This is a genomic window from Stackebrandtia soli (assembly GCF_965137155.1).
GTDB lineage: Bacteria > Actinomycetota > Actinomycetes > Mycobacteriales > Micromonosporaceae > Stackebrandtia > Stackebrandtia soli.
Genome location: NZ_CBCRZX010000029.1, coordinates 1 through 57,671, shown reverse-complemented (window position 1 = coordinate 57,671; position 57,671 = coordinate 1). Strand labels below are relative to the sequence as shown.

The window sequence follows — 57,671 nt, the reverse complement described above, 5'->3', positions numbered from 1 at the left end:
CATCCCCGCGCGTGCGGGGAGCACGGAAAATACTCCGCGACAGGCACTTTCACCTCGGGACCATCCCCGCGTGCGCGGGGAGCAGGCACGGCAATGGCTACGCGCACTTACGTGGCGGGACCATCCCCGCGTGCGCGGGGAGCAGCGTCGCGCCCGGTCCTGGAACCATCCATCGAGAGGACCATCCCCGCGTGCGCGGGGAGCAGACGAGTTGACCTGGGGGTCTACCCGCGGGTAACTGCGTTTTTGACCAAGATCATTTTTGTGGGGCCTTTCGAGCGCGATTTGCTTGGTCGAGTTTGGCGACTGTGAGCCCGTCCTGTGGAGAGTACGTGACGCGATGGCCCGCGAGGGTGATGGCCATGTCGTCGGCCTCCAGTGGCATCACCAGTTCGCCCGCCAGCCAATGGTTCTCTTGCCACGCCACAGGAAAGTACCGCTGGTCGAGCTCTTCGACGACCTGTTCGGCGTTGAGCCAGAACGGAAGCACGATGGTGCACTGCGACACGACTCGACCGAGCTCGTGACCGGGGTCGGCCTCGCGAGGAATCTCGGCTCCGGCAAGACCGTCTTCGATCCAATCCGGAACGAACCATGATTCGTCCCGTTCGACCACCACGATGACCTCAACGGAGTCGCCTCCATCCCGAACCTGGGCGTATCCACTGGGCCTCTCGTCAGCGTCCCCGACACCCGAGGACAGGAAGCCGATCAACGTACGTCCTACGGGACCGTCGATTCGGAACTCCCTGGCGTCCTGTGCTTTCCGTTCCTGGATCGCCTGGAATCTGGTCTTCGTCCGGGCCAGGTGAGGCTGCCAGTCGGCGGGACCGACGTCGGCGTCCCCATAGGTGCGTTGCACGAGCGGTGAGATGTCCGCTGGGAGTCGTACGATGTTGCCCCTTTCGCGACAGTGATCAAACAGGACGGCCGCCGAACGCAACAGCAGGTACTCGTCATAGACACGTGTCGAACCCCGATTCGGAGCGATCGGGGACTGGTCCCACATCGCTCCCGTGACAAGGCAACGCGGTCGACGGAGTGCCATCGGGCGGTCACCTGTCGCGCGACGGTCGTGGCGATGTGTCCGCCCGAGCCGTTGCAACATCAGGTCGGTCGGCGCCAAGTCGGTCACCAGCAAGTCGAAGTCGATGTCGAGGCTTTGCTCCGCGACTTGGGTGGCGACCACGATCGTCGGCGGCGTAACAATCGCCCGAGTCCGTCCAAAAGTGTCACGCAACCAGGTGTCGTTCGAGCTGCGATCGAAGGTGAGGAATCGTGAGTGCGCCAGTCTCACGTCGACCCGATCACCGATCTTCTCGCGAAGCATGCGGGCGGTGGCCTGCGCCCGGGCGACCGTGTTCCTAATGACGAGCACGCATCCGCCGTCACGAAGCGCAACGTTCAGTTTGTCCGCGAGAACCTGATCATCGTCCGCCAGGAATTCGATGTCGACGTCCACGGAGCGGTCAGACGCGGGATCGGCGTCGCGAACAACGATCTCGCCGTTCCGGGAAGCGGTGACGATCGTTGGATAGCCGACGTCGGCGAGCGCGCCCTCGTCCTGTGCGGACAGCTTATCGCGATAAGCCCGGACGAGACGATCCCGAGTGTCGGACGGCAAGGTCGCCGACAGGACGACCACTGTGCATCCATAGTGGGCGATCCATTCGATGGCCATCTCGAGATATTGGGACATGTAGACGTCGTATGCGTGAGCCTCGTCGATGACGACGACCTTCCCTGCGAGACCGAGATGTCGAAGCGCCACGTGCTTCATCTTCAACGCCGCGAATAGGAGTTGGTCGATCGTGACGACGGCGAACTGGGACAGCAGGGTCTTCTTCCGACCTGCCATCCAGCGGTGCGCGGCGACTCGTGGAGTTGTCCGATGCGCTCCCGGCTTCTCGACACCCCAGTCGGTGTCGATACAGGAGTATCCCGCGCCCAGCAAGCGGCGGAAGTCCTTGTTGTGCCGGTTCTTCGCGTGACCAAGCATGAGGTCCAACGGCGTGTCCGCTTGCTCCGCGAGCTTGGCGACCCACTCCTCGGCCCTGGTCAGTACCGCGTCGCTGGTGGCGCGGGTCGGCAGTGCCAGGAGGACTCCGCCGTCCCCGCCGCGCTCGGCGACGATCTCGGCGATGGCGAGCGCCGCTTCCGTCTTCCCCTCACCCATCGGAGCTTCGACGATGATCAACGCGGGTTCCGTGAGGGAGACGGCGATCGAGACGGCTGCGACCTGGACCGGATGAGGGCGGTGTTCGGGGTTGAACCGCGCTCGGAACAGTTCGGACGGATCCTTGGGGACGGCGGCCGCCCGCCATCGTGGAGGGAGCGCGGCCTTCCGCCACCCGACGGCGATTCGATCCTCATTGCTCGGATCGTGTTCGATTGACAGGTAAGGGAAGTAGTCCTCGTTGCTGGCGATCCAGTCCGCGATGATCACGATCGCCGTCAGCAAGACCTGCGTCGCCTTCGGCACTGTGGTTGTCGCCCACCGCCGCAGGTCATCGGCGATTCCCGACGATTCCGCCGCCCAATCCAGGAGTTCCCATTGTGTTCGCCGCCAAGGAGTCTCGTCGCCGTCATAGGACCAGCCCATCGGGTGGCTGACCGACCAGTTCTCGACCTCTTGAATCATCGCTGAATCGGGCGGCGCCCCATGATGTCCGCCGACGACGCAGGAAAACTGTTGGTACTGCCGCTTCCGCCAAGCGTGGCGGTCCGCGAGCCAAGCGTTCAGGATCAACTGGCCGGTAGTCGCGTGTTTGGCAGCTCGGGGATACAGCTCGCGATTGGACGTCCAGACCAGACCGTGGATGTCACCGCGTTCCGCCAGTTGCGGAGCCTGGTTCGTAAAGGACGGTGTCGCTTTGCCAATGTCGTGCACACCGGCCAGCCATGAGACAAGGCGACGACCGGAATCCATGTCTCCCGCGACATCGGCGATCAAGGTCCGGACGCGATCCGGCACCCATCGGTCCCACAACAGTTCGGCTACCTGCGCGGAATCAGCCAGATGTCTCCACAATGGCAGCCAATCATCGCTGTCCCTTTTCGATTTCCCCCAGACGACCCCGGAGCGTCGGCTCAGAGCGGCTCCCGACCATCGATGTTGACTATGAGTCATACTCACAGTCAATCCGACGCGCACAAACCAACGGAGAACGGCCACCACCACACGAAGTCCACCTAAATGATCTTGGTCAAAAACTCAGTTACCCGCCGGTAGACCCGCAGGTCAACTCGGCTGCTCCCCGCGCACGCGGGGATGGCCCCTCGACCCGGCGGCCGCGCGCGTCGTCAATCTCCTGCTCCCCGCGCACGGGTGGGAGGCGGTCATGTCGTGGGGGTCGACGCGACTGGTTGCGGGGGCAGGGTTCGCAGGGGTGACTTCATTTGTCGGCGGCGCGTTGTGAGGTGTGGTCGTGATTGGACACGAGATAATCGGAGAGCTCACCTATGGAGGTTCAATGAAGAGTGTCTTCCGGTTCCTCGCCTTCGTCGTCGCCGCCTACTTCATAGTTCGCGCGGTGGTGGAGCCGTTCGTCGTGGACTTCTCGGACCCTTCCTCCTACGAGAACGACTGGGGAGGTCCGAGCCTCATAGGCGTGCTCGCGGTCCACATGGTCCCTGGAATCATCGCGGCGGCGCTCCTGACCTTCTGGCTGGTCAAGACCAAACGCACGAAACAGGCTGACGACTGACGGGGTGCTCCAGCGAGAGCATCACCGAGAGCCCCTGTGCCGCCATCGTCGACGCCCGGGCTTTTCGCGACGGCCCGGCGGACCACCGTGGACCGGTGCCGATGTCGCCGGTTGGTGGCGGCGCCGTCCGACGGCTCACGTGAACGGCGCCAAGTCGCTGCCGCCCGGACTCTCCACAGGAGACGGCGCGGTCGGCTGGCGGCAGTCGCGCGGTGGGGTCTGATCCGGCCCAATTCCGCCAAATGCGTCGACATCGTGGATCATGGACAGTCGCCATCCCATGCGGCGCACGGGAACCCACGCCGCGCATGTTCCAGGGACGGCGTGCGGCTATTCCGGGGAGCGTTCGCCTGTGTGGACGGGGATGGGGAGACGGTTGTTCGGGGGCGGGAGGGGGCAGGTCGAGTAGTCGTTGAAGGCGCACGGCAGGCAGGACGCCCGGTTGAAGTCGAGGACGACGGTTCCATCCTCCGCCGGGCGGTCGACCCGCAGCGAGCGAGCCGCGCCGGGAGTCGTGACGCCACTGGTCGCGTCACGGAACAGGATCCACAGGTGGTCGACATCGCCGAATGCCGTCAGCCGATGCTCGGATCCGTCGACGGTGAAGGCGATCTCGCCGCCGACGGTGCTCTGATGGGTGATTCCATCCACAACGGACCCGACGGTGATCTCGCGGGGTTCGACGAGCGCGTCGAAGCGAGCGGTCAGCCGCCACGCGGGGTCGAAGTCGTAGCGCGGGAGCGTCGTGAACGCGAGCCGGGCGGGCGCCTTCGGGTCGCGGACGCGGATCGCGTGCGATCCATCACGTTCGATGATCTCGACGATGACGTCGCCGACGCGCGCCTGGATGTCGGACTCCGTCGACACGCGAACGGAACCAGACACGACGCGGCCGTCGATCTCGATGCCCTCTGAGGAATCGGCCGTCACGGTGACGGTGCCGAAGGCGGCGGCGATGGCCGCGGAATCGCCCTGAGAAGACTCGCCGTCGGCGACGGCCGGTTCGGCGCGCCAACTCCCCGGCACACCGGGGAAGTTCTGGTCCTCATCGGACAGCCAGTGCAGCGCGGTCAAGCTCAACGGGCCGTACTCCGCGCCGATCTGCTCGTCGCGTGCCTTCGCCCAGCGCTGCCACTCGATCACGTCGCTCATGACGTCCTCCTCGGTGTCTCGCGCGAAAGCGTACGCGGACACCCACGCGATCGGCAGCATGTTTCGGGTCACGTTGGTGACTACGGTGGGCGCGTCGAGCTTCGAAGAACCGCAGCACCGGTCGTCACGGTCGCGAAGTGCTAGACCTGGAAATCCGGAGTGAACCGTGTGTTGGTTGTGGCGCAAAACATCCACGCATCGATTATGTTGCATACGTAGGTTGCTAGGCGGCGCGAACGACGACAACGGATCGCGAGGGCGAGATGGGAGCCACGAACGGGAACAGCGTCATCCTCGACCGGTCGCTGCCGTTCGAAGATCGGGCGAGGCGCGTCCTCGACCACTGGGCTGGGGGCAGCGAACGCTGGCTCGTCGACGACCTGGCCTTCTTCCTCTTGTACTGCTGGTTTCTCAAGCACGAGAACGCTCTGAGGTTCGAGCCTTACCAGCGACGTGGCGAGCAGCGATCCGCGCTCGCCGATACTCCGCTGGTGCGCGACTATGTCGCCGCCTCGCTGGCCGCCGTCGGTGGCGAGACCGGCTGGAACGCGATCCTGAGGCAACGGGGCCTGTGTTCGTGCGGCCAGACGAACCGACTCGAGAACATGGGCATCTGCGTCGAATGCGCGACTTTCGAGTGCTGGGAGTGTCAGGGAGATCATCGGGCCGTCACGAGCCATGACGTCGTCGGCTGACACCTGTGCCTAGTGCGCCCCAGACCGCTGGCGCGCCGAGATTCTCAACCGTCCGGCTAATTCCTGCACTCGGGGGCTCCGGAGGCGTCCCACCAAACGATCCACTGGCGACGATGGAGGACCGGTCCTCGACGAGGATGAGTTTCCCGGCGGTGGTACGGACGCGCCGCCCGGGGCCGCGGTCATCCGCATGACCAGTAGCTTCACATTGGACTAGAGGACCTGCTTTGGCCTCGGCATCTCGGAAAACACGTCGTTCAAGGTAAGGCGATTCAGAACCGAGGCTGGTGATCGAGGCACGGTCAGACTGTGGTGGGCCGCGATGCGGCCGATCAGCGGGAATCCCCGTGACCGGCCACGTTCAGCGATTGCACTCAACCGTTCAGTCCGAAATAGACGGCGTCGTGGTAAGTGGAGCAGATCGTGTCGAGGAAGTACGCCCCGGCGGTGCCGCACTGGTCGGGACCAGTGCCGGGATCGACGGGGGTGCCGTGCCCCATGCCCGCGACGGTGTAGACGCGGACGTCGTCGGTGCCGTACTTGTCGAGCGTCGTGTTCGCGGGCAGGGCGACGGTCTCCGTCGGGGTCGCGGCCACGCCGTGGACGTTCGTCCACTGATCACGGGACTCGGCGCCGTTGCGCGTCGCGACGACGTAGTCGGCGCCGCCGTGCCAGATCGCGACCTTCGCGCGCGGCCCGTCGTACCCGGTGTTCGCCGCGCGCACCAGGTCGCCCCAGGCTGCGGGCGTCCTGTCGGTGCCGGGGTTCATGCAGCTGAACGCGCTGATGCTGCTGGTCGCGCAGCGGTACGGGATCCCGCCGATGATCGAGCCGCCCGCGAAGAGTTCCGGGTAGGCGGCGAGCATGATCGCGCTCATCGCACCGCCCGCGGACAATCCGGTCACGTATACGCGCGACGGGTCGGCGCCCCAGGTGGTGACGGCGTGACCGACCATCGAGGCGATGGACGCCGCCTCACCGGATCGGCCCTGGTCTGCGGGTTCGAACCAGTTGAAGCACTTGTTGAAGTTGTTCGACATGGGCTGTTGCGGGTAGACGACGATGAAACCCCACTCGTCGGCATAGCGCTGCCAGCCGGAATGGCCGTGGTAGGCGGCGGCGTCTTGGGCGCAGCCGTGGGCCGCGACGACGACCGCGGGAGTCGCGGCCACGGTGTCGGGAATGTACGCGTACATCGCGAGCGCGCCGGGGTTGCTTCCGAAGGAGGCGACGGGTTGCAGACTCGCGGTGGGGCGGGGTTCCGGGGTGCTGTTCGCGTGTGCCGGGGTCGACGCGAATGCGGTCAGCGCGATGGCGCTCGCGCACAGGACGGTTGTAACTCTATTCAGGATTGTCCGCATCGGACTTCACCTCGTTCATGAGTAGTGACTCAGTTGTCATGAACGGGACGTTACGGATGTCACAGGCATGTAACCATGTCGATGGCCCACACAGTTGGGACGCGGCTCGTGGCGACGTCACGGGGAGCCGAGACCGCGCCGAATGAACGCGTACATCTCCTCGAAGACGTGCTCGGGAACCTCCCCGGGGCCGCCCTGCCACAGCACCCAGCGCATGCCGATCAGCTCGCCGATTCCCATGAGCGCGAATGCGAGCACCTCCGGATCGGCCTCGGCGATCTCGCCGTCGGCCATCGCCTGCCGAAGTCCTCCGATGTAGCCGTCGGCGATGGTCTGGTAGTGCCGTTGCAGCGCGCCGGGCGACGCGAACTCGGCCTGCCGGATGATCCGGTAGAGCCCGGGATGCTCTGCGGTGAAACGAAAGAACGCGGCGAAGCCGAGCCTCTCGGCCTCGGCGCGGTCGGTTCCTCGTTGCGAGCCTTCGGACATGGCGAAACGGACGCGCCGGTTCAGGTCGTCTACGAGTTCGTCGAAGACCTGCTGCTTGCTCTCGAAGTAGATGTAGAAGGTGCCCTGGGCGACCTGCGCGGACTCGGTGATCTTCACGATCGAGGCATCGTGATATCCGAGTTCGGCGAAGATCTCCTCGGCGGCGTCGAGCAGACGCCGACGCGTCCGTTCACCCTTTTTGGACAGCGGCTTGCCGCTGACGGCGGTCGGCGGCGGTGCGTCGTCCACGTGCCACGTTGACATGTCTCCCCCTCTGCTCACCGGTGGTCCGCGTAGAAGCGCGCGACGTGTTCGGACACCAGCGACGCGAACTCGGTGGGCCGCTGCGCGTACGGAAAGTGTCCGGTGCCGGACATGACGACTTCGCGGTAGTCGCCATGGGCGTCGAGGACGCGCCGGGTCTGCGCGATCATCGGTTGCGCGTCGAACACATCGGACCCCGGCCAGCCGGGCACGGCGCCCACCCTACCAAGTTGCCCCACATCGGACATCGACGTATCGGAGACGATGACATCGAGATCGCCGCGCACCCAGAGCACCGGCACGTGCGACGCCGTCTCGGCGAGCCGTGCCCACGAGAAGTACTTGGCGGACATCGAGTTCAGGACTCCCCTAGTGCCCGGGGCGAAGCCCGGCCAATGCGGGGACGGCACGCTGTCGCCCGGGTAGTGATCGTCGCCGATCCGGGTGCGCAGCATCGCCGCGACGTGGACGTCCTCGTCGACGGTCTGACCGGGGAAGTACAGCGCGCGCACCACGTTGCGGGGCGCGGCGGGGTCCTCGTCACCTTCGTCGCCGAGCAGGATCCGTTCGACGAAACGCGGATTCACCGCCCCGCCACCGGTTCCGGCGAGGTCTGGCGCGTACGGTCGACCGTCCAGGTCCGTCCCGCCGAAACCGTGGGGCGCCAACGGCGTGACGAGGGTCAGGGTCGCCACGCGCTCGGGGTGGTGGGTGGCGAGGTCGGCGACGACGCCGCCGCCCATCGAGTGGCCGACGAGATGGACCCGGTCGAGACCGAGCGCGTCGAGCAGGGCGACGAGGTCGTCCCGATGGTCGCCGAGGCCGCGTGTGGCGTCGATCGGTGGCGCGTCTCCGTCACCGAATCCGCGCAGGTCGGCGGCGACGCCGCCGAGGTGAGGCGGGAGGAGTCGCAGCTGCTCGCACCACACCGTCGACTCGGAGAGGTTGCCGTGGACGAACACGACGGTCTCGCCGGACGGTTCGCCGACGGCCCGAACGTGCGTTCGGCGTCGACGGGTGTCGACATACCTCGATTCGATTCCCCGTGTCATGACTATCCCTTTCGTCCCGTTGGTCGCCAGGTCAGAGTGGACGCCGCCCACGTGTAGCCCGTGCCCGCGGCGAGCAGCAGCACCGTGTCGCCGGCACTTAGCGCGTCCCGGCGGCGATCGAGCGCGAGCAACGGGTCGACACCGCTCATATGGCCGGTGTCGTCCAGGTAGACGGAGCGTTCGGCCGGGACTCCGAGGACGTCGAGGATCTCGTCGTGCATGGACCGTTTCATGTGGATGAGGCACAGAAGGTCGACGTCGGCAGGTTCACGTCCCGATCCGGCGAGCGCGCGCGAGGCGACGGCTCGGAAGTTCGGCAATGAGACCGCGTCCAGTCCGTCCTTCATGGAGATCGGGTCGGCGACGTCGAGGAGGTGCCGCCCGTCCGCGATGGTGGCGGCGGACGTCGGCTCGACGCTTCCCCCTGCGGGAACCCGTACCTGGTGGGAGAACGATCCGTCGGTGATCATCGCCGTCGCGCCGATCTCGGCCCCGTCGTCGACGGTGGACAGCACGGCGGCGACGGCGCCGTCTCCGAAGTTGAACGCGAAACGCGATCGCCGGTTGCCGTAGTCGAGGAGGTGCGATTCGCGGCTGGCGGCGACGGCGAGGACGCGGCGGATCGCGGGCTCGGCGACCAGCATGTCCCGGCATATGCGGAGCGCCACCGGGGTCCCGCAGGACACGTAGTCCAGTTCGAGGGCGAAGGCGTTGACGCAGCCCAGTTGGCGCGCGATGTGCGGTGAGGCGTGCCAGACCGGGTGGTCCTTCCACGTCGAACCGAAGTAGACGACGGCGTCGATGTCGGCGGGGGTGAGCCCGGCGTCGTCGAGTGCTCGGCGTCCCGCGATGACGGCCATGTCGCTGACGTGTTCGTCGGCGGCGGCGATGTGCTTGCCGCGAAGCCCGAACTTGTCGACGACGACCGGCTCGGGAATGCCACTGGCCGTGGCGATCTCGGCGGCGGTCATCCAGCGTTCCGGGAGGTAGGACGCGAGTCCGGCGATGCGGGCGGTCATGCGGAGCCCTTCGTCGTGTCGGCGGTGCCTCGGCCGGTGAGGGCGGCGGTGAGGTGGCGCAGGCTGGTCGCGCCGGCGACGGAGGTGACTCCCTTGGGGAGGGCGAGGACGATGACGACGAAGAGCGCGCCGAGCACGAACATCGGTTCCCGCAGCGGCGCCGGCAGTCCGGGGTGGGCGGTGCCGAGTTCGCCGAGGCGGTGACCGAGATACGTGTACAGCAGTCCCCCGACGAGGGCACCGTATCGGTGCCCGGTGCCGCCGAGGACGACCATGACGAGCAGCCCGAGGGTGAAGGTGGATTCGGTGATCTCGGCGTACGCGCCGCCGGACACGAGCGCGTACGCGGCGCCCGCGAGGGTGGCGAGGAAGGACGCGAGCACGAACACCAGGAGCTTGAAGCTGTATGGGCGCAGTCCGAGGACGGCCACGCGTGCGGGGTTCTCTCGGATGGCGACCCACACCCGGCCGGGCCGAGAGCGTAGCGCCCACGCGATGACGGCGGCGATGACGACGAGAACGACGAGCGCGAGCCAGTACCGGTACTTCGCGTTGAAGACGCCGACGAGTTCGGCGGGCAGTTGCTGGTACGGCAGGGCGACTCCGAGTTCGCCGCCCGTCACGTCGAACGGGTCGCGTAGGACGAAGATGGCGGCGGCCTGCGCGAACGCGAGCGTCGCCATGGCGAAGGCGATGCCGTCGACGCGCAGGCAGATCGCTCCGAGGATTAGCGGGAGTGCGATTCCGACGACCGCCACATACGACAGTGCGATGGGGAGCGATACGCCGGATCCGAGGGCGATCGCGGTGGTGTACATGCCCGCGGCGACGTACAGGCTGTGCCCGAAGGTGAGCAGGCCGGTGTGTCCGAACAGGAGGTCGTAGGTCATGGCGACGCCGGCCATCACGAACATGAGTGACAGCAGGTGCAGGACGCCGGGGCTCGACAGGGCGCCGGCGAACAGTCCGGGGATGTAGACGTGCAGGAACGGCATGGCGACGGCGAGTCCGATGAGGATCGCCAGGATGCCGCGTCGGAGCCAGGGTCGTGGGTCGGTGGTGGTCATGTCGTGGCCTTTCCCAGCAGCCCTTGGGGTCGGGCGAGGAGGACGCCGACGAGCAGGAGCACGACGATGAGGTCTCCGGCGCCGACGGCGGCGTAGAAGTTGGCGTACTGCTGGAACATCCCGACGAGGACGGCGGCGAGCGCGGAGCCGAGGATCGAGCCGAGGCCGCCGATGATGACGACGATGAACGCGAAGATGAGCAGGCTCATGCCCTGTTCGGGGGATACGGCGTTGTTGACGGCCGCGGCGAGCGCCCCGGCGAGGGCGGCGAGCGCGCCGCCGATGGCGAAGACGAGGGTGAACGCGCGTCGGACGTCGATGCCGAGCGCGGTGACCATCGGCCGGTTCTCGACGCCCGCGCGGATGACGAGGCCGTACCGGGTCTTGGCGAGGAACAGCGCGAGCGCGGCGTACACGGCGACGGCGATGCCGATGACGAGCAGCCGATCGTTGGGGATGTGGGCGCCGAGGACCTCGGTCACCTCGTTCATCCACTGAGGTGTCTTGATGGTGCGGGCGTCGGGGCCGAACATCGCCCTGATGAGGGCGGTGATGGCGAGCAGTAGCCCGACGGTCAGCAGGATCTGTGGGACGTGGTTGCCGTACCAGCGACGCAGCAGCGTCACCTCGATGAGCGCGGCGAGCGCGGCGACGGCCGGTACGGCGATGAGGACGCCGAGGGTGAAGCTTCCGGTCGCGTCGACGATGACCCAGGCGAGGTATCCGCCGCAGGTGAGGAACGCGCCGTGGGCGAAGTTGAGGACGTCCATGAGCCCGAAGATCAGGGACAGACCGGACGAGACCAGGAAGTACAGCGAGGCGAGGCCGAGGCCGGTCACCGTCAGCAGCAGAAATGTCTCCATTGTGTCCTCCTCTCGGTGGGGTGGGCGGCGATAGGTCTCATGTGGCCACTCCGACGCCCAGGTGGGCGCGGGTGAGGTCGGCGTCGGCGAGCAGTTCGGCGGCCGAACCGGTCCAGGCGACGCGGCCCTGGTCGAGGACGACGGCGTGCTCGGCGAGTCGACGGACGAGGTCGAGGTTCTGTTCGACCAGGACGATCGTTCGGGACTTCGCGATCTCCACGAGGGACTCGGCGAGTTCGGTGACGAGGTGCGGGGCGAGGCCCTGGCTCGGTTCGTCGATGAGGAGCAGCGTGTTGTCGTTGAGGAGCGCCCGCGCGAGCGCGAGCATCTGCTGTTCCCCGCCGGACATGCTGCCCGCGCGTTGGGAGCGGCGTTCGGCGAGCCTCGGGAACAGCTCGAACACCAGGTCGTAGTGGTGGTCGCTGTCGCGGCGTTCCGCGAGTCGCAGGTTCTCGGCGACGGTGAGCCGCGAGAAGACCTCTCGGTTCTCGGGGACGTACCCGACGCCGTGCTGGACGATCCGGTGCGTCGGCATCGTCGAGATGTCGACGCCGTCGAGGCTGATCCGTCCTGTGCGGGTCGCGAGGCCGAGCACTCCGAGCAGCGTCGTCGTCTTGCCGACGCCGTTGCGGCCGAGCAGCGCGGTCACGCCGCCGGATGGGACGGACAGTGAGACTCCTTGCAGCACATGCGATTCGCCCCGGTAGACGTCGAGGTTCGTCACCTCCAGCACGGTCGTCACAGGGCCTCCCCGAGGTAGGCGGATTGAACGAGCGGGTCGGCCATGACGCGGTCCGGCGTGTCGCAGGCGAGCAGGACGCCGTGGTGCATGACGGCCATCCGGTCGGCGAGCGCGACGGCGACGTCCATCCGGTGTTCGATGAGGACTACGGTGATCCCCTCCTCCGTCGATAGTCGACGGATGACCTCGGTCAGTTCGGGTACGTCCTCGGCGGCCATCCCGGCGGTGGGTTCGTCGAGGAGCAGCACGGTCGGTCGTCCCGCGATCGCGACGGCGACCTCGAGGCGTCGCTTGTCGCCGTGGGACAGGTCGGCGGCGATCGTGTCAGCCTTGTCGGCGATGCCGACGTCGGCGAGCGCGACGCGGGCGCGTTCGGTCGCGTCGTCGGTGTCGCGCACGCGCCGCCACACCGCGAGGCTCCCGCCGAGGTGTGCCTGTGCGGCGAGCCGGACGTTCTCGACGGCCGACAGCGCGGGAAACAGGCTCGTGATCTGGAAGCTGCGGGCGATCCCGGAGCGGGCCCGGACGTGCACGGGTTGCCTCGTGATGTCGTTGCCGTTCAGGAGGATTCGGCCTCGGGTCGGCGTCCGCAGTCCGGAGAGGACGTTGAACAGGGTGGTCTTGCCGGCCCCGTTCGGCCCGAGGATCGCGAGGATCTCGCCGGGCCGAACGGAGAGGCCCACGTCGTTGAGGATCGTGACACCGCCGATGTCGACGCCGAGCCCGTCGGTGGCGAGTACGGCGGTGTCGACCGGCGCGGGGGCGTCGATCGTCATCACTTCGCCTCGGGCGGGGTGACGTCGTCGGAGGTCAGCGCCGTGACGAGCTCCGGCACGAGCGCGCCGTCCTTCTCGACGAGTCGAGCCTGGAACATCGGCTGCAGGAGCGCGTGGTCGCTGGCGCGGACGGTCGATTCGCCCTTCGGCGAGGTGAAGGTCCAACCTTCGAGGGCCTTGGCCATCGCGGCGGGGTCGGTGCCGCCCTCGGCGATCGCGCGGACGACCATCTGCGCGGCGGTGAACCCGTCGGTGTGGAAGATGTCGGGCGTGATGTCGTCCTTGGCGAGCGCGGCGGCGAGCGCGGTCGCGGGCTCGTTGTCGGTGGCTTCGGCGAAGTAGTGCGACAGGAAGTCGATCTTCGTTCCGGCCGCGCCGAAGGTCTCGTAGCCGACGCGTTCGGCCAATCCGGTGACGACCTTTGTGGAGTCGAAGACCTTCTGCTGGTCGAGCGTCTGCCACATGTTGGACGCGGTGTCGCCGGCCCACGCGACGAAGAGCATGTCGGGTTTCGCGTCGGTGATCTGGCGGGCGAACGGGGTGAAGTCGGTCGTGTCGAGCGGGACGAGTACCGGTTCGACGTCGGCGCCGCCCTCCTCGCCGAAGACCTTCTCCGCGGCGGCGACGTTGTCCTGCCCGAACGCGTAGTCCTGCGCGAGGACGAGGATCTTCTTGCCTTCGAGGTCGCCCAGGAAGGACTGTGCCGCGAGCAGGTCCTGATAGGTCTGACGGCCGGAACGGAACGTGAAGTCGTTGATGCCGGTCATCGCGTCGGTCGCGGCCGGGCCTCCGATGTAGAGGATCTGATTCTGTTCGGCCAGCGGGGCGAGCTGTGTCGCGACGCCGGACGACGCGGTGCCGGCGAGGATCGTATAACCGTCGCCGATGATGCCGGTGGCGGTCGACGTCGCCTTCTCCGGTTCGCCGGCGTCGTCGTGGTACGTCACCTCGACCGTGATGTCACCGACCTTGCCGGTGCCGTCGGTCGCGTAGTCGAGCCCGGCGGCGAAGCCGTCCGAGTATTGACGGCCGTAACTGGACAGCAGTCCGCTGGTGGATGTAAGGACGCCGACCTTCACCGTGTCGGCGGAGGATTCGGCGGGGGCGGCGCACGCCCCCAGGGCGGTGACGGTGAGCGCGGCGGCGGCGAGCGCGCCGGTGAGACGGCGGGGTGTCATGAGGGGCTCCTTGTTACGGGGTCAAGAGTGGGGGTGTTGGCGGGCGAGGACGACGGCGTCTCCCTCGCAGATCACGCGGTCGCCGACGGAGACGACGGCGCGGAGGGTGACGACCGCGCTGGTCGGGCGGACGGCGATGACGGTGACGCGGGCGGTCACCGTCTCACCGATCCGCGCGGGCTCGGAGAAGGTCAGGGTCTGGTTGAGGTACAGGGATTCGGGGCCGGGGAGGTCCATCCCGAGCAGCCGCGAGAACATGCCCGTCAGCAGGGACTCGGGGACGATGGTCGGGTCGAGGCGGCGACCGGTGACGGCGGAGTAGTCGGCGAGGTCCGCCGCCGTGAAGACACGATCCACAGTGGCCGAGCGGCCGATCGCGGTGTCCCAGAACGTGCTCATCGCAGTGCTCCCGTCAGTTCGCAGACGACCCGGCCGTCGGTCCGGGTGACGGTGACCGCCAGCTCGCCGCCGCGAGCCTCACCGGTCACGGTGATCTCGTCGTCGGCGCGGGTCGCGGCGGTGAACGAGATCTCGAGTCGCGCCAGGCTCCGTCCGGGATGGTGCCGATCCACGGCGGCCTGGATCCGGCCGAGCACGAGCATTCCGTGCGCGATCGTTCCCCCGAACACCGTCTTCTCCGCATAGGACGGATCGATGTGGACGGGGTTCTCGTCGCCGGACAGTCGCGCGTACACGTCGATGTCGTCCTGCGTGACGACGGAGCGCGCTCGCCAGACGACAGGACTGAGCCGGGCCTTCAGGACCTTCCCGGAAGCGTTGCGGGGCAACGCGTCGAGCACGACGACGTGCGTCGGAACCTTGAACGCGGCGAGGTGTCGACGGCAGTGCGCGCGCACCTCGCCGGTGTCGATCTCGGCGCCGGGAGCGGCGACGAGGACCGCCTGCCCGGTCTCGCCCCAGCGGTCGTCGGGCACGCCCACGACCGCCGCCTCCGCGACGTCCGGGTGTGTCAGCAGCACGCGTTCCACTTCGGCGGGATAGACGTTCTCGCCGCCCGATATGTACATGTCCTTGAGCCGGTCGACTATCCAATAGTGACCATCCGCGTCGCGGCGGGCGATGTCACCCGACCGGAGCCAGCCGTCGGCGGTGAACGCCTCCGCCGTGGCGTCGGGACGGTTCCAGTACCCGGGCGTGACGGCGGCACCGCGCACGAGCAGTTCGCCTTCGTCGGTGTCGACGCCGGACGCGTCGACCAGCCGCACCTCGGACAGGACCTGGCTCGTCCCAACGGAACCCGCCTTGGACAAAGCGTGCTCGGCGTCGATGAGGAACAGCGTCGGGCCGGTCTCGGTCATGCCCATTCCCTGCCGGACGACGATGCCGCGTTCGGCGAGCGACCTCAGGAGCGGCACCGGCATCGCCGCTCCCCCGCTCGCCCATGAACGCATGGTGGGGAATGTCGTGTCCTCGAATCCGGGCTCGTCGGCGAGCAGCCGGTACATCGTCGGCACGCCGAAGAACGCGGTCGCCTCGCTCGCCAGCGAACGCAGGATCATCGCCGGGGCGAACTCGTGCGCGACGATGGCGGCGCCGCCCGCGAAGAGCGTCGGCACGGTGTGGAGGTTGATCCCTCCGGTGTGGAACATCGGCAGGGCGTTGAGGGTGACGTCGGCCGAGGTCAGGCCGATCGCGGTGCCGATGTTGACGTGATTGGCCAACGCCATGCCGACCGTGTAGATGACGCCCTTGGGGCGACCGGTCGTGCCCGACGTGTACAGCAGGTACCAGATGTCGCCGTCGTCGCGGAAACCCCAGTCCGGCAGGGCATCCGCGCCGGCGAGCGCGGCGGCCCACGACGCGTCGTCGTAGTCGACGACGATCGGCGCGAGCGTCGCCGCCAACGCGGCGTTGGCGCCGTCGGACACCATGATGGATGGTCCACAGTCGGCGACTATGTCGGCGAGTTCGCCCGGGGACAGGCGCCAGTTCAGCGGAGCCGCGATCGCCCCGAGCCGCGCGCACGCGAACACGGTCTCGATCACCTCGACGCGGTTCCCGGACAGGATCGCGACCCGGTCGCCGGAACCGACACCGTGGGTGGCGAGAGCCCCCGCGATCCGTCCGACCCGCAGGTCGACGTCGGCATAACTGAGCCGAGCGCCGGAAAGGGTGTCGATGACGGCGAGCGCGGTCGGGTGAGCGTGAGCGCGGGTGGTGATCGGGTCGGGAATCTTCACGGACGTCCTCTCGAAAAAATGAGAGATGATTCAGTTCTTAGTTATGAAGAGTGTCCGACACCACGCGGCCGTCGGCCATGTCGATGACCAACGGCTTTCGACCGTGTTTCATGTGCGTTACCGACATAGCCGCCGTCCCATACGGCGGATCGCCGACAGCGGTGTCGGAACGCCATTCCACCGTCTCGCCGAAGCATGTCCACACGACACGGCTTCTCCGCAGCGCCGAGTAACGACCGATCGGCGCCTCGCACGACCTGAGTTCGGACGACCCCAACGTGGGCGAATGGTGTTTCGCCAGGTCGCACGCCCCGGAACGGCTCAGACGACCCCGCGAATGCGGTGCAGTCGCAGCGCCAACTGGATCTCGAGCGCGCGCTGCGGACGCTGCCAGTCGGCGCCGAGCAGGTTCGTCACGCGTTCGAGGCGCTGCGTCACGGTGTTGACGTGGATGTGCAGCTCATCGGCGGCACGACTGAGACTCCCGCCCGTCCCGAAGTAACTGACGAGGGTGTCGACGAGCGCGGTCTTCCGGCGCGCGTCATAGGCGACGACCGGCCCGACGGTGGCGTCGATGAACGCGCCCACGTCCCGGCCGTCACCGACGAGCAGCCCCACGAAACCGAGATCCGCCGCGCTCGCCCCACCGGTACGACCGAGGGCCGTCACCGTGTCGGCGCAACGGCGAGCCTCGCGATACGCGACGGCGACGGCGTCCGCACCGCTCACCGGTCCGCTGCCGCCCGCCGCGACCGGGCGTCCGATCGAGGCCCCCAGCTCGTCGGCGATGCGCCGCGCGATCGCGCCCGCTTCCGAACCCGGGACGAGCAGTACGAGCTCACGAGCCCGGACCGCCGCGAGACCACTCTCCAAAGTGGCGTGACTCGACGCCCAGAACGCGGCCCGCTGGCGGGCTCCGTCGTGCGTCGCGACGACGACCACATGCGGCGCGTCGAGATCGACGCCGACCCGATTCGCTCGATCGCGCAGCCCTTCCGAATCCCCTCCCGCGTAGGCGATCAGATCGTCCAGCAGCTCACCGCGGAAACGGTCCTCGGCATCGGCGGCGCTCCGACGCATCAGCGTCAACAACGCCGCCACCAGGACCGCGCGTTCGAGAATGCGCTGGTCGATGTCAGCGAGCTCGGCGTCCGTCCGCAGGACGAAGGTGCACAACGCGGCCCCGTCCGCCTCCACCGCCGCCACGTACGCGCCGTCCGCGCGGACCGCCCGCCCGAGCGCGCACGCCGTCCGGGCCGCCTCGAACACTCTCGGCGTCAGCTCCCCCACCTCGCCGATCGCGCACACGGGCCGATCGATCGCGTCGAGGACGACGAGCGCGCCGCCGAGAATCCCGGTGACGATCGCGGCGACCTCGGCGATGCCTCCGCCGCCGAGCACGAGCTGTGCCATGCGGTCATGGGCGAGCGCGGCCCGCTCAACGGCGTCGCTGTGGGCGCGGACGAGGGAGTTGGCCTCGGACAGTTCCGCGAGCGCGGCGCGGGTCTCGTCGAGAAGCCGGGCGTTGTCGATGGCGACGGCGGCCTGGACGGCGAGTGAGCCGAGCAGCGCCACCTCCTCCCGGAGGAAGCGGCGCGGACGTCGGTCGGCGGCGAAGAGGACGCCGATCGTCCGTTGCCCCAAGCGAAGCGGGACGCCGAGGATCGCGACCAGTCCCTCGTCGCGCACCGCCACGTCGACGTCGTCGGAGTGGTCGAAGCGGTCGTCGGCGAAGTAGTCGGAGCTGGCGTACGGCGTCGCGTGCTGCGCGACGAGCCCGCCGAGCCCGATTCCCATCGGCAGTCGGACCCGTTGGAACGGCGCGGACACGGAGCCGTTCGTGACCCGCATGTAGGTGTCGCCGCGCGCCTCGTCGTGCAAGGTCAGGTAGGCGACGTCGGTGCGCAGGAGTTGCCGGGCGTGCCGGGCGATCGTGTCGAGAACCGCGTCGAGATCGCGCAGCCCGGGGAGGTCTGCGGCGAGCTCGAACGCGGCGGACAGCTCCGCGCCGCGCCGGGCGCGCGTCGTCATCGTCTCCCGGACTCGTAGCGCAATCGTCTGGGCGCGTTGGAGTTCGGCGAGCTCCTCGGCGGAGGCGCCCGCCGCTCGGGCCGCCGCGATCGGTTCGTCGAACTCGACGGCGGAGGCCTCGCGTTCCAGTAGTTCGAGGAAGTTGCGCATGGACCACTCCAGGGTGAGAGACGCTGACGACCTTAGAGGCTGCCCCGTCACCCGGCAACTCGCCGACGAGTCGAACTGCCACTCGGGCGCCCCGGCGTAGTCGACGCTCCCCCACCGTGCTCCGGTTCCTGGGGCATCTCGCCTCGCCGCCCTAGTGCGCGGTCCAGCCGCCGTCGATGACGTGTGAGCCGCCGGTCATGAACGACGCGTTCGGGCCGCAGAGGAACGCGACGAACTCGGCGACCTCCTCGGGTTCGATGAGGCGTTTGATCGCCTCCGGGCCGAGCATGACGTTCCTGACGACCTCGTCGGGTGTGAGCCCGTGATGCTCGGCCTGCGCGACGATCTGTTTCTCGACGAGTGGCGTCCGCACGTACCCGGGGTTGACGCAGTTGGAGGTGACCCCGTACGGAGCGCCCTCCAAAGCCGTCACTTTGGACAGTCCTTCGAGCGCGTGTTTCGCGGTGACGTACGCGGATTTGAACGCCGACGCGCGCAGACCGTGCACTGAGGAGACGTTGACGATCCGACCGAAGCCGCGCTCGTACATGTGCGGGAGAACGCCTCGGATCAACCGAAACGGCGCCTCGACCATGATCCGCAGCAACAGGGCGAAGGTGTCGGGCGGGAATTCGTGAATGGGGGCGACGTGCTGCATTCCGGCGTTGTTGACCAGAATGTCGATATCGGACAGTGACACGCGATCAACCGCGTCCATGTCGGACAGATCGACGGAGCGAGCCTCGCCGCCGATGTCCCGGGCAACGCGGTGGGCTCCCGGACCGTCGATGTCGACGCACAGGACGCGAACCCCCGCCGCCGCCAGACGTCGGGCGACGGACTCCCCGATGCCCCCGGCGGCACCCGTGACGAGCGCGCGCCGCCCGGACAGTTCCATGCCTTCGCCCATTGTCGTCATGCGTCGACACTAGGAGCACCGGTCGCCTTCGCGCCATGGGCCGAGCCACCACATCGGCTCGTCGCGGCATGTGCGGCGAGACGACCCTGTCATCCCGCACCTCAGGACGAGCGTCGACGAAACCGCCGGGGGCGGCCGACGACCGGGCATTTTAGATCCAGGTCGGTCGACGGGCGGCGCGATTCGCTCGAATCGATGTCGGACCCCGACCAGCCGGGTTTCATGCCTGATATGACGGGAATCGCTGGTAAACGACGCAATGTGGTGCTGGTCTGGCTGGTGTGGCCGTTGATCACGCTCGGCATCTACGGCTACGTCTTCTGGTACAAGATCAACCGTGAGGCGCGGGACTTCGACAGGCGCATCGAGGTCGACCCGACACTCTCGCTCATGGCCGTCCTGTTCGGGCCGCTCATCATCGTGCCGCCGTTCGTGTCCGTCTACAACACCGGCAAGCGAATCGCCCGCATGCAGCGGGCCGCCGGCATCAATCCGAGCTGCAACGCGTGGATCGGGTTCATCCTGATCTTCCTGTTCGGGCTGCACACCCTCTACTACCAAATGGAGCTCAACCGGATCTGGGACCACTACGGCGAGCCGGCGGAGGGCAGCACCGTTCCGCTCGTCTACTGAGGCGAGCGTCGCGGAACCGCCGAGCCCCCGATCGGCGTCACTCCAGGAGGGCCCTCAGGAGCGGACGGATGTCGGTGCCCCGGGGAAAATCCGAAACCTGGGCGTCGCCGACCTCGATGAGGCGCCAGGTGCCGTCGGCGCGACGGGCGAGGTCGGTCGTGATGAATCGCGAAGGGAACGAGGCGACCAGCGGCGCGATCGCCCCCAGTTCGGGGGCGACCGTCACGTTCGGATGGTCGGGGTGCGGTCCGATGACGACGGGAACGCCCTCGTACCACCAGATCCGCGACTCGTAGGCGCGATCACCGACACCCTCAAAGTCCTCAAAGGACCTCAGGACGACGCCGCCGCAGAGATCGGCGCCTTGGAGGTCGACGAAGGTCGACACCACGGTGTCCAGGGTCGACTCGTCCTTCGTGTTCGGAATGAGGAAGGCACCCGGATGGTCCTTGCGCGACTTCACGTAGTCCTTGACCATGGCGCGGCGACCGGGCAGACGGCCCGCCAGCGCGAACAGCTCGGCCGCGTCGGGAACGCCCGACGACCACACCGAAACGGGGGTCACGGACGCGAAATGCGCGTACCAGCCGGGGAACTCGTGGGCCGCGCGGAACTGTTCGGGGTCGGTGGCCAGCGTCGCCCCGCGTGCCTGAAGCCCCTCGTACAGGGCCGTGTACTGGGGTGACGTCATCATCCAGCCCCGATACCGGATGGTGCCGAGCCCGTGCGGGACGGCGCCGATCGCTGCGTCGACGTCCCCGCGCGCGATCGCGTCGTGGTCGATGAGCCGGGAGTCGCCGCCGAGTTCGCGGACCAGGCGATACTCCGCCGCGAAGTGCGCGTCGACCCGTCGCGGCCACACCGGGTCGTTGCAGTAGAGAACCGTCATCGACATCATCGAATCCTAAGCGGTGCAACGGAAGTAGAGATCCACGCTCCCGCATTGACGGCCTGGAACGCGCCTTTTGTGTCGGCGTACGACAATACGACCCGGGCATGAGCGAGGCGCCGCGCGTGGTGCGAATGCGCGGCGCCTCATCGTGGTCGACCGATACGGGCGGGCCGAACGTATCGCCTTACCACCTCGTGGACGGGACGACCTCTACGCGATGAGCTGCTCGATGGCGTAGATGCCGAAGTAGAGCACGAACACTCCGGCGACGATCCACAGTAGCCAACCGGGCTGGCGCCACTTGCCGCGAACGGCCTTGATGACGACGTAGGCGATGATCCCGGCACCGACGCCGACGGTCACGGAGTACGTGAACGGCGTCAGCGCGAGGATCAGGAACGCGGGAATCGCGATGTCGGTGTCGGTCCAGTCGATGTTGCGCGCCTGCATGCACATGAGGGCGCCGACGAGGACGAGCGCGGGCGCCGCGGCCTGCTGCGGCACGATCGCCGCGATCGGCGCGAGGAACATCGCCACACCGAGCAGGCTGCCCGTGATGACGCTGGAGAAACCGGTGCGAGCGCCTTCGCCGACACCGGCAGCGGACTCGACGAAGACGGTGTTGGCCGACGACGACGTGACGCCGCCGAACGCGGCGGCGAGACCGTCGACGGTCAGCACCCGACCGATGCCGGGCAGGTTGCCGTCCTTGTCGGTGAGCCCGGCTTCGTCGGCGACCGCGATGGACGTGCCCATCGCGTCGAAGAACCCGGACAGCACGAGCGTGAACAGGAAGACGACGACCGTGACGACCGACAGCTTCGTGAAAGCCCCGAACAGATCGACTTGACCGAACAACGCGAAGTCCGGCAGGGACACCAGCTTCTCGGGCAGCTCCGGCACGACGAGACCCCAGCCGGTCGCGCCGAGTCCGGCCACCGACTCGATGATGATCGCGATCACGGTCGCGATGACGATGCCGAGCAGGATCGCGCCGGGCGTCTTGCGGGCCCACAACGCGATCATCAGGATCAGCCCGATCGCGAAGACGAGGATCGGCCAACCCTTCAGGACACCGCCGTCGCCGAGGGTGACGGGGACGGTCGTTCCGTCGGCGTCGGGACGACGGCTGACGAAACCGGCGTTGACGAGGCCGATGAGGGCGATGAACAGACCGAGGCCGATGCCGATGGCGTGCTTGAGGTCGCGCGGGATCGCCTTCATGATCGCGGTCCGCGCGCCGGTGGCGGCGAGCACGACGATGAGGAGACCCTCGATGACGACGAGGCCCATGGCCTGGGCCCAGGTCACGGACGGGGCGATCTGGTAGGCGACGACGGCGTTGACCGTCAGGGCGGCTGCGAGAGCCAGCGGCACGCGGCCGACGACACCCATGAGCACGGTCGCGATGAAACCGGAGAACGCGGTCATCGTGGCGACTTGACTGAAGTCCAACGTGTCACCGTTGACGTCGGTGGCTCCGGTCAGGATGATGGGGTTGAGGATGACGATGTAGGCCATCGCCATGAAAGTCGTCAATCCACCGCGAATCTCGCGGCCGATCGTGCTTCCACGACCGGTGATGTCGAACCAACGATCGAACCAGTTCGTCGGTTGCGGCGATTGGGACGGGGCAGCGTCTGTCGACGTGCTCATGCAGGGGTCTCCCACTTGTGTCGGTAAATGGACGGGCGTTGTGCTCGGTCGAGCGAGCGGGAGCAAGTCCCGACCGAACCCGCGTCGATCTTTGTCCAGTCCGGTTTTGGCCACGCAACCAGGGGCGACGTTACCGCCCGACATCACAGGAACGCCCCGAATCGTGACCGATGTCCCGACCCCCGACGAACCGTCCCGGCGCAGCGTGCCGACATCGGCGGCGACTCGGCGTCACCTCACGTCCGAGCGACGCGGAGCCGACCTTCGGGGGCGGCGGCCGACCGTTCTCCTCGATGCCGAGCGGCTCGTCGGCTTCGACGGCGGAGGGGACGAACCGGGACTACCCATGGGCCGGGTCCGAGTCGTCGGCCGTGACGCACCGCCGGACCTCATGGCCCCGCAGGTCCATTGTGGTATCGATTGGCCATCGACTGTGGCATGACGCCGGTCTCGCCTCGTGGCGGTCGTCGCGGTCTCGAAGCAACAACGCCGCTGATGGCGCTCGGCGTCGGACACCGGCTGCGAGGTCGCCTGCCGCGTTCGTCGACGTCGTCGGGGTGCCGCGACGCGAAACCGTGGCGCGCGACGGGGTCGCGCACCACGGTGGTGGGTCGAACGGGTGGATCAGTGGGTCGGGGTACCGCTCGTCTCGGAGTGCTTCGGCAGGGTGAAGCCGACCGCGAAGCCCGCAAGCAGGACCGCGACCGTCAGCCCCAGCGCGACCCGGGTGGCCGCGAGCAGACTGTCGAGGTCACCGACGAACTGGTCGAAGAAGACGGTGCCCAGCAGCGCGATCCCGAAGGACGCGCCCAACTGCTGCACCGCCGACAGGGTCCCGGAGGCGGAACCGATCTCGTCGGGCGACACCGACTGCATCACCGAGTCGAAGTAGCGCCCCATGAACAGGGCCGAGCCCACTCCGGCCAGCATCAGGCCCGGGATCAGGTGGTACCAGTCGAGATCCGCGCCCGCGATCTCCACGGTGGCGAGGACGATCGCGACACCCGCCGCGTTGACGAGCGCCCCGGCCAGCAAGGTCTTGCGTCCGAATCGGGCGAGCTTGTCCAGGAAGCCCATCGCCGCGCCCATGGCGACCGCGAACGGGATCATCGTGACGGCGGCGCGCATCGGAGTGAAACCGAGGCCCACCTGCAGATGCAGCGTCATGATCAGACCGATGCCGGCCATCGACGCCATCAGCAGGACGCCCAAGACCAGACCGCCGTTGAACGCGGGCTTGCGGAACAGGCTCGGTTTGACCAGGACGTCCCCGCCGCCACGTGCCTTGCGGACCTGGTGAACTCCGAAACCGGCGAACAACAGCAGCGACGCCACGATCATCGCGAATGACCACAGTGGCCAACCGGCCTCGCGACCCTGCACCAGCGGGTAGATCAAGGAGACGCTGGCCAGCGACGCCAAGCCCGCACCGACGAGATCGAGTTTGGCCGAGCGGTCACCCTCATTGGCGGGCAACAGTTTGGCGGCCAACACGAGGACGACGATGCCGATCGGGAGGTTGATGAGGAAGATCATCCGCCAACCGGAATCGAAGAGATCCAATCCAATGAGCCAACCGGCGAGGCTCGGTCCACCGATGGCGGCGACGCCCATGATCGGACCCGCCATCCCGAACGCCTTCTGCGTCTCGGCCGGGGGGAACATCGCCTTGATGAGCGCGAAGACCTGCGGAACCATTGCCGCGCCGAACAATCCCTGAAGGATTCGACCACCGACGGCGGCCTCGGCGCCCTGACTGATCGCCACAACGAAGGACGCGGCCGTGAATCCGGCCGCCCCGAGCATGAACATGCGCTTGCGTCCGAAGATGTCGCCGAGTCGGGCGCCGACCAACAGACCACCGACCATCGCGAGCGTGTACGCGGCGGTCAGCCACTGGATCAGGCCCGGGCCGCCACCCAGGTCGGCGCGCATCGTCGGTCCGGCGATGCTGGTGACGCTGGAGTCGAGCAGTTCCATCGCGCTTCCGGCCATCACGACCGACAGCGCCGCCCACCGCCACCGGTAGGGCTTGTCCTCCTGGACGTCGGGAACGGGTTGGACCGGAGCCGGAGCTTCAAGCAGTGCCACTGTGTTTCTCCTGGTCTTGGCGGGATTTTCGATTGCCGTCTGAGTCACGACCGAACTCTATGAGCAATTGCGGACAACTACGGTCCTTGATTCCCGCGACCGAGAAGAGTTTCTTGAACTTCTCCGGGATCCCTTGAGAGAACGGCGAAGTGGCGCCGAAGAAAATATTCGACGCCACTGTGGATATTCGATGACCGGCTCAGCCCAGCTGCCCGAAGAAGTCCCGCAGATCGGTGGCCAGCACGTCCGGCGCCTGACGGGCCGCGTAATGGCCGCCGGTGTCGTGGACGCGCCACTGGACGATGTCGGTGTAGTCGCGCTCGCTGAAACGGCGAATCGACTGGAAGTCCCCCGCGAAACTGGAACTGGCCATGGGGAAGTCGGCCGGTTCGGTCGACACCGGACTCTTCTCGTTCTCGTAGTAGAACCGCATCGACGAGGCGATCGTGTCGTTGAACCAGTGGATCAACACATTCGTGAGCACGAAATCGTCGTCGACCTGTTCCCCGAAAAGTTGATCCATCCACGCGAGCAGGCCCGCCGGGGAGTCGACGAGCGCGTGCGCCAGGGTCTGCGGCTGTTGAGATTGCAGCTGGTCGTAGGAGCTCATGTTCTCGTGGAACCACTGGAGCCGCTCCAGCGCCGCCAGTTCCTCATCGGACATTCCCTCCATCTCCGTCGGATCCCCCGACGGGAACGAGAAGATCTGGTTCACATGGACGCCGAGGACGTGGTCGCGGTCGATGCGGCCGACCTCCGGCGCGACGAAGGCACCGGCGTCGTTGCCGTGCAGGCCATAGCGTTCATAACCGAGGCGGGCCATCAGTTCCCGCCACGCCTTCGCGGTGCGAACGGCTCCCCAACCGGATTCGACGGTCGGGCCCGAGAACCCGAAACCCGGAAGGGACGGGATGACCAGATGGAACGCGGGGCTGCCGGAACCGTTGGCCTTCGGATCGGTCAGCGGATCGATCATGTCCACGAACTCGACGACGGTGCCGGGCCAACCGTGGGTCAGCAGCAGCGGAATCGCGTCCGATTCAGGGGATTCCACGTGTAGGAAGTGGACGTTCTGCCCGTCGATCTCGGTGGTGAACTGCGGGTGGGAATTGAGCCTCTCCTCCCAGACGCGCCAGTCGTAGTCGTTGAGGAAGTGGTCGATCAGGTGCCGAACCCGAGAGACCGGCACCCCGTAAGTCGAGCCCGAGTCCGGAATCTCCTGCGCGAAGCGGGCACGGGAGAGCCGCTCCCGCAAATAGTCCAGTTCGACTGCGGGATGTCGATGCGGAAGGGCTTGATCTCTGCAATTGTCATGATGATGACTCTATAATGGATCGCGGACAGATCCGGTCCTCAATGATTCGTCGGCGGTGAAGAGTTCCGATCGGCCCCACGGGTGCGCACGACGGACGTGGCCCCTTCCGACCCAGACGAGCGCCCGCGTCGATCGCGCCCCTAGGCGGACCGGACACCCGCTCCTCGGACGGCATCCACCGAAGACCCCGATGATTCAGGTCAGTAGGTGTCCGGGATTGCTGGCAGACTCGCTCGCATGCTTCCCACTTCGGCAAGACTCCTCCGGCTCCTGTCCCTCCTCCAGACCCACCGCGAATGGTCCGGCTCGGACCTCGCCAACCGGCTCGAGGTCGACGTCCGCACCGTTCGCCGAGACGTCGATCGCCTGCGCACCTTGGGATATCCCGTGGACGCCTCGCCGGGAGTCGCGGGCGGGTACCGCCTCGGGGCGGGCGCGCACATGCCGCCGCTGCTGCTCGACGACGAGGAGGCGGTGGCCGTGGCGATGGGCCTGCGGACGGCTGCGGGCGGTTCCATCAGCGGCATCGAGGAGAGCTCCCTGCGCGCGCTCGCGAAGCTCGAACAGGTATTGCCGTCGCGCCTCCGGCACCGCGTGAACACGCTCCAGTCGGTCACGGTGTCGACCGCCACGAGCGGCACACCCGTCGACGCCCAGCACTTGACGACGATCGCGACGGCCGCCCGCGATCACGAGCAACTGCGTTTCGATTACCGCAGCCACGACGGCTCCGAGAGCGTCCGTGACGTCGAACCCCATCGATTGGTCCATACCGGACAGCGCTGGTACCTGATGGCGTTCGACGTTGACCGCCAGGACTGGCGCAACTTCCGGGTCGACCGGATGACCCCGCGCGTTCCCACGGGACCGAGATTCGAACCCCGAAAGGTCCCCGAGTTCACCGTGACCGGCTTCGCCCGGTGGAAGAGCCACCGCTACCAGGCCAGGTTCACGATCCACGCTCCCGCCGAGGTCATGGCGGAGAAGATTCCCCCGCAGTACGGCCTGCTGGAGGCGATCGACGACGACTCCTGCACCCTGTACGCCGGTTCCGACATGCTCGAGGGTTTCGCGATGTGGGTGCCGAGCTTCGGATTCGAGTTCGAGGTCCACGAGCCACCCGCGCTGATCGAGCACATGGCGGCACTCACGGCCCGCATGTCCCGATCAATCGGCCTCGACACCTGACCCGGCGCGGGTGCTCGTCACGGTTTTGCGTTCACCCGCTGTCCTCCAGGTTCCTCACCAGGAGAAGGAACCATCCGTTGTCGTGTGGCAGCCTGCGCCCTCGCGAACCTGCCGTTCCACCACCACACGACCCAGCGTTACCGTCAGATGACATCTTTCCCATGTTGCTTGTGTACGTTGACGAATCCTATAGCGCCGACTGGTTCTTCATGGCCGCCATGTTGTGCGACGGACCGGCTGCAATCGCCTTGACGGCAGCACTCGATGCCATAGTCGAAAAGGCCACAAATGAGCACAATGTGGATGAACTCGCAGAGCTTCATGGATACGAACTGTTCCAAGGTCACGACTGCTGGAAAGGTGTTCCTCCACGCGTCAGAATTGGCGTCTACAACGAAACTTTCCAGGCGATCGCGGACTACGCGACAGGGATAATCCTGCGCGGAGTCGACAGGAACGGAATGCGACGCCGTTATTCGAGCCCGACCCCGCCACACTCGGTCGTCCTACAACATGTCCTCGAACGAATCGACATCTACGCGGCACAACAAGGCAAGTACGCCCTCGTGATCGCCGATGAAGTCGATGAACAAGCTCGACACCGGGCTGACCTCACGTCGTACCAACGAGCGTGTACTCCCGGATATCGTTCTCGCCAACTGACCCGCATTGTGGACACCCTGCACTTCGCTCCATCCCATGCGAGTCGCTTGGTCCAGGCGGCTGACATGATCGCTTTCTTGCACCGTCGAATGGAAACGCACGTAGAGACGGACGAACGTGCCAGCCGAGCAAATCTGCGCCTCTGGGAACGCATTGAACCCAAGATTCTGCACCAGCATTGCTGGCTTCCAGTTTCATAGTTCGACAGCACAAAGGCCTCGCGTTTGCGAGGCCTAAGGCGGGATCGGAAGGCGAGCCTTCCTGGGGCAATCGTACCAGGTACACCCCCAAAATCAGGACCACAACCTGAAGCGATCGATTCATCGCCGAATTTGCGCCTGAACTGGCCTGGCTCGATGTACTCGCCTGATTCCCGGAGACATGCGATGGGGCAGCGTCTCGATCGTGACGACATCGACCGCGGCCCGACCGACGGCCTTACGTCCGACTCTCGCGTTGGGGGCGTTCCGACTTCCTGGTCGAGCGGCCTCGAACGGTGGATGTCCGCTTCGTTCACGGTGAGCCCCTCCACCTGGACCGCGACGAAAGCCGGGACCCGCTTTCTCGGGTTCTGGTCGAGCGCGCGGCGCCTGCGAAACGAACGGGTTCCTCATCGTGGTGACGAGGAACCCGTCGTCACGTCAGAAACGGGCCGGTTCGATGTACTCGCCCCATTCGATGCGGAGCGCGTCGCAGATCTCGCCGAGGGTCGCCTCGACGCGGGTCGCCTCCAGCATCGCCGGAATCATGTTCGCGTCGGTCCGGGAGACGTCGACCATGTGCTTCAGCGCGGCGCTGACGGCCGCCTCGTCCCGGTCGGTCTTGCGCTTCGCGAGCGCGGCCACCTGGTCGCGTTCGACGTCGCCGGAGATCCGCAGGATCTCCAGGTCCTTGGAGACCGTCTCGGTGTGGCAGTTGACGCCTACGACGCGCTTCTCGCCGCGTTCGAGCTGCTGCTGGTAGGTGAACGCCGCGTCGGCGATGCCGGCGGTGAACCAGCCCTCTTCGATGCCGCGCAGGAGACCGGACGTGATGGGGCCGATCTCGTGACGGCCGGAACCCATGGCGGCCTTCGTGATGGCGCCGGCCGACTGGCCGTCGGCGTCACCCGTCTCGCCGCCGAGGGCGAGGATGTTGCGGAAGATCTCCTCGGCTTCGGCCTCGATCTTGTCGGTGAGGGCCTCGACGTACCAGGAGCCGCCCAGAGGGTCGGCCACATTGGTCACGCCGGTCTCCTCCATGAGGACGGCCTGCGTGCGCAGCGCGATCTCGGCGGACTGCTCGGTCGGCAGCGCGAGGGTCTCGTCCAAGGCGTTGGTGTGCAGCGAGTTCGTACCGCCGAGGACGGCGGCGAGCGCCTCGACGCCGGTGCGGACGACGTTGTTGTACGGCTGCTGCGCCGTCAGCGACACCCCGGCGGTCTGCGTGTGGAAACGCATCCACTGTGCCTTCTCGCTGGTGGCTCCGTAGACGTCGCGCAGCCAACGGGCCCAGATGCGGCGCGCAGCGCGGAACTTCGCGATCTCCTCGAAGAAGTCGATGTGCGAGTCGAAGAAGAACGACAGCCCGGGCGCGAAGACGTTGATGTCGAGGTCGCGGGACAGACCGAGTTCGACGTATCCGAATCCGTCGGCGACGGTGAAGGCGAGCTCCTGCGCGGCGGTCGATCCGGCCTCGCGGATGTGGTAGCCGGACACCGACAGCGGCTTGTACCGGGGAATGTTGTGGGCGCAGTACTCCATCAGGTCGCCGATGAGACGCAGGTGCGGTTCCGGTGGGAACAGCCATTCCTTCTGCGCGATGTACTCCTTGTAGATGTCCGTCTGCAAGGTACCGTCGAGTTTGGATATGTCGGCGCCCTGACGTTCGGCGGCGACGAGGTACATACAGAAGGCGGGCACGGCCGGGCCGGAGATCGTCATCGACGTGGTGACGTCGGCGAGCGGGATGCCTCCGAAGAGGACGTCCATGTCGGCGGCGGAGTCGATCGCGACTCCACAGTGGCCGACTTCGCCGAGGGACTTCGGGTCGTCGGAGTCGCGGCCCATCAGGGTCGGCATGTCGAAGGCGACGGACAGGCCGCCACCACCGGAGCGCAGCAGCATCTTATAACGCTCGTTGGTCTGCACCGCGTTGCCGAAGCCGGAGAACTGCCGGATCGTCCAGGCGCGTCCCCGATAGCCGGTCGGGTAGAGGCCACGCGTGTAGGGGAACTCGCCGGGCCAGCCGATGCGCTCCATCCGGGGGTCGTCGACACCTTCCGACGGACCGTAGGCGGGCTCGACTTCCATCCCCGACAGGGTGGTGAAGTCGGCGTCGCGTTTACGGGCGGCGTCGAAACGGTCTTGCCACCGACGGCGGCCGTCACTGATCTTCTCGGCGTCCACTGGAGTTGTCCCTTCGGGCTTCATGCGACTCCTGGAGGCTGTCCCTCACCCAGCAGTTCGCCTCGATCAACCTGAGATAAGAGGACAACCTCTGGCCATCCTAGGCCGGAAACCTTAACGATGACTAGGTAGGTTCGTACCGGCCGGTAACAGCGGCGAGTCGTCCGTGAGCGGCCACCGGTGGTCCGAATCCGGCTCGTCCACCCACGCCCACTGCTCGGTCTCGGTCACGGAGAGCCCGAATCGATCGCGGCGCGGTCGGCCCGCCTCGCGCCACGCATGCCACGCTTCGACGACCTCGTCGAAGAAGGGCGTTCCCCATTCCTCGACGACGGTCCCGTGCGCGTCGTCCGTGATCCGCGCGTGCCCGGTCTCCGTGCCGAGTCGAACCTCCGCGCCGAACGACAACGCGCGCACGTCGGGCAGGGACAGCTCCAGCCAGGGCGTGAACTCCTCCGAGGTCACCTCGTACTGATCGATGTCGATCGTCCGGTGACGATACTCGCCCTGCGGCTCCGACGACGGCGTGCCCGGTTCGTCGGCGGAGTGCCGCATCCGCATGAAGTAGACGCCCTCGTCACGGGCGCGGCCCGACAGGACGCCGGCACTGAATCGCAGCACCATCAGCAGCCCGCCGTACGTCAGGGGGAGCACGACCCGCGCGTCCTCGCGGAGCTGGCCGAGCCAGGGACGCGGGACGTGGTCGAGCGCGCAGGTCGCGAGGATCCGGTCGAAGGGCGCCCGCGCCGGATACCCGGCCTCGCCGTCAACGGCGGCCAACGTCGGGTGGTGGTCGATCTCGGTGAGGCATTCGCGGGCGGCGTCGACGAGGTGCGGGTCGATGTCGACGCTGGTGACGTTCTGGTCGCCGAGGCGATGACACAGGAGGGCCGCGTTGTAGCCGAGACCCGTTCCGATCTCCAGGACGTTCTCGCCGCCGCGCAGGTGCAGCAGTTCGAGCATGATCGCGACGACGGTCGGTTGCGACAGCGAGGACGTCACGGTGAGCGCCCCGTCGAAGGTGTCGACGTAACGCGTCGGGATGACTCGGTCGGAGTAGGCGCTGGACACCGGCGCGGACGCGGCCGTTCCACCGGCCCGCCGGGCGAACACGTGCCGCGGTGTCTCGGCGAACGCGGTGATGAGGGCACGGTCGGAGAGGACGCCACTCGCGGTGAGCTGCGTCGTCATCGCCGCCGCGCGGCGTCGCCAATCGGGTTGCCGAGGCATGGGTCCAGCATGGCACCGGTTCGCCGGTGGTACCCGCCATCGCTTCGTGCGTGTCGCCGGAACAACGTGAACCGGCCGCGTCGAGACGCGGCCGGTCGGGTGGGTCCGGAGCTGGTTCCGCTGTCCTGGGCCGCACGAAGCACGACCTGGGATCGGCGGGGAGCGTCGCCCGTGTGCCGGTGTCGAACGGAGACGCGACCACGAGACCGCTGCCCGCCGAACCGCCGAGGGCGGTCGTGGACAATGGCCCGTCGCGCTCGATCCGCCGAGGCGGGCGGCGTCAGGCGACGCTACTGGTCGGCGGGCTCGAGGTAGCCGAGTTCCATCGAGATGATGGAGGGGAGCGTGTCCGCGATCTGGGCGGCCATGTCGTTGGCGGTCGCGCCGTCGATCGAGTCCGGGTTCTGCGCGAACATCTCGCAGCAGTCCCACATCGAGTTCGTCCGGTACGAGAACGCCCACACGAGATACGACAGCTGTGGGATGCCGAGGAGGCCCTCACCGTGCTGACCGATCCACCGCAGGTTCGGGTCGTCGGGGGAATTGCTGATGCCCACGGCCGTGGGGATGATCTTGTAGCCGGTCAGGACGTCCTGCGCCGAGTGACCGTGCAGGTTGGCCTCCAGGAGCAGCCCCCGAGAGAGGAGGCCGTCGAGCTCGGCGGAGACCTTCGACGCCGAGATCTCGTTGCTCAGGTTCTTGATCAGCCAGTCCCGGTCCACCAGGTGTTCGGCGTGCTGCTCGGGCTCGCCATATGCACCATTGTAGACATACCATTCCAAAGGTGACAGTTGCTGAACTTCGTCACCCACTTGGACCTCATAGAAGTCCGGCTCCTCCGCCGGGGGGTCGCTGGCCGGAAAGCAGGCCCCGAGGGGTTTTCCGACCGGAAGGATCGTAATCGCCATGTCCGCTCCTCGTGATGTTCCGTTGCCGTGCCGTTGACGCAGGCAGCGTATCCGCCCCGAGTCAACCCACGCGGTCAGCTTATCCGAATGAGACAAGCGACGACACGGACGATGACGGCTCTCGACGACCCCGTTACGGGCCATGCCTTCCGCGCCCGAAAAGCGCGATGCCGCCGCATCCGGGGAACAGACACGACGGCATCGACACGATCCGATGTCAGTCGCCTACTCGACGCGCATTCGAGGCGACCCCGCGGCCACGCCGATAACCCGCGTGCGACCTGCTCGATCGATGACGGGGGTCGATCAACCACCGTTCGTCGGCTGGTACGGCGGGATCGGCGAACTCAACGCCGAGACCCCCGGCAGCAAATCCACGATGGACATAAATGCCCTGCCCATCCGGGAACGGGCGGCCACGGCCGGGTGCGTGGCACCGAAGTCGTCCGGCGCGCCCTGACCGCTGGCCCACAAGGAATACGTGACAACCGGAGCCCCGGCCGCGTCGAAGATGATCCCCGCCTCGTGCCGCTCGTCGTTGAGCCAGCCCGCCTTCGTCGCGACCCGCAGGCGCTCGTTCGACGACATCTCGCGCCGCACTCCGTCGGTGAACGCCACCGGCGAACGCAGCAGGTTCAACAGGAACGCCGTCGACTCCGGGGAAAGCAAAGTACCGGCGACGAGCGCGTTGAAGAAGTCATGCATCTCCTTGGGCGTGGAGGTGCCGAGGTAGAACCGGTTGGGATTCGCGACCGGCTCGACCTGGGTGTTCGGGAAGCCCTTCGCCACGAGGATCTCGTTGATCTCGGCGGCCGGTGCGACGAGCCCGCACAACCGCACCGCCGTGTCATCCGAGATCGTCAACAGGTTCGCGATCGCGTGGCCGACGGTGATCACGCTGGGGTAGGCGCCGTCGAGCCGGAACAGGCCGTCGCCGTCCGGGATGATGATGTCGGCTGTCACCGCGACCTGGTCGGACAGGGAGATCAGACCTCGATCGACCTTGTCCATGACCGCGACCGCGACCGGAACCTTGTTGACGCTCAACGCCTGCAGGACACTGTCGGACCCGTCGTCGACGGCGATCGTCGTCGGCCGCCCGGTACCGGCGATCGAGACGTATCCATTCCACTGACCGCCCGCGCGGCCCGAGTGCCACCGATAGACCGCGTCGATGAGCCGCGAGGCGGTGGTGGCGTCGGGAGCCGCGTAGACGGCCGGCTCCTCCGCCGACGCCACGCCGGGGGTAAGGGCGACGCTCGCCGCGGCGGCACCGATTCCCAGGCCGAACAAGGACCTACGACTGGTTTTCACTATCACGCTCCAGTTGAGAGGGTCGGGATTGGATCCCGACAGAGTGCACCGTCTGATTGACGCGTTCGGGGCGCGTCAAGGTTGCCTGGACCACGGGTGACATGAGACACGAAGGACACCGAGGCACAGTGTCACATTGATCCACCATGGATATAAAAGGCGGCGGACGTGCCTTGAGCAGGCCGAAAATCCGCCGCACAACGGATAGCGACCAAGATAGATCAAAAGGGATGGACGTCGAGGCCGGAACGGACGCCGGTCACCCCAGATGAACGCGCGCGTCGCACGCGGCGATCGTGTCATCGTCATGTGTCGTGAGGACGACGATCATGCCGTTGTCAGCGCGGTCCCTCAACAGCTTCACGACCCGATCCCTGTTCGACGAATCCAGATTGGAGGTGATCTCATCCCCGAGGAAGACGGTCCCCCGCCGCGCCAACGCCCGCGCGATCGCGACCCGCTGTCGCTGCCCGCCCGACAGTTCCTCGGCCAGTTGATCGGCCTGAGCCGCCACCCCGAGCTCGTCCAACGCGAGATCGGTGCGCGCGGCGGCCACATTGGCGGACAGCCCCGAAGCGACGAGCGAGACGATCGCGTTCTCCCTGGCCGTCAGCACCGACGCGAGCGCGTTTCCCTGCGGCACAAGGCTCACGCCCGCCGCGACGGCGGCATCCCGACCGCGCAGGCGCTCGCCGCCGAGCCTGATCTCACCCGCGACGGGTGTGAGCAGTCCGGCGATGGTCCACATCAGGCTCGTCTTGCCGGAGCCCGAAGCGCCGGTGACGGCGAGCATCGTCCCGGCGGCGACATCGAGGCTGAAGCCGTCGAGCACCCGTTCCGATCCTATATCGACGGTGACGTCCACGACGGACAGAATACGGCTCATCGGTTCGGCCCTTCGGACGGGTCCACCGGCGTCAGGACGACGCGGCGGTCGGAGGTCACGTCGGCGCGCAGCAGCGTTCCGGGCGGAATCTCCCGGCTGACGTCGTCTGGCAGGTGGACCGTGCCGTCGGCGCCCATCACGAGATACTCCTGGCCGCGCCGCCCCTCCGAACCGACCCGACCGTCGCGAATCGTGACGGTGCGACCCAAGCGGACACCGAGTTCGGCGTCGTGCGTGACGACGACGACCGTCCGGCCCTGCCGGTGGATCGCCGTGAGCGCCTCGGTGACGGTCTCGCGCGCCTCCGCGTCGAGACGCGACGTGGGTTCGTCGACGAGCAGGACCCCGGCGCCGGCGGCGATGCCGATCGCAAGCGCGAGTTGTTGACGCTTCGCAGTCGACAACGCGGCCGCCGGCGTGCCCGCGACGTCTCGCCCCACGAGCCCGACCGTTCGCAGGATCTCTCGCGCGCTCGGCAGTCCCGCCCGATCGCGCAGTCGAGCCGCCCGTCGGGCGAACTGGACGTTGTCGACGGCCGACAGGTACGGGATGAGATTCCGGTCCGCCCCTTGGAGGACCATCCCGACGTGTCGGCCCCGGAGCCTGCGCAGGCCCTCGTCGCCGATCGTCGTCAGATCGTTGTCCCCCATGTGAATGCGACCGGCGGACGGCCGGAGCAGGCCCGCCATCACCGACAGCAGGGTCGACTTTCCGGAGCCGGACGGCCCGATCAACGCGACGGACTCCCCGGCCGCGATATCCAAGTCCACTCGCGACAGTGCCACGACATCATAGGCGCCCAAGCGGTAGATGTACACCAGGTCACGGCATCTGATGTCCATTGGTGAGCTGTGCGTCAGCGGCGTCACGGGTCTCCTCACTCACTGGACCGGCGAACGACGGACGGGTCGCCGTGGCGCAGCTGCGTCCGCACCGCCACCGCCGTCACCGACGCCAGCACGACGAGCGCCACGACCCCGGCTCCCACCGGCCACCACACACCGAGACGGTAATCGACGGGCGCCAGCAACGGCGCGGTCGTCACGAGTGCGACGTGCGGAAGAACGAGGGCGAGCCCGGCGAGGCCGCCGACGGCGCCCGCGAGCGTCGGCACGATCATCCAGTACAACTGTTCGCGGACCGTCGCGGTGCGCAGGACGCGCCCCGGTACGCCGGCGACGGCGAGCGTCGCCAGGTCGGTACCCCGCGAGCTGGCGGAGGAGGTCGCGGCCATGAGCATCGCACCGGCCACGAGGATCAGCGCGGCGGAGGCCGCCACCAGGTACAGGTTCAACGCGAGGGCGGGCGCGGCGCGCGACAGCCGCTGGGTCTCATCGGCGTGGGTCTCGGTCGTGGACACGAACAGGCCCTCGGCGGCGAGCCGACTGACCATGTTGTCGGGGGCTTCCGACGTCGCCCAGATTTCGTACGACAACTCGGGGCGATCCGCCAGGGACGTAACGGATTCCGCCATCCGGTTCGCGTAGCCGAGGTCGACGACCATCGCTCGCGTCCCACCGCGCGGCACGACGTCGACCGGGGCCGCGACGCGGAACTGGGCGACGTCGCCGTGCGGGGCGGGGAAGGTGAACCCGTCTGCGGTGCCGGTGGGGGCATCGCCCGCCAGCAGGACCGGCAGTGTGGACGGCGCGGGCGAGTGTTCCGCGACGAGGTCCTTCGCCTCGGAGGTCGTGGCCTCCAGACGAAGACCGCCGGCGCAGTCGACGTTGAACGTGATCGCCGAGGAGATGTGCCATGGCCGAGCCCAGTTCGCGCAGTCGGTGAGGTCGGCGACCACGCCCGTGTCGTCGGCGATCGACTCCACCGTGAGATCGAAGTGCACTTCCTTGAGGTCGCCCGGATACCGGGCCACGCCGACGCCGACGAGTCGACAGCCGTCCCCGCATCCGTCCAATGTGCCCCGATAGCGGTGGTCGCCCTCGACGAGTTCACCGAGCCGGATCGTCGCGGGTTCTCCCTGCCCGTTGACGATGCGGACGATCAGTTGGGCGGGCCGGTCGGCGTCAACGACCGCGTCCGAGACGTCCACGCGCAGCTTCTTCTTCACCCACAACGATTCCAGTTCGCTCGGATGCAGGTCGGACGCGACGGCGGAAATGTCGGCCGCTCGCCAACGCCCCACGGAGGCGAGCCGGTCGGTCTGCGCGGCGAGGACCGTGAAATCGCTGGATCGATACCGTTCGAAGGAACGCACGACCGCCATCAACGCGTTCCCCTCGGGATCGAGGCGTTCGACAGCGTCGATCATTCGCGCGGGATCGCTTGCGGTGAGCCGGTACACGCTGTCGGCGCCGACCGTGTCGGACGCGACGACGCCCCGGTTGCGGTCGGCGATGTCCCACGCGCACACGCCGAAGGCCAACAGCGCCACGGCCACGGTAACGAGGAGGACGATCCGGCGGGACTCTCCGCGCCGCGACAGCTGCGCCATCGCGATCATCTCGGCGAGCGCGCCGCGACGTGTCGCGGCCTTGAGCCGCCGGGCCGCGATGACGGCCATGAGCCGCGCCAGGACGATGCCGAGGACGAGCGCGAGGAGCGGCGTCACGAGAAGCCCGATCGTGCTGTCCCCACCGGGACTGAGCAGTTGCCACAGGGCGACGCCGGCGAGCGCGATGACGACGCCCTCGATCATGCCCGCGCTCAGCTTTCGCCCGCGCCGGACGCGCCGCAGGAGACGCGCGACCGGCAGGTCCAGTACCGGTAGGGCACCGACGACGACGGCGGACAGCGCGCCGATCAGGGCGGCCAGCGCGGACCACAACAGGACCGGCCCGAGATCGAAGGCCGAACCGGGGGCGAGCGTCGCGTCGCGTAGGAGGGCGACTCCCCCGAGTCCGAGCAGCGCTCCGGGCAGGAGGGCACCGATGATGAGCGCGACGGCCTCACCACTGCCGACGAGCGCCACGACGGGCAGCCGATGTCCGCGGAGCTTCGCCAGTCCGATCTGTTCGGCGCGTTCGCTCGTCAGTCGCGCGACGACGAGATAGAGCACGAACCAACACAGCAACAGCAGCGGGACGGCGACGATCGGCACCGCGCGGGATACCGCCTCCTGTTCCGCGGCAACGCGTTCGACGACGGACGGCAGGCTCGACTGGACGTCCAGCGGGATCGAGTTCGGGCCGAGCCGGGGGTTGCCGACGCCGCCCTCGGCGTCCATCCGGGCCACCGCCGCGACCACCTGGTCGATGTTGTCGAGGTTGATCGCGTCGATGTCGAGGCGGTACTCGATGCCGGCCTCCCGATCTCCGAGACCGCCGAGCTGTGCCGGATCGGTCACGAGGAACGCGTCGAGGCGTTGCGTGTCATTGGCTTCGGCGCCGTGCCGGAAGTAGAAGGTGCGGCCCCAGTAGCCGTCGTCGGGATCGGCCGGGAGGTACACGCCGACGACGGTGGCCGTTCGGCGGGCCGCGGTCTCGGTGGAGGCCGAGGTGATCGCGAGCTCGTCGCCGACGTCGAGGCCGAGCGCGTCGGCGGAGCGTTTCGACATGAGGAGCTGCGAATGGGTCGTCTCGCATTCGCCCGCGATCATGACGATGTTGTCGCACACGTCGTCGCGGTAGGCGATCGTGGCGCCGGTCGGGTGTTCGGCGTCGGCGAGGAGCGCCTCGGCGTGGGTGAACGTGATGGGCGCGGAGAACGGCGCGAGATCGGCGTTCTGGCCGACAGACTCGTCGACGACGGTCAGCAGTTCAGTGGTGTCGCCGGGATCGGCGGAGGCGTCGACGGCGCCCGCGAGGCGCAGGCCGACGGACGCGGACGGCAGCCGTCGCAGTTCGTCGAGTAGCAGGGAATGCCGGGCCGCGGTCGTGTAGGCGGGCATCATGACGGCGGCGGCGGTCGCGCACATGGCGAGCACGAACACGATGAGTGACCGCCCCGGTCGATGGCGGATTCCCCGCACGATCACCCCGAACACGTCCACCCTCCGGTCGTTCACTCCCGGCCTGTGTGGCCGGGCTATCGACCCACCGAATCGAGCGGGGGTCAGCCGCGCGGCGTCGCGTCGTGCGGTTGACACGTGAGATTACGCGCCCGGTGGGTCACCGCGTTGCTCACGTTGCGTCATAGCGCGAACGGCCACGCGGAGTAATGGCTGCTGGCACCGGCCGCGTCACCCGTCACAGAAGTCGCCCTCTGTGATCTATTACACAGCACAAGTCGACCGAACGGCCGGGCACCCTGAGTGGCAACAATGGACAAATCCGGGCGGAAACCGCGAAACGGTCACGAACGCCGATCGACGACGGCGGCCACGAGCCGAGGGCGTCGACCCGACCCTTGACCCGAGCGACCGGCGTCGGTCGACCCGGTTCGGTGCCGCGGCATGCGAACCGGCGCCATTCAGGTCGAGCTGCCGACGCGCGCTCCCGGCACGGTGCTCACGGAAGGGGTGGCCTGGGGATGGTCGGCTCGTACGACTTCACGCTGGCGGCGATCGCCGCCACGGTCGCCGTCAGAACGCTGAGGATCATCGCCAGCCCCACGGCCACGCCGTTGGCCTTGTCGAAGCCGAAGATCCACTTGAGCTGCGCGTCGACGGCTGTGCCCCGCAGGAGTGGCGCCATGAAGGTCGTCGCCACTACGTAGACCACGCAGAGCGCGCACAGTGTCCACGCGCCGGCGACCCTACGGGTGAACGTGAACCCCGCCGCGACCAACAGTGCCCCGGCGCCGATCGCTCCGCCGAGCACGTTCTCCAACAACAGGTTGGACCCGAGATCGGTCGGCCCGGTGGCGTGGACGACGTTGTAGAGCGCGAACCAGACGAACATGCCGACGGTGAGCAGCGCCAGGATGGAGGCGATCACCGCCGCCGCGGCATTCGCTCTCGGCCTGAGCGCCGCCAGCGGGCTCGGCCCACCACCCCACGGCACGGGCCCGCCCGTCATCGGGGGCTGGCCCTCCTGGGGAGGCCCGGGCTGCGGTGGATTCGGCTGCATCCGTGCTCCTCGCGCGCTTCGGCGACGTCCGCCGCCGACCATGGTCCGAGGTCAGCGTAGCGAAGCCGCTCCACACAACCGAACCGGAGCGACGACCCACCTCGACCATCGCGGACAGTCCACATCAGACTGTCTGCAGTCGACCATTCCAGCGCGTGGTCCCCTGTGCAGTCGCGACGTCCCAGCCTCACAAGGAGTTCGGCACTGACCAGCCGGCTTCCTCCGATCCCCGTGGAGGTGGCGACCCTCGCGATGTCATCGCGGCGCGGGCCACCGGCGTCCTCGCGCCGGATCGAACGACCGCTCTCACGGACGCGCGATCGGCCCCGGCACGACGGGATCGAGCGCTGGGACAACGGCCACCGGCCGGTACGGCGTGTCCAGCGGCGGACGCGGATCGGCCCCACTCTTGTTCGGCCACAGGGACATGGCGCGTTCCGCCTGCGCGGTGATCGTCAGCGACGGGTTGACGCCCAGATTCGCCGAGACCGCCGAACCGTCCATGATGTGGAGTCCGGGATGCCCGAAGACGCGGTGATACGCGTCGATGACACCGCTGTCACGGTCCGCCCCGATCGCGCACCCGCCAAGGAAATGCGCCGTCGTCGGGATGTCGAGCACGTCGAGCCAGGTACCCCCGGGCTGCGCGCCGAGCTCCTCGGCGAGGTTCCGCACCGCCTCATGTCCGACCGGCAGCCACGTCGGGTTGGGTTCCCCGTGGCCGAGCCGGGCGTGCATGCGGCCGCGCCGAAGCCCGACCGTCACCGAGTTGTCCCGACTCTGCATGACGAGGCCGATCACGGTGCGGCGAGACCAATCCCGCAGCCACAACGAACGCGCGAACCGGATCGGGTGGCGCGTCACGGTTCCAAGGAAGCGCAGCCATCGAGGAATCGCGTGCGCGGCGTCGGGCGCGCCCCCGTCCACCAGCAGGGTTCCGAGCGCGCCCATCGCGTTCGATCCACGTCCATAGCGGACAGGTTCGACGTGGGTGTGCTCGTCCGGGTGGATGGACGACGTGATCGCCAGCCCCCTGCTGTGATCGTCACCCGAGCGGCCGAACCGCATCGCGCCGAGGATCGCCTCCGAGTTCGTTCTCGTCAGATGGCCGAGCCGCGACGACAGTTCGGGCAGACGACCGGTCTCACGCATGCGATGGAGGAGGCGCTGCGTGCCGAAGGTCCCAGCCGCCATGACGACGTGATCGGCGAGCAGCGTCGGACCGCGACGCGGCAGCACCCCGGTTCTGGCGGTCTCCACTCGCCACCTCGTCTCCATCGTGGACTGATTCAGCCCCGTGACGGTGGTGCGCGGGATGATCGTCACACCACGCCGTTCCGCGAGGTGCAGATAGTTCTCGGTGAGCATGTTCTTCGCGCCGTACCGGCATCCGGTCATGCAACCCCCGCACGTTACGCATCCGGCCCGATCCGGCCCCGATCCACCGAAGTAGGGGTCGGCGGTGCGGACTCCCGGCATACCGATGTGGACGCCGACGCGCGTGGTGCGGTACGAGTCGGCCACGCCCATGCGTTCCGCGACGCGCCTCAACGCGTCGTCGGCGGGCGTCCGGATCGGATTGTCGACGACGCCGAGCATGCGCTCCGCCGTGTCGTAGTGCGGAGCGAGCTCGGCGCCCCAGTCCGCGATATCGCTCCACTGTGGGTCATCGTAGAACGCCTGGGGCGGACGGTAGAGCGTGTTGCCGTACACAAGGGACCCGCCACCGACGCCGGCCCCGGCGAGAACGAGGACCCGCGCGCCGCGCTGCCCACGGAGGAGGTGGATGCGTTGGATGCCGCGCAGTCCCAGTTTCGGCGCCCACAGGAAACGACGTAGCCGCCACGACGTCCTCGGGAGGTGGCGATGCCGCAGCGCGGGATCGGGCTCGGTCGGGTCGTCGAAGCGCTCCCCCGCCTCGACNNCCGCGACCCGGTAGCCCTTCTCGGCGGCGCGCAGCGCGGCGACGGAACCGCCGAAACCGGAACCGATCACGACGACGTCGAAGCGCTGCGGGGCGGGGAGGGCCATAGGCCGGTATCCTGCCAGGTCGCCGGGGACATGGCAATGGACGGACGACGAAACGAGGATGCGCCGGTACTCGTGATCTGGCACCGTCGCGATATGGACGCGCTCTCGTGCATTGTCGATTCCGAGCTGGCCGTGTTCGCCGAGGCGACCGCGCGCTGGCGGGCCACCGACCCGATACGCAACAACGTGGCCTCGACGGTGATCGATGCCCGGCTCGGTGGCGCGGTCCCGCTCGTCGGGGACGAACTGTGGTTGCGGCTCGTTGACGCCGGGACCGTCGTCGGTCTGGCGCTGCACACTCCCCCGTTCCCGCTCCTGTTGCTCGCGCCCGACCTGAACCTCATTGACCCGCTGGTGGAGACGCTTCGGCGCATCCGGCCGACGCTGTCCGGGGTCGGCGGGCCCCTGACCGGGGCCGAGGAGTTCGCGCGGCGGTGGGCCGCGCCGGGCACGGCCCCGCGTGTCGGCTCGGTGCATCGCATGTTCGTCCTCGACGGTCTCCGCGCCCCGACCGGCATCCCGGGTCGGCTGCGACGCGCGGACGCCCCCGACACGGCGCTCCTCGCCGAATGGTCGACCGCGTTCAGTGCGGAGGCGCTGCCGGACGAGCCCATCCCGGCCGACGCCGTCGAGAACGTCGCGCGGAGGCTGTCCGTCGGTGTGCCGTACTGGCTGTGGGAGGTCGACGGCGAAGCGGTGTCGATGATGGCGACGTCGCCCCCGGCACTCGGAATCAGTCGGGTGCAGTCGGTGTACACACCACCGGAACGACGGCGGCACGGCTACGCCGCCGCGATGGTCGCTGCGGCGTGCGCCGAGACGAGGGCACGTCCCGACGTCGACGAGGTCGTGTTGTTCGCGGACGTCGCGAACCCGACGTCGAGCGGCGTGTACCGACGGATCGGGTTCAGCGATCTCCACGACGTGGCACAGTTCCTGTTCGACGCCCCGGAAGACACCACGTCGGACTGACGAACACTCTCTCCGCTTGGTTGGGCAAATATCGGAAATAGGCGTGTTTTCGCAATTTGCCCAACCAAGCGGAACTTTTGCCCGACCAAGCGACAGTGGACGGAGCTAGTCCGAAAGCAGACGTGCCCGTAGGCGGGCGGCGAGATCGGCGGTGTCCATGCCAAGGCCGTCCGCGACGTATCCGGTCATCGACCCGTACCCGGCGGCGACATCGCTCAACACGTGCCACATGACGTCGGCGGGCGCCCTGCCATAGCCGGGCCACCGCAGGACCCGACCGGGGTTGGCGGCGCGCCAGTCCGCGACGAGACCGGCGGAGGCGTTCTCCGTCAGTGCGTAGTCCGCGACGATGTCCTCATCAGACACGCCGAGCAGCGTGAGAACGAGCGCGGCGATCAGACCCGTCCGGTCTTTGCCTGAGGCGCAATGGAAGACGACGGGTTCGTCCGCGTCGGCGATCGTCTCGAGAACGGCCCGGATCTCCACGACGCCATCCGAGGCGACCTCGGCGTACCGGTCGGCGAGATGGCGCCACGGGTCGACGTCGGGATCGATCTCCGCCTGGTCGTACGGGCGGTGCTCAATGGAGAGATTGACGTACCGGAGCCCGTCGGCCTCGCGAACCCGGCCGTTGCGGGCGATCTCCCACGGGTACCGCAGGTCGATGACCGTGCCGACCCGAAGATCCAGGAAGCGGACCCAGTCGTCGTCGCTGAGCTTGCCCAGCGAATCGGATCGGTACAGGCGCCCCGACGCGACGACCCGACCGTCTCCCGTGGAGTGGCCGCCGAGATCGCGGAAGTTCCGCAGCGACGCGAAACCCACGCCCGTCGGCACCGGCTCGCGGCCACCGTCGTCGGTCCGACCGACGAAGCTCACGCGGACTTGCGGCGACGCAGCGAACGCGCCGGTCTCGTACTGGAGGTGCGCGGGATCAGGGTCGGGTTGACGTTCTTGCGAACGACATCGGAGGTGATGACGACGCGAGCGACCTTGTCGACGTGGCTCGGGATCTCGTACATGACCGGCTGGAGCACCTCCTCCATGATCGCGCGCAGACCACGGGCGCCCGTACCCCGCAGGATCGCCTGATCCGCGATCGGCTCGATCGCGTCGTCCTCGAAGACCAGTTCCACGCCGTCGAGTTCCAACAAGCGCTGGTACTGCTTGACGAGCGCGTTCCGCGGCTCCGTCAGGATCTTGATGAGCGCCATCCGGTCGAGGTGGCGAACCGTCGTCGTCACGGGGACCCGGCCGATGAACTCCGGGATCAAGCCGTACTTCAGGAGGTCCTCCGGCATGACCTGAGACAGGACGTCGTCGGCCTTGCGTTCCTCACGGCTGCGGATCTGCGCGGTGAAGCCGAGGCCCTGATGGCCGACCCGGCTCTCCACGATCTCCTCAAGCCCGGAGAAGGAACCGCCGCAGATGAAGAGGATGTTCGTCGTGTCGATCTGCAGGAAGTCCTGGTGGGGGTGCTTGCGGCCGCCCTGCGGCGGCACCGAGGAGACCGTTCCTTCGAGGATCTTCAGCAGAGCCTGCTGGACGCCCTCGCCGGAGACGTCACGGGTGATCGACGGGGACTCCGATTTGCGTCCGGCCTTGTCGATCTCGTCGATGTAGATGATGCCGGTCTCGGCGCGCTTGATGTCGTAATCGGCGGCGACGATCAGCTTCAGGAGGATGTTCTCGACGTCCTCGCCGACGTAACCGGCCTCCGTCAACGCCGTCGCGTCCGCGATGGCGAACGGGACGTTCAGCATGCGGGCGAGCGTCTGCGCCAGGTGCGTCTTGCCGCTGCCCGTCGGCCCGATCATCAGGATGTTCGATTTGGACAGTTCGACGTTGTCGGCGCTGGACCGTTGACTCGCCGTCGTCGCCGCGTCGACCTGGACCCGCTTGTAGTGGTTGTAGACGGCCACCGCGAGCGCGCGCTTGGCCTCCTCCTGGCCGACGACGTACTCGTCGAGGAACTCGCAGATCTCCTTGGGCTTCGGCAGCTCACCGAAGGCCGTCGCGGCCTCCTCGGCGAACTCCTCCTCGATGATCTCGTTGCACAGGTCGATGCACTCGTCACAGATGTAGACGTGTTGAGGCCCGGCGATGAGCTTCTTCACCATGCGTTGCGACTTACCGCAAAACGAGCATTTAAGCATGTCACTGTCGCCCAGTCGTGGCGTCACGGCTGCCAACTCCCTGCTTAACCCGCCCGGATGCGATCCGGGGCCTCGACTATGTCCCCCGTGGATATACGGCTGCGCGGCCAGGCTCGGCCACTTGATCACGGGCAATCCTTGGGTGCCGAGTCGGTGGGGCGACCACGAACACCGCATTCGACCGTACCCGTTGCGGGGCCGCCCCGCCACGTCCGCGCGCGGACGGATCACGTGACGGCCCCACCGGTACTACGCCTTGGCGAGTACTTGCTTGGCGCTCTTCTTGCGGTACGGCATGATCGTGTCGATCAGGCCGTACGCCTTGGCGTCCTCGGCGGTGAAAATCTTGTCGCGCTCGATGTCCTTGCGGACCTTCTCGACCGTCTGGCCGGTGTGCGTCGCCAGGATCTTCTCCATCTGGCCGCGAAGCCGGAGGATCTCGCGGGCCTGGATCTCCATATCGGACGCCTGGCCGTACGTGCCCTCCGTCGCGGGCTGGTGAATGATCACCCGCGAGTTCGGCATCGCCGACCGCTTGCCGGGGGTACCGGCCGCGAGCAGGATCGCCGCGGCGGAGGCCGCCTGACCCATGCAGACGGTCACGATGTCGGGCCGGACGAACTGCATCGTGTCGTAGATCGCCATCAACGCGGTGAGCGAACCACCCGGTGAGTTGATGTACATCTGGATCTCGCGCTCGGGGTCGTTGGCCTCCAGCACGAGCAACTGCGACATGATGTCGTTCGCCGAGGTGTCGTCCACAGGAGACCCGAGGAAGATGATGCGCTCCTCGAACATCTTGTTGTACGGGTTCATCTCCTTGATGCCGTACGACGTCTTCTCAGTGAACGACGGAATGATGTAACGGCCGGTCATCTGGTGTGTCATCTCGCTACGCCCCTTGGCTCTAGTTCCGGGTGCCCGCGCCGGTCGGGACCTGGGTGGCACCGGTGACGACGTGGTCGATGAAGCCGTAGTCCTTCGCCTCGGCGGCGGTGAACCAACGGTCACGGTCGGAATCGGCTTCGATCTCGTCCATCGTGTGGCCGGTGTGAGTCGCGACGCGCTCCTGGAACATCCGCTTCGTGTACAGCATCTGCTCGGCGAGGATCGCCACGTCGGACGCGGTACCACCGATGCCGCCGGACGGCTGGTGCATCATGATCCGAGCGTGCGGGAGCGCGTACCGCTTGCCCGCGGTTCCGGCACACAGCAGCAACTGCCCCATCGACGCGGCCATGCCCATGCCGATCGTGGCGACGTCGTTGTCAATGAACTGCATCGTGTCGTAGATGGCCATGCCGTCGTAGACCGAGCCACCGGGAGAGTTGATGTACAGATTGATGTCGCGCTCGGGGTCTTCGGCGGCGAGCAGCAGCAGCTGCGCGCAGATCCGGTTCGCGACGACACTGTTGACCTCGCTGCCGAGGAAAATGATCCGCTCCTTGAGCAAGCGGTCGTAAACCATGTCGTCGAGACCGCTGCCGGCGCCGGCCTCGCCCCTGCGGGCGGTGGGCGCGTACGTGGTCACGGGGTTAATCATGACGCCCTCTCTCGTTGAGATCCTGTGTGTCGTGTAGTACTTGCGACCCTAACCGGCTGATCGGACGTTTCGCCGCAGATGCGGGCCTTGTTCGCTCGCAGCGGAGAGCCGTTACCGGCGTGCGTCGTCCGAGTTGCACGGTCGTGCTCGGACACGAGCGAAGGCCCNCCGCGGAGAGCGGCGGGCCTTCACCGAGTGTGTCTTAGTCTTCGTCGGTCGCCGTGTCGGCGTCGGCTTCGGCGGCCTGCGGGAACAGGACGTCGTTGGCGATCTCGTTGCCGGCGCTGTCGTTGACGGTCGCGGCCTTGACCGCTTCCTCCAGCGCGAGCGCGCGGCGGACCTCGCCGGCGATCCCGCGCAGCAGGCCACGCTGACGGAGCATCTCCGCGAACTGCGGGAACTGCTCCTCGGTGACGCCCTGCTGCTGGGCGCGACGGACGACCTCGGCGGTCAGCTGCTCGCTGGTCACCTCGACCTCGAGCTTCTCGGCGAGCTGGTCGAGGACGAGCTGACGGCGCAGCCCACGGGCGGCGTTGTCGCGCATCTCCGTCTCGAACTCCTCGACCGTCTGCCCCTGCGCCTGCAGGTAGCTGCGCAGTTCGAGGCCCATCGAGGACAGCTGCTCCGAGAGGTGCTCGGTGCGGTGCTTTACCTCGTCGTCGACGACGCCGTCCGGCACGGGGATGTCGACGGCCTCGACGAGCGCGTCGGCGGTGTTCTCGCGGACCTGGCCGGCGAGCGCGTTGGTGGCGCGGGTCGAGAGGTTCTCCCGGGTCGCGGACTTCAATTCGTCCAAAGTGTCATGTTCGGACGCGAGCTGGGCGAAGTCATCGTCCAGTTCGGGCAGTTCGCGCTCCTTGACGGTGCCGACGGACACCTCGACCTCGGCCTCCGAACCGGCCTTGTCGCCACCGGCGAGCTGGGTCGAGAAGGTGCGGGTCTCACCGGCGGACATGCCGACGAGCGTCTCGTCGAGGCCTTCGACGAGGTTCCCGGCGCCGACCTCGTGCGACATCTCGGACGCGGAACCGCCCTCGACCTCTTCGCCGTCGATGGTGGCCTTCAGGTCGATCGTGACGAAGTCGCCGTCGGCGGCGGCGCGCTCGACGGTCTTCAGGGTGCCGAAGCGCAGTCGAAGGTTCTCGATCTCGGTGTCGATCTGCTCATCGGTGATGTCCGGGGAGTCGACCGTCACGGTCAGGCTCTCGAGTTCCGGCAGGGTGAACTCCGGCGCCACGTCGACCTCGGCGGTGAACGTGAACGGCTCGTTCTCGGCGACGTCGGCCATCTCGGTGATCTCGGGACGGCCGAGGGCCTTGATCTCGTTGGTGGTGAACGCCTCCGCCAGCTGCTGCGGCAGCGCCAGGTCGACGGCCTGAGCGTAGATGGCGTCCTTGCCGACGCGCTGGTCGATGACGGCGCGCGGCGCCTTGCCCGGACGGAAACCGGGGACCTTGACCTGCGATCCGACCTTCTGATACGCCTGTGTCAGATGCGGAGTGAGCTCCTCGAACGGCACCTCGATCGACAGTCGCACCCTGGTTGGACTCAGGGTCTCGACGGTGCTTTTCACAGACGTACTCCTCGTTGCTTTCAGTGATATCTCTGGTGATGGCGCCGGGCTTCGGCCCCGTCTTCACGGCCGTGACGCCCTCGCCTCGCGAATCGCGCGCAGTGCGTCGCACAACCCGACACAGCCACAGCGTAAGAGTCTAGAGGTTGTCCCATTACCCAGCAACTCGGCTGTGGCGGCCGACGTTGTCGACACCGAACCGCATGCGGCCGTTCGGGAGCGATCGGCCGTGACCCGGATCGTCCGACCGTGTCGCACGGCACTCCACAGGCACCGGAGACACCGGCACGCGGGTGGCTTTCCACCACGCCGTGGGGCTTACGACACGGAACGCGAGCTGCGGGGATCAACACGACTGTGGCCATGCTCTCCCATTCGACCGCGTCCGCTCCGGTCGTCGCGGCCGACGGGACAATGCCCGTCGGCCGCGACGATGGTGATCGGCGTCAATCGGATGAGAGCGCGAAGCCCTCGCCCACCAGCAGTGCCGCGTCGCCGGGGCGATCGTCGTCGAAGACGACGCGACGGCCGTCCCGCACCTCGATCGCGTCGACGTAGACACCTCGGCCGCGCTGACTCGCATCCGTCCGGTGTGTCCACCGGATGGCCGTCGCGCCAACGGGAAGCGTGCCCTTCCCACGGGCCCAGTCGCGCCCCGCGTAGCCCGCGTGGGTCTCGCCCGACCAGCGGTACCGGTCGGCCTTCAGCGTGGTCGTGACGGGCTGCCAGGTCTCGCCCACGAGCGCCTCAAGGGCGACCGTGTCGGTCGGTTCCGTGTCGTACCACAGGGAGAACGTGACACTCCCCGCCTCGACCGGAGCCGCCAATGGTGCCGTCAGGGTCGCCGTGGTCGCGTCGGTCGTCCCCGCGAGCCACGACTTCCGGCCCCGGGCGGGGCGCACCGGGTGCGCGCGGGCGAAGGCGTTCGCCGGGGCACGCCGGTAGTCGCTGACGGTGCCCCACGCCCGGGTCGGGTGGACCCGGTTGGTGAGCAGGACGAACACCGATTCGGCGAGCGGGTCGACGACCAGGCAGGTGCCCGTGTAACCGGTGTGTCCGATGGAGACGGGGCTCGTCAGCGCGTCCATGAAGAAGCGTTGATCGATCTGCCAGCCGAGTCCACGGGCCGCCGACGGGCCGAGGGCCGCGTTGTCGTTGGTGAACAACCGTCGGATCCACTGTGTCGAGAGGACGCGGGTGCCCCGGTAGGTTCCCCCGCCGAGGATCATCTGCCCGAACACGGCCAGGTCCGCCGCGGTCGAGAAGACCCCGGCGTGTCCGGCGACGCCGCCGAAGGACCACGCGTTCTCGTCGTGGACTTCGCCTCGGACCATGCCCCGCCCGATGGCGGGCTGGTACTCGGTCGCGGCGACGCGGTGCCATTCGTCGGGGTCGGGGTTGTAACCGGTGTCGGACATGCCCAGCGGCTCTGTGATGAACTCCCGAACCAGAACGTCCAAGGTGGACCCAGTGATGCGTTCGAGGACGACCGCGAGCGTGATCAGGTTCAGGTCGGAGTACTCGTACACCTGGCCCGGGGCCTGCTTCAAAGGCGTCGCGTAGATCGCCGCCATCCGCGCGGCGTTGTCGGGGTGTTTGTAGAGGTTGATCCACGAGGGGAAGCCGGACACGTGCCGAAGCAGGTCCATTGACGTGATCGCGGCCTTCGCCGGGTCCACGGACGCGAACTCGGGCAGGTACGTCACGACGGGCGACGCCAGGTCGAGTCGGCCGTCCTCGGCGAGCCGTGCCGCGACCAACGCGGTGAACAGCTTCGACACCGACGCCATGTCGAACAGGGTGTCCGTCGTCATCGGAACCTGGTCCGCGGACGGCAACTCGACGGGAGTGCCCGTCGCCTCGTCGAAGGACCCGTAGCGCAGCGCGTGCCCGCCCGCCTCATGCGAGACGATGACGCCGCGCCGCGCCGCGAGCACGACGAAGCCGGGATGTGACGGGTTGGGCCGGTTCGGCCCGGGGCTCATGTAGCGGGCGGCCTCGTCGACGATCCGGGCGACGTGTTCGTCGATCAGACCGGCCTCGCGCGCGGTGCCGTGGCGCAGGGTCCGGGGCCGGAATCGCAGCTGGGCCGGATCGATCGGCGGCGGACCCGTCTCACCGGGATCGGCGGAGACGGTGCCGGACGGGAACAGGGAGGCCCCGGCGGCCGCGGCCGCTACGGAGCCGAACAGTCGTCGACGGTTCATCATCCACCTCACCGGTACAACAGGTAGTCGCGGCGGATACGGGAGAACTCGGCGAGCTCGCCTCGCCAACCGGCGATGACGGTGTCGACGTCGGCTCCCGCCTCGATCGCCTCACGGACGGCGGTCGAACCGGTCAGCTTGTCGATCCACGGAACCGTGTCGCCGGGGCGCCAGCCGTACTCGGGGAACACCTGGCGCTGCGTGATGATCATCGTCAGCGCCGTCCTGATCGGATCGAAGGAGTCGATGTCGGTGATCTGGACCTCGACACCACCGCAGGTCTGGTTGACCCACTTGGAGAACACCGGTTTGAAGTACGCCTCCCGGAACCGAACGCCGTCCAGGTCGGATTCGTTGAGCGCCGCCTCCCACCGGTGGTCGATGCCGGGCGCTCCGATGAGCTGGAACGGCTGCGTCGTGCCCCGGCCCTCCGATAGCGCGGACGCCTCGAACAGGCAGGTCCCCGGGTACAGGCGGGCGGTCGTCGTGGTCGGCATGTTCGGGGACGGCGCGACCCACGGGAGACCGGTCTCCTCGAAGGTCATCCGGCGCTTCCAGCCGCCGAGTTCGACGACGGTCAGGTCGGCACTCGTGCCGACGGTCTCCGGCAGGAACTCGCCGTTGAACAGCCGCGCCAGCTCGCCGATCGTCATGCCGTGCCGCTGCGAGATGGCCTTCAGCCCGACGAACGACGAGAACTCGGGGTGCAGGATCGGTCCCTGCGCCTCGATCCCGGTGACGGGGTTGGGCCGGTCGAGGACGACGAAGCGGATTCCGAGCGTCGCGGCGGCCTCCATCGCCAGGTACATCGTCCAGATGTAGGTGTAGAACCGCGACCCGACGTCCTGGATGTCGAACACGATCGTGTCGAGTTCCAGTTCGGCGAAGAAGTCGGCCATCTTGCCCTTGTCGTTGTACGCGTTGTACACCGGCAGGCCCGTCTTCGGGTCGATGAAGTAGTCCTCGCCCTCGCCGGCCTGGCTCGTGCCCCGGAATCCGTGTTCGGGGCCGAACACGGCGACGAGGTCGACGCGACCGTCGGCGGCCATCACGTCGACCTCGTGGGTGAGGTCGGAGGTGACGCCCGTCGGGTTCGAGATGATCCCGACGCGCTGACCGGCGAGCTCGGCGTAGCCGTCGGCGGCGAGGCGGTCGAAACCGGTGCGGACGCGGCCCTTGCCGGGGCCGTGCGCCGACGCTGCGGCGGGCGCGGCGAGCACCCCGGCCGCAGCGAGCGCCGCCGAGGCGGCGAAAACGTTTCTACGTCGCATTTGGAATGTCCTTAGTGTGATGAGGGGTAGCGCAGGCCGTGCCCGAGCTCGTACAGCGGAGTGCCGGGGTCTTCCGCGTCGGGGATCGAGACCGGCAGCGTGCCGGTCGGGTTGAGTTCGCCCGCGATGACGTCGGCCGCCGCGCGGAGTGCGCCGTCGGTGTAGGCGTAAGTCGCCAGGTAGGCGTCGACGCCGGTCAGCCGGTTGATGTCGTAGGGCTCCTTGACCGCGACGACGATCACGGGGGCGTCCAGTTCGGACAGGGCGGCGACCAGGTCCGCCTGTCCGGGATTCGAAGCGACGGTCGAGGTCGCGACGACGATCGCCGAGGCGCCGGAGGCGGCATCGACGGCCGCCTCGATCTCGGCGGCGTCGGGATCGAAGGCCGTGACGAACGAGTCGGCGGGGAGGCCGTTCGTGTCCAATTGCGACGATATGTCGTCCACGCGACCGGCGCTGGGGCCGACGACGAGAGTGCGGGTGGTGTCGCCCGCCAGCGGCAGGGTCTCGTCGTCGTTGACGACGAGGGTGACGCCGCGGGCCGTGATCGCCGCGGCCCGCTTCTTGTTCTGCGGTGTGCCGAGCAGTTTGTCGAGCTGGTCGGGGTCGGCGTGCGGCTCGTCGACGATGCCGCGCTTGTGTTTGAGGGCGAGGATGCGCAGGACGGACTCGTCGATGCGAGACTCCGCGATCTCTCCACTGTCGATGGCTGCCAGGACGGAGCCGATCGCCTGCTCCAGGTTCGGCGGCATGAGGAGCATGTCGACGCCGGCGTTGATCGCGCGGACGGGCACCTCCTCCGGCGGGTACAGCTCGTTGACTCCGGCCATGGACAGGGAGTCGGTGACGATCACGCCGTCAAAGCCGAGTTCGCCGCGCAGCAGACCGGTCATGATCGGCTCGGACAGGGTCGCCGGGTCACCGGACGGGTCGAGCGCCGGGAACTGGATGTGCGCGCTCATGATGACGTCGATGCCGGCGTCGATGGCCGCCGAGAACGGCGGGGCGTCGTACTCCTCCCACTCCTGTCGAGTGTGGTCGATGACCGGCAGATCGGTGTGGCTGTCGACCGAGGTGTCACCGTGCCCCGGAAAGTGCTTCGCGGCGGCGGCCACGGGGTATCGGGACTGCTGGAAGCCCTTGACCTGAGCGGCGGTGCACTCGGCGGCCAGCGCTGGGTCGGAGCTGAACGACCGCACCCCGATGACGGGGTTGTCCGGGTTGACGTTGACGTCGGCGACGGGCGCGAAGTCCTGGTTGATGCCGACCGCGCGAAGCTCGGTCGCGGTGATCGTCGCGGCGGTGCGGGCGTCCTGCGCCGATCCGGTGGCCGCGAGCGCCATGTTCCCGGCGAACGCGGTCGCGGGAGCGGGCATGCGCGTGACGATGCCGTGTTCCTGGTCGGTGGAGATGAGGAGGGGCACCTGGGAGGGCTGAGCCAGCGCGGCGTCCTGCATTCCGTTGGACAGTTCGAGGATCTGCTGGGGCGAGTTCAGGTTCCCCGACCATCCGAAGTAGATGACGCCGCCGAGGTGATAGGTCTCGATCGCCTGCGCGGCGTTGTCGACGCCGAGGAAGTCGCGGTTGCGGGCGACGTCGGCGGGGTCGGTCGTGTCGGCGGTCGCGCCGTACGCGTAGGTCGTGAACATCTGGCCGACCTTCTCGGCCAGCGTCATGTCGGCGAGGACGGACGCCGCCCATATCTCGTGCGCGTCGCCCGGTCGCCCTTGTGGAGCCTCGGAGGGCTCGGCGACACCGCCGCACGACGACAGCGACAGAGCCGCCACCACACTGAATAGCACTGTCAATGAGGGACGTTTGTGGTTGGTCACGGTGTCTCCGTTCGCCGATCTCGGATGCCCGGTGCGAGCGTTGAGCGGTGGTCGTCAGTCGAGGCCGGCGGGACGACCGGGTGGTCGCCCCACCGGCGTGCCGGTGTTTCTCGACGGCCGGCGCCCGAGGTTCCGGGCGGGTCCGACCGATGACGTTACGCCGTCATGGTCACGGGGTGTTGTTGGCCAGAGCCAGCAGTCGGGCGCGGGTGCCGTTGAAGTGGTTGCGGTCGACCGCGCCGGAGATGCCGTTGACGCGACCGTTGTCGGTGAACTGCCAAGCCGTCCACGTCGGGAAGCCGGTGGGGACGTTCGGGCTCGACACGCCCCAGTGCGCGACCCACAGCGGGCTGCGGGTGGCCATGCCGGTCCAGTTCCCCGTGCAGGAGCTCCACCAGCTGGCCGTCGTGTAGATGATGACGTCGCGACCGGTGCGCGCCTTGTAGGTGTTGTAGAAGTCGAGGATCCAGTTGCGCATCGACGTCTGGGACAGGCCGTGGCAGCCCGCCTCCAGGTCGAGGGCCCCGGGGAGCGTCAGGTTGTCGGCCGACCAGGCGCCACCGCTGCTGGCGAAGAAGTTCGCCTGGGTGGCTCCGCTGGACTGGCCGGGGCGGGCGAAGTGGTACGCGCCTCGGATGACGCCCGCGTAGTAGGCGTTGGTGTAGTTGGCGCCGAATCGGGGGTCCTTGTACGTGGTGCTCTCCGTCGCCTTGATCCAGGCGAACTCGATGCCCGCCGCGCGGACCGACGACCAGTTGATCGCGCCCTGGTAGTGCGAGACGTCGATGCCTTCGGGGTTGGCGTTGGTGGTCGGTTCGGCGGAAGCGGGGCTCGACAGGACGGCCAGGGTGCCGACCGCCATGATCGCGGACAACAGAATCGTCAACAGTCGACGGGGTAGCCGCCGAACCGTCGTCGCAACATCCATTGTGACTCCTTTTTGGGCTGATGCGGGCCACCGAAAGCGTTGTGAGCCTTCGGCCGGGGCGGACATCGATCCACCCGCGAGTGCCATTCTGCCCGAATCGTTACCTTCGACACAAGACCGAGACTTACAAAAAGTCCGTTATGGATCGATTCTGGGAACAGTATCACCGCAGCTCTTTTGGGTCGAAATGGTATGTCCACTTCGACCCAATAGACAGTCTGTTATGGATTATCGATCGAGCCTGGACTGAACCGCCGAACGCAGCTCCGGGAGCCGCTCATGCAATCCGCCGGGGCACAGAGTGGCATTGAAATCCATATGGCCGTAGATCTCCGTGGCGGGAATGCCGTACCGCGAACAGGTGTACACGCAGAACGCGACCAGGCTGTCCCATTGCGCCTGCGGAACCGGCGCACCCAGGTGGTACGAGCCGTCGTTCTCGATGCCGATCGCCTGAGTGTTCTGACCGACGCAGTGCGCGCCCTGGATCATGTACCGACCCGACCGCAGCGCCTTCAGGCTGCCGGTCCGACCCTCGGTCAGGAAGCCGCCCTGGCTGTTCGTGAAGTGCTGCCCCGAATCGGACCAGCCGTTGCCGTCCATGTGCAGGTCCTGGATGTCCCGCGAGTTCTGGAACGCGTACTCCAGAGAGTGATCGTCCACGTTCGGGAAGGCGGTGTGGTGGACGATGATCTTGTTCGGACGCTCGAAGATCTTCGTCAGCTCGTCCTGGGGAGCGCGAGCGCCCCACTGTCGACAGCTGTAGATGCGGGGCGGGCGCCGATCCCCGGGCGCCGCCGACGCGGGCGAGGCGACCAGCGGAACGGCCGCCACGGCGGCGAGCCCGGTCAGACCGCCGAGCAGTCGTCGGCGTGAAAGTCGGGATTGGTCAGTCATGGTGTCTTCTCCGTGGGCGTCGAACACTACGGCCCGCGACGCGGGTCACCCACATCCTGGCAGAAACCTTCAATGAATGTAAAGACATCGAAGCTTAGTTTCGTGAAGCGCCATCGACGCGGCTCGACCTCGGCAGACGATCCGCCGACCGACGGTGGAACCCGACGTCACGACCGGTACGCCCGTCAGGAAGCCGACCTCGGTCGACCTCCGGTGCGCCCCACCGCTTCCGCGGCCGAAGCGGCCCCCGCCCAGCAACACCCCTCGACGTCCATACCCGACAAAGACGCGGCCAGGAAGCCGCCCGTGAACGCGTCACCGGCGCCCACCACGTCGACCACCTCGGTCGCGATCGCGGAACCGACCGAGAGGATTCGGCCGCCCCGAGCCACCAGGTATCCGTCCGCGCCCAAGGTCAGCACGATCGTCTGTCCCGTAGCGCTCAACGCCTCCGCCGCCGCGCGCGGATCAGACGCGCCCGACAGCAACAGGGCCTCGTCCCGATTCGGCAGCAGCACCGTGGCCGCCGCGACATCGACGAGGAACCGGGACGGCCCGTACTCGGCGAGAAAACCCGACGACGACGGGTCCACACTGGTCGGAATCGACCGTTTGGCCGCCTCCCCCAACACCGCGAGGGCCAACTCACGCCCCGGTGCCGCGAACAACAGATAGCCCGACAGGTGAACGTGCGCCACACCGTCCAACAGCGACAGATCCACGTCGTCCAGACCGAGGACCGCGGCGGCGCCCCGATCCGTGATCATCGTGCGCTCGCCGTCCGTGTCGACCACGGCGATGACGGTGCCGGTGGGCCGATTCGGATCCACGCGCAGCAGTGGATCCACACCGGACTCGCGAAGTCGTTCGGCGTGCCACGAACCGGTGTCGGNGCCGACTCGTCCGATCAGGACGGTGTCGGCGCCTCGGTGAGCGGCCCAGGTGGCGGCGTTGGCGCCGGATCCGCCGGGGCATTGGGTGATGGCCGCGGCCGTGTCGGTCCCGGTGACGAGCGGTCCGGTCGGGCGGGCCACGATGTCGGTGATGACATCGCCGATCACCAGCAGGCGACTCATCGCGCCGACCAGGCGGTGGCGATCCGAGCCGCGAGCGCCACGTTGCCTCGGACGGCGGCCAGGTTGGCCTCCAGGGAGGCGCCGTCGGTCGCGTCCACGAGGTACTTGAGCAGGAACGGCGTGACGGCCTGGCCCTTGACGCCGGCCGAGTCGGCGGCGGCGAGCCCTTCGGCGAGGACCCGGTCGTGGAGTGCGGGGTCGAGTTGCTGTTCGGGGGCGACGGGGTTGGCGACGATGAGCGCGGTGCGGGGGCCCTCGACGGCGTCCTGGCCCCGCATGACGGCCGCGCACTGTTCGGGCGAGTCGAGGGTCCAGTCGACCGGCAGGCCCGACGTCGACAGATAGAAGCCGGGGAATTCGCCGGTCCGGTATCCGGCGACGGAGATGTTCAGCGTCTCCAGACGCTGCAGGGTCGCGGGAACGTCCAGGATGGACTTGACGCCCGCGCAGATGACGGTGATGCGGGTGCGGGAGAGCAACTGGAGATCGGCGGACTCGTCCTGGTCGGTGGTCCACCCCCGGTGCACGCCGCCGAGCCCGCCGGTCGCGAACACGCGGATGCCCGCCAGCGCCGCGAGGTGCGCGGTACCGGAGACGGTGGTGGCGCCGCTGGCACCGGTGGCGACGGCGAGCGCGAGGTCCCGGAAACCGAACTTGCGCATGCGTTGCGGGTCGGCGAGCCGTTCGAGGCCCGCCTCGTCGAGGCCGATGTGCGGGGCACCGTCGAAGACGGCGATCGTGGCGGGGACTACGCCGGACCCGCGCAGGGTCTCCTCGAACTCCCGGGCGACTTCGAGATTGCGCGGCTGCGGCAGACCGTGCGAGATGATCGTCGATTCCAGGGCGACGACGGGGGTTCCGTCGGTGAGCGCCTGGCGTACCTCATCGGAAATCCGCAGGTCCACGGTTACTCCTTCACGTCGTCGGGTGATCGAGGCGACGATACCCGCGACGGGCCGGAACGGCGGTGTCGCGACGGCCCGGGTATTGCGAACGCCACTGTCCCCCGGTCTCCGCTTGGTTGGGCAAAAGTTCCGCTTGGTTGGGCAAATTGCGAAATCAGGCGTGTTTCGNNAATTTGNCCAACCAAGCGACACCATTTGNCCAACCAAGCGGGCGTCCTACCGGTCCGACGTGTGCCGTGGCGCGAGGACTGTCGATCCGCCGGTGCTCAGGGCTCTCTAGTAGTAACGGCTCAGCTTCTCCCACAATGTGTCCCAGCTTTCACCGGGCGCCTCGCACAGCGCGATGACGGCGAGGTGTTCCTGGTTGGCGATGTTGACGCCGTCGTCGACGCGGCCGACCGCACGGCAGCTGAGAAAGTGGTACTGCATGCGCTGATCGCCCGCTTGATAGACGAGCAGGATGGGGGCGGGGTCGGACGGGGGC

Annotated in this window: 46 protein-coding genes and 3 pseudogenes; 6 read left to right on the top strand and 43 right to left on the bottom strand. The window is 67.7% G+C overall.

The annotated features are described in order from the left end of the window. Nucleotides 1-256: 256 nt before the first annotated feature. Nucleotides 257-3,130 carry a CRISPR-associated helicase Cas3' gene (gene cas3, locus ACM9NP_RS16565; protein WP_415647609.1) on the bottom strand — a complete coding sequence of 958 codons (2,874 nt, stop codon included), beginning with the start codon at nucleotides 3,128-3,130 and terminating at the stop codon, nucleotides 257-259. 298 nt (nucleotides 3,131-3,428) lie between these two features. Here cas3 and ACM9NP_RS16560 point away from each other — a divergent pair, with 298 nt between their 5' ends. Further along, nucleotides 3,429-3,707, top strand: a complete 279-nt coding sequence (locus tag ACM9NP_RS16560) for a hypothetical protein (protein ID WP_415647608.1) — start codon at nucleotides 3,429-3,431, stop codon at nucleotides 3,705-3,707. A gap of 330 nt (nucleotides 3,708-4,037) precedes the next feature. On the opposite strand, the gene ACM9NP_RS16555 is transcribed toward ACM9NP_RS16560, so the two are convergent. Then, the gene (locus ACM9NP_RS16555; RefSeq protein ID WP_415647607.1) at nucleotides 4,038-4,931 is read right to left on the bottom strand and encodes a DUF1684 domain-containing protein; all 894 of its coding nucleotides are present in this window, start codon (nucleotides 4,929-4,931) and stop codon (nucleotides 4,038-4,040) included. Between the two features lie 191 nt (nucleotides 4,932-5,122). Between ACM9NP_RS16555 and ACM9NP_RS16550 the strand changes: the two genes are divergently transcribed. Continuing rightward, the gene (locus ACM9NP_RS16550) at nucleotides 5,123-5,554 is read left to right on the top strand and encodes a hypothetical protein (protein WP_415647606.1); all 432 of its coding nucleotides are present in this window, start codon (nucleotides 5,123-5,125) and stop codon (nucleotides 5,552-5,554) included. Nucleotides 5,555-5,928: 374 nt separating this feature from the next. Here ACM9NP_RS16550 and ACM9NP_RS16545 read toward each other — a convergent pair whose 3' ends face one another. The 13 genes from ACM9NP_RS16545 to ACM9NP_RS16485 all read right to left on the bottom strand — a co-directional run bounded on the left by ACM9NP_RS16545 (nucleotide 5,929) and on the right by ACM9NP_RS16485 (nucleotide 19,666). Further along, the gene (locus tag ACM9NP_RS16545; protein ID WP_415647605.1) at nucleotides 5,929-6,915 is read right to left on the bottom strand and encodes an extracellular catalytic domain type 1 short-chain-length polyhydroxyalkanoate depolymerase; all 987 of its coding nucleotides are present in this window, start codon (nucleotides 6,913-6,915) and stop codon (nucleotides 5,929-5,931) included. A 117-nt stretch (nucleotides 6,916-7,032) separates the two neighbouring features. Then, on the bottom strand, nucleotides 7,033-7,668 hold the full coding sequence (locus ACM9NP_RS16540) for a TetR/AcrR family transcriptional regulator (RefSeq protein ID WP_415647604.1): 636 nt from the start codon (nucleotides 7,666-7,668) through the stop codon (nucleotides 7,033-7,035). 14 nt (nucleotides 7,669-7,682) lie between these two features. Further along, nucleotides 7,683-8,720, bottom strand: coding sequence for an alpha/beta hydrolase (locus tag ACM9NP_RS16535; protein ID WP_415647603.1), 1,038 nt, complete (start codon nucleotides 8,718-8,720; stop codon nucleotides 7,683-7,685). Nucleotides 8,721-8,722: 2 nt separating this feature from the next. Next, nucleotides 8,723-9,739, bottom strand: coding sequence for a 3-oxoacyl-ACP synthase (locus ACM9NP_RS16530; RefSeq protein ID WP_415647602.1), 1,017 nt, complete (start codon nucleotides 9,737-9,739; stop codon nucleotides 8,723-8,725). Continuing rightward, the gene (locus ACM9NP_RS16525; RefSeq protein ID WP_415647601.1) at nucleotides 9,736-10,806 is read right to left on the bottom strand and encodes a branched-chain amino acid ABC transporter permease; all 1,071 of its coding nucleotides are present in this window, start codon (nucleotides 10,804-10,806) and stop codon (nucleotides 9,736-9,738) included. The genes ACM9NP_RS16530 and ACM9NP_RS16525 overlap by 4 nt, the downstream gene beginning before the upstream one ends. Beyond that, a complete protein-coding gene (locus ACM9NP_RS16520; protein ID WP_415647600.1) occupies nucleotides 10,803-11,669 on the bottom strand; it encodes a branched-chain amino acid ABC transporter permease in 867 nt (288 codons plus the stop codon). Before ACM9NP_RS16520 ends, ACM9NP_RS16525 begins: the two co-directional genes overlap by 4 nt. A 37-nt stretch (nucleotides 11,670-11,706) precedes the next feature. Beyond that, a complete protein-coding gene (locus ACM9NP_RS16515) occupies nucleotides 11,707-12,411 on the bottom strand; it encodes an ABC transporter ATP-binding protein (protein WP_415647599.1) in 705 nt (234 codons plus the stop codon). Then, nucleotides 12,408-13,187 (bottom strand): ABC transporter ATP-binding protein, encoded by a 780-nt coding sequence (locus ACM9NP_RS16510; RefSeq protein ID WP_415647598.1) that lies wholly within the window; start codon nucleotides 13,185-13,187, stop codon nucleotides 12,408-12,410. The genes ACM9NP_RS16515 and ACM9NP_RS16510 overlap by 4 nt, the downstream gene beginning before the upstream one ends. Further along, nucleotides 13,187-14,365 carry a substrate-binding domain-containing protein gene (locus ACM9NP_RS16505; RefSeq protein WP_415647597.1) on the bottom strand — a complete coding sequence of 393 codons (1,179 nt, stop codon included), beginning with the start codon at nucleotides 14,363-14,365 and terminating at the stop codon, nucleotides 13,187-13,189. The genes ACM9NP_RS16510 and ACM9NP_RS16505 overlap by 1 nt, the downstream gene beginning before the upstream one ends. Nucleotides 14,366-14,386: 21 nt before the next feature. After that, a complete protein-coding gene (locus ACM9NP_RS16500) occupies nucleotides 14,387-14,764 on the bottom strand; it encodes a hotdog domain-containing protein (protein ID WP_415647596.1) in 378 nt (125 codons plus the stop codon). Continuing rightward, entirely contained in the window at nucleotides 14,761-16,566 is a 1,806-nt protein-coding gene (locus ACM9NP_RS16495; protein WP_415647595.1) for an AMP-binding protein, read from the bottom strand. Before ACM9NP_RS16495 ends, ACM9NP_RS16500 begins: the two co-directional genes overlap by 4 nt. Nucleotides 16,567-16,887: 321 nt before the next feature. Continuing rightward, nucleotides 16,888-18,747: a helix-turn-helix domain-containing protein gene (locus tag ACM9NP_RS16490; RefSeq protein WP_415647594.1), complete on the bottom strand. Its 1,860-nt coding sequence runs from the start codon at nucleotides 18,745-18,747 to the stop codon at nucleotides 16,888-16,890. Nucleotides 18,748-18,898: 151 nt separating this feature from the next. Next, complete coding sequence (locus ACM9NP_RS16485) at nucleotides 18,899-19,666, bottom strand: 3-hydroxybutyrate dehydrogenase (protein ID WP_415647593.1); 768 nt, start codon at nucleotides 19,664-19,666, stop codon at nucleotides 18,899-18,901. Nucleotides 19,667-19,897: 231 nt separating this feature from the next. Here ACM9NP_RS16485 and ACM9NP_RS16480 point away from each other — a divergent pair, with 231 nt between their 5' ends. After that, on the top strand, nucleotides 19,898-20,299 hold the full coding sequence (locus ACM9NP_RS16480) for a DUF4234 domain-containing protein (RefSeq protein WP_415647592.1): 402 nt from the start codon (nucleotides 19,898-19,900) through the stop codon (nucleotides 20,297-20,299). 37 nt (nucleotides 20,300-20,336) lie between these two features. Here the strand turns inward: ACM9NP_RS16480 and ACM9NP_RS16475 are convergent, their stop codons facing one another. The 4 genes from ACM9NP_RS16475 to ACM9NP_RS16460 form a co-directional block, all read right to left on the bottom strand. After that, on the bottom strand, nucleotides 20,337-21,194 hold the full coding sequence (locus ACM9NP_RS16475) for an ATP-grasp domain-containing protein (RefSeq protein WP_415647591.1): 858 nt from the start codon (nucleotides 21,192-21,194) through the stop codon (nucleotides 20,337-20,339). 207 nt (nucleotides 21,195-21,401) lie between these two features. Continuing rightward, nucleotides 21,402-22,847, bottom strand: coding sequence for an NCS2 family permease (locus tag ACM9NP_RS16470; RefSeq protein ID WP_415647590.1), 1,446 nt, complete (start codon nucleotides 22,845-22,847; stop codon nucleotides 21,402-21,404). A 624-nt stretch (nucleotides 22,848-23,471) separates the two neighbouring features. After that, nucleotides 23,472-24,938 (bottom strand): MFS transporter, encoded by a 1,467-nt coding sequence (locus tag ACM9NP_RS16465; RefSeq protein WP_415647589.1) that lies wholly within the window; start codon nucleotides 24,936-24,938, stop codon nucleotides 23,472-23,474. Nucleotides 24,939-25,137: 199 nt separating this feature from the next. Continuing rightward, a complete protein-coding gene (locus ACM9NP_RS16460; RefSeq protein ID WP_415647588.1) occupies nucleotides 25,138-26,193 on the bottom strand; it encodes an epoxide hydrolase family protein in 1,056 nt (351 codons plus the stop codon). Nucleotides 26,194-26,490: 297 nt separating this feature from the next. On the opposite strand from ACM9NP_RS16460, the gene ACM9NP_RS16455 reads away from it, so the two are divergent. Together ACM9NP_RS16455 and ACM9NP_RS16450 are read left to right on the top strand one after the other, a co-directional pair. Then, a complete protein-coding gene (locus ACM9NP_RS16455) occupies nucleotides 26,491-27,441 on the top strand; it encodes a helix-turn-helix transcriptional regulator (RefSeq protein WP_415647587.1) in 951 nt (316 codons plus the stop codon). A gap of 161 nt (nucleotides 27,442-27,602) precedes the next feature. After that, nucleotides 27,603-28,304 carry a DUF3800 domain-containing protein gene (locus tag ACM9NP_RS16450; RefSeq protein ID WP_415647586.1) on the top strand — a complete coding sequence of 234 codons (702 nt, stop codon included), beginning with the start codon at nucleotides 27,603-27,605 and terminating at the stop codon, nucleotides 28,302-28,304. A 441-nt stretch (nucleotides 28,305-28,745) separates the two neighbouring features. Here ACM9NP_RS16450 and ACM9NP_RS16445 read toward each other — a convergent pair whose 3' ends face one another. The 10 genes and pseudogenes from ACM9NP_RS16445 to ACM9NP_RS16400 form a co-directional block, all read right to left on the bottom strand. Next, complete coding sequence (locus tag ACM9NP_RS16445) at nucleotides 28,746-30,491, bottom strand: acyl-CoA mutase large subunit family protein (protein WP_415647613.1); 1,746 nt, start codon at nucleotides 30,489-30,491, stop codon at nucleotides 28,746-28,748. 114 nt (nucleotides 30,492-30,605) lie between these two features. Beyond that, complete coding sequence (locus ACM9NP_RS16440) at nucleotides 30,606-31,721, bottom strand: methyltransferase domain-containing protein (protein ID WP_415647585.1); 1,116 nt, start codon at nucleotides 31,719-31,721, stop codon at nucleotides 30,606-30,608. Between the two features lie 290 nt (nucleotides 31,722-32,011). Continuing rightward, on the bottom strand, nucleotides 32,012-32,629 hold the full coding sequence (locus ACM9NP_RS16435) for a hypothetical protein (RefSeq protein ID WP_415647584.1): 618 nt from the start codon (nucleotides 32,627-32,629) through the stop codon (nucleotides 32,012-32,014). A gap of 306 nt (nucleotides 32,630-32,935) precedes the next feature. Continuing rightward, entirely contained in the window at nucleotides 32,936-33,943 is a 1,008-nt protein-coding gene (locus tag ACM9NP_RS16430) for a serine hydrolase (protein WP_415647583.1), read from the bottom strand. Between the two features lie 259 nt (nucleotides 33,944-34,202). Beyond that, nucleotides 34,203-34,829: an ABC transporter ATP-binding protein gene (locus ACM9NP_RS16425; protein ID WP_415647582.1), complete on the bottom strand. Its 627-nt coding sequence runs from the start codon at nucleotides 34,827-34,829 to the stop codon at nucleotides 34,203-34,205. Further along, entirely contained in the window at nucleotides 34,826-35,671 is an 846-nt protein-coding gene (locus tag ACM9NP_RS16420; RefSeq protein WP_415647581.1) for an ABC transporter ATP-binding protein, read from the bottom strand. The genes ACM9NP_RS16425 and ACM9NP_RS16420 overlap by 4 nt, the downstream gene beginning before the upstream one ends. A 35-nt stretch (nucleotides 35,672-35,706) precedes the next feature. Then, nucleotides 35,707-38,793, bottom strand: coding sequence for a hypothetical protein (locus ACM9NP_RS16415; RefSeq protein WP_415647580.1), 3,087 nt, complete (start codon nucleotides 38,791-38,793; stop codon nucleotides 35,707-35,709). A 442-nt stretch (nucleotides 38,794-39,235) separates the two neighbouring features. Continuing rightward, nucleotides 39,236-39,796, bottom strand: a complete 561-nt coding sequence (locus ACM9NP_RS16410) for a hypothetical protein (protein WP_415647579.1) — start codon at nucleotides 39,794-39,796, stop codon at nucleotides 39,236-39,238. 306 nt (nucleotides 39,797-40,102) lie between these two features. Continuing rightward, nucleotides 40,103-41,719, bottom strand: a pseudogene (locus ACM9NP_RS16405) (FAD-dependent oxidoreductase); the annotation flags it as partial. 2 nt (nucleotides 41,720-41,721) lie between these two features. Then, a partial coding sequence (locus tag ACM9NP_RS16400; protein ID WP_415647612.1) for an FAD-binding protein occupies nucleotides 41,722-41,827 on the bottom strand: 106 nt, incomplete at its 3' end. Nucleotides 41,828-41,863: 36 nt separating this feature from the next. Here ACM9NP_RS16400 and ACM9NP_RS16395 point away from each other — a divergent pair. Continuing rightward, nucleotides 41,864-42,799 (top strand): GNAT family N-acetyltransferase, encoded by a 936-nt coding sequence (locus tag ACM9NP_RS16395; protein ID WP_415647578.1) that lies wholly within the window; start codon nucleotides 41,864-41,866, stop codon nucleotides 42,797-42,799. 105 nt (nucleotides 42,800-42,904) lie between these two features. On the opposite strand, the gene ACM9NP_RS16390 is transcribed toward ACM9NP_RS16395, so the two are convergent. The 14 genes and pseudogenes from ACM9NP_RS16390 to ACM9NP_RS16325 all read right to left on the bottom strand — a co-directional run. Further along, nucleotides 42,905-43,636 carry a tyrosine-protein phosphatase gene (locus tag ACM9NP_RS16390; RefSeq protein WP_415647611.1) on the bottom strand — a complete coding sequence of 244 codons (732 nt, stop codon included), beginning with the start codon at nucleotides 43,634-43,636 and terminating at the stop codon, nucleotides 42,905-42,907. A 38-nt stretch (nucleotides 43,637-43,674) separates the two neighbouring features. After that, on the bottom strand, nucleotides 43,675-44,955 hold the full coding sequence (clpX, locus tag ACM9NP_RS16385; RefSeq protein WP_415647610.1) for an ATP-dependent Clp protease ATP-binding subunit ClpX: 1,281 nt from the start codon (nucleotides 44,953-44,955) through the stop codon (nucleotides 43,675-43,677). Nucleotides 44,956-45,204: 249 nt separating this feature from the next. Beyond that, complete coding sequence (locus ACM9NP_RS16380) at nucleotides 45,205-45,843, bottom strand: ATP-dependent Clp protease proteolytic subunit (RefSeq protein ID WP_415647577.1); 639 nt, start codon at nucleotides 45,841-45,843, stop codon at nucleotides 45,205-45,207. A 19-nt stretch (nucleotides 45,844-45,862) separates the two neighbouring features. Continuing rightward, nucleotides 45,863-46,498 (bottom strand): ATP-dependent Clp protease proteolytic subunit, encoded by a 636-nt coding sequence (locus ACM9NP_RS16375; RefSeq protein ID WP_415647576.1) that lies wholly within the window; start codon nucleotides 46,496-46,498, stop codon nucleotides 45,863-45,865. Between the two features lie 202 nt (nucleotides 46,499-46,700). Beyond that, nucleotides 46,701-48,071, bottom strand: coding sequence for a trigger factor (gene tig, locus ACM9NP_RS16370; RefSeq protein WP_415647575.1), 1,371 nt, complete (start codon nucleotides 48,069-48,071; stop codon nucleotides 46,701-46,703). Between the two features lie 446 nt (nucleotides 48,072-48,517). After that, nucleotides 48,518-50,278 (bottom strand): serine hydrolase, encoded by a 1,761-nt coding sequence (locus ACM9NP_RS16365; protein ID WP_415647574.1) that lies wholly within the window; start codon nucleotides 50,276-50,278, stop codon nucleotides 48,518-48,520. Between the two features lie 8 nt (nucleotides 50,279-50,286). Next, a complete protein-coding gene (locus ACM9NP_RS16360; RefSeq protein WP_415647573.1) occupies nucleotides 50,287-51,549 on the bottom strand; it encodes an exo-beta-N-acetylmuramidase NamZ family protein in 1,263 nt (420 codons plus the stop codon). An 11-nt stretch (nucleotides 51,550-51,560) separates the two neighbouring features. Beyond that, entirely contained in the window at nucleotides 51,561-53,381 is a 1,821-nt protein-coding gene (locus tag ACM9NP_RS16355) for a glycoside hydrolase family 3 protein (RefSeq protein WP_415647572.1), read from the bottom strand. A 169-nt stretch (nucleotides 53,382-53,550) separates the two neighbouring features. Then, nucleotides 53,551-54,309: a GH25 family lysozyme gene (locus tag ACM9NP_RS16350; protein ID WP_415647571.1), complete on the bottom strand. Its 759-nt coding sequence runs from the start codon at nucleotides 54,307-54,309 to the stop codon at nucleotides 53,551-53,553. A 228-nt stretch (nucleotides 54,310-54,537) separates the two neighbouring features. Next, the gene (locus ACM9NP_RS16345) at nucleotides 54,538-55,206 is read right to left on the bottom strand and encodes a peptidoglycan recognition protein family protein (protein ID WP_415647570.1); all 669 of its coding nucleotides are present in this window, start codon (nucleotides 55,204-55,206) and stop codon (nucleotides 54,538-54,540) included. Nucleotides 55,207-55,391: 185 nt separating this feature from the next. Next, a pseudogene (locus ACM9NP_RS16340) lies at nucleotides 55,392-56,098 on the bottom strand (carbohydrate kinase family protein); the annotation flags it as partial. A gap of 1 nt (nucleotide 56,099) precedes the next feature. Further along, a partial coding sequence (locus tag ACM9NP_RS16335) for a PfkB family carbohydrate kinase (protein WP_415647569.1) occupies nucleotides 56,100-56,282 on the bottom strand: 183 nt, incomplete at its 3' end. Further along, entirely contained in the window at nucleotides 56,279-57,187 is a 909-nt protein-coding gene (locus tag ACM9NP_RS16330; protein WP_415647568.1) for a pseudouridine-5'-phosphate glycosidase, read from the bottom strand. The genes ACM9NP_RS16330 and ACM9NP_RS16335, both read right to left, overlap by 4 nt. Before the next feature lie 276 nt (nucleotides 57,188-57,463). Further along, nucleotides 57,464-57,671, bottom strand: a pseudogene (locus ACM9NP_RS16325) (hypothetical protein); the annotation flags it as partial.

What these genes read in the sequence shown, in the direction of transcription:
- ACM9NP_RS16345 (WP_415647570.1), bottom strand. Translation starts at nt 55,206, where the DNA reads ATGACTGACCAATCCCGACTTTCACGCCGACGACTGCTCGGCGGTCTG.
- ACM9NP_RS16395 (WP_415647578.1), top strand. Translation starts at nt 41,864, where the DNA reads ATGGACGGACGACGAAACGAGGATGCGCCGGTACTCGTGATCTGGCAC.
- ACM9NP_RS16485 (WP_415647593.1), bottom strand. Translation starts at nt 19,666, where the DNA reads ATGACGACAATGGGCGAAGGCATGGAACTGTCCGGGCGGCGCGCGCTC.
- ACM9NP_RS16500 (WP_415647596.1), bottom strand. Translation starts at nt 14,764, where the DNA reads ATGAGCACGTTCTGGGACACCGCGATCGGCCGCTCGGCCACTGTGGAT.
- ACM9NP_RS16520 (WP_415647600.1), bottom strand. Translation starts at nt 11,669, where the DNA reads ATGGAGACATTTCTGCTGCTGACGGTGACCGGCCTCGGCCTCGCCTCG.
- ACM9NP_RS16455 (WP_415647587.1), top strand. Translation starts at nt 26,491, where the DNA reads ATGCTTCCCACTTCGGCAAGACTCCTCCGGCTCCTGTCCCTCCTCCAG.
- ACM9NP_RS16375 (WP_415647576.1), bottom strand. Translation starts at nt 46,498, where the DNA reads ATGATTAACCCCGTGACCACGTACGCGCCCACCGCCCGCAGGGGCGAG.
- ACM9NP_RS16480 (WP_415647592.1), top strand. Translation starts at nt 19,898, where the DNA reads ATGACGGGAATCGCTGGTAAACGACGCAATGTGGTGCTGGTCTGGCTG.
- ACM9NP_RS16530 (WP_415647602.1), bottom strand. Translation starts at nt 9,739, where the DNA reads ATGACCGCCCGCATCGCCGGACTCGCGTCCTACCTCCCGGAACGCTGG.
- ACM9NP_RS16510 (WP_415647598.1), bottom strand. Translation starts at nt 13,187, where the DNA reads ATGACGATCGACGCCCCCGCGCCGGTCGACACCGCCGTACTCGCCACC.
- ACM9NP_RS16470 (WP_415647590.1), bottom strand. Translation starts at nt 22,847, where the DNA reads ATGAGCACGTCGACAGACGCTGCCCCGTCCCAATCGCCGCAACCGACG.
- ACM9NP_RS16425 (WP_415647582.1), bottom strand. Translation starts at nt 34,829, where the DNA reads ATGAGCCGTATTCTGTCCGTCGTGGACGTCACCGTCGATATAGGATCG.
- clpX (WP_415647610.1), bottom strand. Translation starts at nt 44,955, where the DNA reads ATGCTTAAATGCTCGTTTTGCGGTAAGTCGCAACGCATGGTGAAGAAG.
- ACM9NP_RS16550 (WP_415647606.1), top strand. Translation starts at nt 5,123, where the DNA reads ATGGGAGCCACGAACGGGAACAGCGTCATCCTCGACCGGTCGCTGCCG.
- ACM9NP_RS16420 (WP_415647581.1), bottom strand. Translation starts at nt 35,671, where the DNA reads ATGGACATCAGATGCCGTGACCTGGTGTACATCTACCGCTTGGGCGCC.
- ACM9NP_RS16535 (WP_415647603.1), bottom strand. Translation starts at nt 8,720, where the DNA reads ATGACACGGGGAATCGAATCGAGGTATGTCGACACCCGTCGACGCCGA.
- ACM9NP_RS16350 (WP_415647571.1), bottom strand. Translation starts at nt 54,309, where the DNA reads ATGGATGTTGCGACGACGGTTCGGCGGCTACCCCGTCGACTGTTGACG.
- ACM9NP_RS16505 (WP_415647597.1), bottom strand. Translation starts at nt 14,365, where the DNA reads ATGACACCCCGCCGTCTCACCGGCGCGCTCGCCGCCGCCGCGCTCACC.
- ACM9NP_RS16490 (WP_415647594.1), bottom strand. Translation starts at nt 18,747, where the DNA reads ATGCGCAACTTCCTCGAACTACTGGAACGCGAGGCCTCCGCCGTCGAG.
- ACM9NP_RS16475 (WP_415647591.1), bottom strand. Translation starts at nt 21,194, where the DNA reads ATGTCGATGACGGTTCTCTACTGCAACGACCCGGTGTGGCCGCGACGG.
- ACM9NP_RS16360 (WP_415647573.1), bottom strand. Translation starts at nt 51,549, where the DNA reads ATGCGACGTAGAAACGTTTTCGCCGCCTCGGCGGCGCTCGCTGCGGCC.
- ACM9NP_RS16410 (WP_415647579.1), bottom strand. Translation starts at nt 39,796, where the DNA reads ATGCAGCCGAATCCACCGCAGCCCGGGCCTCCCCAGGAGGGCCAGCCC.
- ACM9NP_RS16540 (WP_415647604.1), bottom strand. Translation starts at nt 7,668, where the DNA reads ATGTCAACGTGGCACGTGGACGACGCACCGCCGCCGACCGCCGTCAGC.
- ACM9NP_RS16450 (WP_415647586.1), top strand. Translation starts at nt 27,603, where the DNA reads ATGTTGCTTGTGTACGTTGACGAATCCTATAGCGCCGACTGGTTCTTC.
- ACM9NP_RS16380 (WP_415647577.1), bottom strand. Translation starts at nt 45,843, where the DNA reads ATGACACACCAGATGACCGGCCGTTACATCATTCCGTCGTTCACTGAG.
- ACM9NP_RS16365 (WP_415647574.1), bottom strand. Translation starts at nt 50,278, where the DNA reads ATGAACCGTCGACGACTGTTCGGCTCCGTAGCGGCCGCGGCCGCCGGG.
- ACM9NP_RS16435 (WP_415647584.1), bottom strand. Translation starts at nt 32,629, where the DNA reads ATGGCGATTACGATCCTTCCGGTCGGAAAACCCCTCGGGGCCTGCTTT.
- cas3 (WP_415647609.1), bottom strand. Translation starts at nt 3,130, where the DNA reads ATGACTCATAGTCAACATCGATGGTCGGGAGCCGCTCTGAGCCGACGC.
- ACM9NP_RS16545 (WP_415647605.1), bottom strand. Translation starts at nt 6,915, where the DNA reads ATGCGGACAATCCTGAATAGAGTTACAACCGTCCTGTGCGCGAGCGCC.
- ACM9NP_RS16440 (WP_415647585.1), bottom strand. Translation starts at nt 31,721, where the DNA reads ATGCCTCGGCAACCCGATTGGCGACGCCGCGCGGCGGCGATGACGACG.
- ACM9NP_RS16525 (WP_415647601.1), bottom strand. Translation starts at nt 10,806, where the DNA reads ATGACCACCACCGACCCACGACCCTGGCTCCGACGCGGCATCCTGGCG.